This window comes from Sphingomonas sp. Leaf30, from assembly GCF_001422525.1.
GTDB lineage: Bacteria > Pseudomonadota > Alphaproteobacteria > Sphingomonadales > Sphingomonadaceae > Sphingomonas > Sphingomonas aerolata.
The window spans coordinates 714598-768514 of the sequence record NZ_LMKZ01000001.1 but is presented as its reverse complement, the minus strand read 5'-3'; the positions used below and the strand labels follow the sequence as shown (position 1 = coordinate 768514).

Below are 53917 nucleotides of genomic sequence, written 5' to 3'. Positions count from 1 at the left end.
GATCCTGACGCGCACCCGGCTGGTCGCGGCGGCCCGCCGGGACGGCGGCTGGTCCGCGACGATCGCGGATGCGCAGGGCGAGCGCACCGTCACCGCCCGCGTCCTCGTCAACGCGGCGGGACCCTGGGTCGCCGATGTTCTGGGGAAGGTCCCCGATTCGCGCCGCGACCGCGGCGTCCGGCTGATCAAGGGCAGCCATATCGTCGTGCCGCGCCTCTATGCGGGCGATCACGCCCTGCTGTTGCAGAACCCGGACAAGCGCGTCGTCTTCGCGATTCCCTATGAAGGTCGCTTCACGCTGATCGGCACCACCGACGAGGCGTGGCAGGGCGCGCCCGGCCCCGCGACGATCGACGCCGCCGAGACCGCCTATCTGTGCGACACCATCGACCGGTATTTCCAGCGTGGCATCACCCCCGCCGACATCGTCTGGAGCTATTCGGGGATCCGCCCGCTCTACGACGATCACGCGGCCAGTGCGTCGGCGGTGACACGCGACTATGTGCTAGATCTCGACGCCGCGGAGGATCGCGCCGCGATGCTGAGCATCTTCGGCGGCAAGATCACGACCTATCGCAAGCTCGCCGAGCACGCGATGACTCAGCTTGCGCCCTTTTTCCCCGATCGAAACACGGACCTGACAAAAAGCTGGACCGCGACGGTTGCGCTGCCCGGTGGCGATCTGCCCGAGAGCGATTTCGACCGGTATCTCGAAGCGCTGATCCGGGCGTACCCCGACCAGCCGACTGAACTGCTGCGCCGACTCGGCCGCGCCTACGGGACGCGGGTGGACCGGATCCTCGGTGCGGCGCGGACGACCACCGAGCTTGGCGAGGATTTCGGCGCGGGGCTTCATGCCGCCGAGATCGACTATCTCGTCGATCGGGAATGGGCGCGGTCGGCGGCCGACATCCTCTATCGCCGCAGCAAGCTCGGGCTGCACGTACCCGCCCACGCCGCCGCACGGATCGACGCGTATCTGGCCTATCGCATCGATGGGGCGGCGGGAGGCGCACCGCCCCCCGCCGCAGCGCCCGATCAGATCCGCGTGTCGCCCGCATAGGCGAACAGCAGGTCGGCATCGTCGCTGGCCTCGATCCGCTCGGACCCGGTCACGGTCACGCATTCGCCCGCCTTGAACGCGACGCCCGCGACGCTGCCCGATCCGGTGATCGGGATCAGCCAGGCGGTCCGCCCCTCGGGCAGGGTCACTGCATGCTCGCCGCCGGTCCAGCGCTCAAGCACGAACTTGGGGCCTTCGACCTGGATCGTCCGGCCTTCGGACACGACGCCCGGTGACGTGATCGGCTGATAAGGCACCGGGTCCGAGACCGCGATGCCGTCGTCGAGGTGCAGTTCGCGGTCGCTGCCATAATCGTAGAGGCGATAGGTCGTCTCCGAGTTCTGCTGGACCTCGATCACCGTCACGCCGCCGCCGATCGCGTGGATCGTGTCGGAGGCGCAGTACATGAAATCGCCCGCCTTGACCGGCTTCCAGTAGAGCTTGTCCTCGATGGTGCCGTCGATCGCGGCCGCGCGCAGCTCATCGCGCGACATCGGCGCCTTGGTACCGACGGCGATCGTCGAATCGGGTTCGGCGGCCAGCACCGTCCAGCATTCGTCCTTGCCCCGCGGCAGGCCGCGCGCATGCGCCTGGTCGTCGTCGGGATGGACCTGCACCGACAACTTCTCGCTGGTGAACAGATATTTGATCAGCAGATCGGGGGTCGTGTCGCCGGGCTCCTGAAACCAGACCTCGCCGATCGCCGGCGCACCGGGGGCGGGATCGTCAAAGCCGGGCCACAGCGTGTGGCGTCCCCAGGGCTTCTCGACACGATGGGTGTGAAGCAGGGTGGCGGGCATCAAACGTTCCTTCTCAAGGCTGGCGGACTGGCGCGACATAGCGCCCCGGGGCCCAACTGGCGAGACGCCGGGAATGTCCCGTCGTCGACGCGGCATCGCGCCAGGCGTATCGCGCCCGTCGACCGGTGAATTGTGGCTGAATAGACCGCCCCGAAGGCCGCTGCTTCAGACGCCTCCAAACGCCCTCGCTAGGGGGGATTGTTCGCGTGCCCCCGGTTACGCTAAGGACGACGTCCATGCGTATCCCCCAGTCTCGCGCGCTCTCGATCGCGCTCCTCGCCGCCATAGCGCTCCCCATGGCCGGGTGCGCGAGTTCGCGCACCTCCACCGACATCCCGTATGTCGCGCGCGACGTGGGCACGCTCTACTCGCTGGCGAAGAAGCGGCTCGACCAGGGGCGCTACAAGGAGTCGGCGCAGCTGTTCGACGAGGTCGAGCGCCAGCATCCCTATTCGATCTGGGCCCGCCGCGCGCAGATCATGAGCGCGTTCAGCTATTATCTCGACACCGACTATACCAAGTCGATCCAGTCGGCGCAGCGGTTCATCGCCGTCCACCCCGGCAACCGCGACGCGCCCTATGCCTATTACCTGATCGCGCTCGGCTATTACGAGCAGATCACCGACGTCACGCGCGACCAGAAGATCACGCGCCAGGCGCTCGACGCACTGGGCGAGCTGACACGGCGCTATCCCAACACGCGCTATGCGTCGGATGCGCGGCTGAAGATCGATCTCGTCAACGATCACCTTGGCGGCAAGGAGATGGAGATCGGTCGCTTCTACGAGACGCGCGGCCAGTGGCTCGCGGCGAACGGGCGGTTCCGCACCGTGATCGACCAGTATCAGCAGACCACGCATACCCCGGAGGCGCTGATGCGTCTGACCGAGACCTATCTCGCGCTTGGCGTGCCGATCGAGGCCGAGAAGGCCGCGGCGGTGCTGGGTCGCAACTATCCAGGCACGCCCTGGTATCAGCGTGCGTACAAGCTCATGCAGGAGCATCCGGTCAAGCCGCTCGCGCCGATCGCGACGGGCGCGCAGATCGTCCCCGCCGGCACCCCCGGCGCGCTCCCCGCCGCTGGCCTCGGCGAGACCCCGGCAATCCCGGGCTCGCCCGGCAATGGCGGTTCGGGCTCCGCTGCGGCAGGCGGGTCGGGCCCGGTCGGCCCCGCCGGCACCACGCGCACCACGCCCGGCAACTGAGGACATAGGGGCTCGGCCCCGTCCCCCGAGCAACGTCATCCTGACGAAAGTCAGGACCCAGAGCCATTAACGGCCCGCTCGTTACCCTGGGTCCTGACGTTCGTCACGATGACGATTGGCGTCGCGCGCTTGGAAAGAACGGACGGCCCCTAGCCCCGCTGACGAACCAGAACATTGGGGGATCATTTTCGCATCCGGATCGTCTAAGGGACGAACCGATGCTGACAGAACTCTCCATCCGCGACGTGGTATTGATCGAGGCTCTCGACCTCGGCTTCGGCCCGGGGCTCGGCGTGCTGACCGGCGAGACCGGCGCGGGCAAATCGATCCTGCTCGATGCGCTCGGGCTTGCGCTCGGCGGCCGTGGCGACAGCGGACTGGTCCGGCATGGTGCTGCGCAGGCGGTGGTCACCGCGACCTTCGATCCGCCCGCCCCCGACACGCCACTGATGGCGCTGCTCGACGAGAACGGGCTGACGATCGAGGCGGGCGAACCGCTGATCATCCGCCGCATCGTCAAGGCCGATGGCGGCAGCCGCGGCTTCGTCAACGACCAGCCGGCCTCCGCCGGGCTACTACGCGAGATGGCCCCGACGCTGGTCGAGATCCACGGCCAGCATGACGAGCGCGGCCTGCTCAACCCGCGTGGCCACCGCGCGCTGCTCGACATTTTCGGCCGTACCGAACCCGCCGCGACGACCCGCGCATGGACCGCGCTTCGCGAGGCCGAGGACGCGCTGGCGACCGCTCGCGCGGATATCGAGAGCGCCGCGCGCGATCGCGACTGGCTCGAACACACCGTCGCCGAACTGACCGCGCTCGGCGCCGAACCCGGTGAAGAGGAGACGCTCGCCGATACCCGCCGCTCGATGCAGCGCGCAGAGAAGATCGCGGACGACCTGTCGGCGATCAACGACTATCTCGAAGGCTCGGACGGCGGCCTCGCCAAGCTGCGCCAGGCGGCGCGCGTGCTGGAGCGGATTTCGGGCGATCATGTCGCGCTCGCCGATGCGCTCGCTGCGGTCGATCGCGCGGTGATCGAGGGATCGGTCGCCGAGGAACGGATGCGCGATGCGCGGATCGACCTCGCCTATGACCCGCGCAGCCTCGAGGACGACGAGGCGCGGCTGTTCGAACTTCGCGCGATGGCACGCAAGCACCGCGTCCAGCCCGACGACCTCGCCGCGCTGGCCGACGAGATGCGCGCCCGGCTCGAACGACTCGACGCGGGCGAAGGCGGGATCGCGGTGCTCGAGGCAGCGCTTGCCAAGGCGCGCGCCGTCTACGACAAGGCCGCGGACGCGTTGTCGGCCCGGCGTGCCAAGGCGGCGCTGCGACTCGACACTGCGGTCGCGGGCGAGCTCGCGCCGCTGAAACTCGACGCCGCCCGCTTCCGCACCGTCTGCGCCCCGCTCGGCGAGGAGGGCTGGTCGGGCGCGGGCAAGGACCGTGTCGAGTTCGAAATCTCGACCAACCCCGGCGCGCCGTTCGCCGGCCTCACCAAGATCGCCAGCGGCGGCGAATTGTCGCGCTTCATCCTCGCCTTGAAGGTCGCGCTCGCGGAGGAAGGCGGCGCGACGACGATGGTGTTCGACGAGATCGACCGCGGCGTCGGTGGCGCGGTCGCCAGCGCGATCGGCGAGCGACTCGCACGGCTCGCGCAGAGCACGCAGCTGCTCGTCGTCACGCACAGCCCGCAGGTCGCGGCGCGCGGCGCCAAGCATTTGCTGATCGCCAAGAGCAACGACGGCACCGTCACGCGCACCGGCGTCCGCGCGCTCGACGAGGCCGAACGCCGCGAGGAGATCGCGCGCATGCTCTCGGGCGCGACGATCACCGACGAAGCGCGCGCGCAGGCCGAACGACTGCTCGAAACCGCCTGACACTCTTGCCGCGCGCGGGGCAGCTGCCTAACCCCGCGATCATGACTGCGCTGCCCACGTCCGCCCTTCCCGCCACCGAAGCGGAGGCCGCCGCCGAGCTGGCGACGCTCGCCGAGCGCATCGCCTATCACAATGCGCGCTATCACACCGACGACGCGCCCGAGATCAGCGACGCGGACTATGACGCGCTGGTCCGCCGCAACACCGCGATCGAGGCCGCGTTCCCCGCGAGCGTCCGCGCCGATTCACCGAGCCGCAGTGTCGGTGCCGCCCCCGCCGGGCATCTGTCGAAGGTCGCGCACGCCAGACCGATGATGAGCCTCGACAACGCGTTCTCGGACGAGGAGGTCGAGGAATTCGTCGGCCGCGTCCGCCGCTTCCTCAAGCTCGCCGACGACGCCCCCGTCGCGCTCACCGCCGAGCCCAAGATCGACGGCCTGTCCTGCTCGCTGCGCTACGAGGACGGCCGGCTGGTCCAGGCGCTCACCCGCGGCGACGGCCAGGTCGGCGAGGACGTCACCGCCAATGTCCGCACGATCGCCGACATCCCCCAGCAACTGGCGGGCGAGCCCCCCTACCCCGCGGTCTTCGAGATCCGCGGCGAGGTCTATATGGCCAAAGCCGACTTCGCCGCGCTCAACGCCCGCCTGCTCGCGGAAGCGGAGCAGACCGGCAAGGAGGCGCGCCAGTTCGCCAACCCGCGCAACGCCGCCGCCGGCTCGCTCCGCCAGAAGGACGCGAGCATCACCGCCGAGCGCACGCTGCGCTTCCTCGCGCATGGCTGGGGCGAGGCGAGCGCGGTCCCCGGGGAGACGCAGTCCGCGATCGTCGACCAGTTCCGCGCCTGGGGCTTCGCGGTCGCCGACGGCTTCGCGCGCGTCGAGGACGAACAGGGCGCGCTCGGAATCTACCGTGCGATCGAGGCCGGCCGGGCCGAGCTCCCCTTCGACATCGACGGCGTCGTGTACAAGGTCGACCGGCTCGACTGGCAGGCGCGACTTGGCCAGGTCGCGCGCGCGCCGCGCTGGGCGATCGCGCACAAATTCCCCGCCGAGCGCGCGCAGACCACGCTCAACGCGATCGACATCCAGGTCGGGCGCACCGGCGCGCTGACCCCGGTCGCGCGGCTCGATCCCGTCACCGTCGGCGGCGTCGTCGTCACCAACGCGACGCTCCACAATTTCGACGAAATCGAACGGCTCGGCGTCCGCGTCGGCGACCGCGTCCTCGTCCAGCGCGCGGGCGACGTCATCCCACAGATCGTCGAGAGCCTGACAGCCGCCGAGGATCGCCCCGCCTATGTCTTCGACCGGCTCTGCCCCGACTGCGGGTCGGCGGCCGAGCGCGAGGAGGGTGAGGTCGTCTATCGCTGCACCGGCGGGCTGATCTGCCCCGCACAACGTGTCGAGCGGCTCATCCATTTCACCTCGCGCCACGCCTTCGACATTGGCGGGCTCGGCCAGACCCTGGTCGAGGCGTTCTTCCGCGACGGCCTGATCGAATCGCCCGCGGACATCTTTCGCCTGACCGAGGAGCAGCTGGTCGCGCGCAAGAAGGACGGCCGCGTCTGGGCCGCGAAGCTAATCGCCGCGATCGACGCGCGACGCAGCATCGCGCTCGACCGCTTCCTCTTCTCGCTCGGCATCCGCCATGTCGGCGAGATCACCGCGCGCGACCTCGCCCGCCGCTATCGTTCGGCCAAGGCGCTCGGCAGCATGCTGCGCCGCGCGGTGTTCCTGTATCACAGCATCACGCCGGTGATCGGCGAGCCCGAGCGCAAATATGTCCTGCGCCGCGACAAGCTGCTGGTCGGGGTGATCGAGACCGCGGGCGTCGGCCCCGAGGTCGCCAACGCGCTCATCGGCTTCTGCGCCGAGCCGCACAACCGCGCGGTCGTGTTCGATCTGCTCCGCGAGGTGACCCCGCTCGATGTCATCCACGAGACGCGCGATTCGGACGTCAGCGGCCAGACGCTCGTCTTCACCGGCAGCCTCGAGACGCTCAGCCGCGACGAGGCCAAGGCGCAGGCCGAGCTGCTCGGCGCGCGCGTCGCGGCGTCTGTCTCGGCCAAGACCGACCTCGTCATCGCCGGCCCCGGCGCGGGGTCGAAGCTGAAGAAGGCGACCGACCTGGGGATTCGCGTGATCACCGAGGCGGAATGGGCGGCGATCGTCGCGGCGAGCTGAACGCGCAGCGTGCCACGCACTTGATCGAGATTGGTTCCGTCGTGGACCAATCGATGCCGGGCCGTGGCTTTTTTGCAACGCAATATGACGGAGTGCGTCCGGCGCAACGCGCGACTCGCCAATGTCATGGAACCGAAATATTTGGAGCGCAGGGGCGCGACTGACCGAACGATACGTCGCGGATCTCGAGCATAAGCTCAAAGGGGACATTTCAAATGCGTAACAACCTTTTCCTGGGTGCGGCGGCCGTCGCGCTCATGGCCCCAGCCAGCGCTTTCGCGCAGTCGACGGCAACGGCCGAGGTAGAGAACGATATTGTCGTTAGTGGGACGCGCACACAGCCGAACATCAACGGGATTCAATCGCCGGATACGCCCAAGGCAAAGGCGGTCATCACGCAGGAGCTGATCGAGCGCCGGACGCCCGGCCAGACGATTTTGGACACGATCAACCTCGTCCCAGGCGTCAGCTTCACCAACAGCGACCCCTATGGTGGTTCGGGTGGCCAGCTGCGCATCCGTGGCTTCAGCGGTGACCGCGTTTCCCTGACGTTCGACGGCATCCCGCTGAACGATTCCGGCAACTATTCGATCTATTCGAACCAGCAGCTCGATCCGGAACTGATCGAACAGGTCAACGTCAATTTTGGCGCGACGGACGTCGACTCCCCGACCGCCAGCGCCTCTGGCGGCACGGTCAACTATCGTTCGCTCACGCCGACGGACAAGATCGGTGCGGTCGGGGCATTCTCCCATGGCACGAACGACATGAACCGCGCGTTCGTCCTGCTGAATACCGGTACGCTGACGTCGTTCGGAACCAAGGCATGGGTTTCAGCCAGCACGCAGCGCTACGATCAGTTCCGCGGTTTCGGAAAGATCGACAAGCAGCAGTTTAACGGCAAGATCTACCAGCCGATCGGTAGCGGTCGCGACTTCATATCGGTTGCTGCGCACTATAACCAGAACCGCAACAGCTCATACAGCAATCCCACGATCGGAAACATCCGGACGCGTCTGGCGACTGGCGGCACGACCATCCCGGCGGCAACCACGATCACGCCAGCTACGCCCTACACGCTCGACCTGAGCAACTCGCAATATGACTATGTGTTCGACGACACGTCGTCCACCTACCTGTACGACTATACGTGTAACCTTGCCTCGGCGAACGGTGGCGCAGGTCAGCAGAGCGATCGCAACTCGTGTGGCAACGTCCGGACAACGGCGATCAATCCGTCCAACACGGGCAATGTCCGCGTCAACTCCCGTTTCGGCATCACGGACAAGCTGACCTTCACCTTCGACGGCGCTTACAGCTTCACGCGCGCCAATGGCGGCGGCTCGGCGCTGTTCGCTGAAAGCAATGCGGCAGCAACAGCTGCAAACGGCACTTACGCTCAGCAATATCAGCGCGTCGGCGCCGGCATCGCAGCCGGAGCGGATCTGAATGGCGACGGCGACACGTCCGACCTCGTGCGCGTCTATTGGCCATCGAACACCCGTACGCAGCGCTTCACCGCTATCGCCAACCTGCGCTACGAGTTCGACTCGCACAATGCGGTTCGTCTTGCCTACACTTGGGATCGCGCGCGGCATCGTCAGACCGGTGAAGCTAGCCGCCTGGACGTCACGGGTCAGCCCTTCGAAGTCTTCAGCGCCCTGGACGGCGAAGGCCAATACGCAATCGAAGATGCTGCAGGCAACGTCCTGAACAAGCGCAATCGGTTGTCCTACGCAATCCTGCACCAGATTTCGGGGGAGTATCGCGGCACCTTCTTCGAGGACAAGCTCGACGTCACCCTCGGTGTTCGCGCCCCGTTTTTCCGTCGCAACCTGACCAACAATTGTTACACGATCGCTGGCAACTCGAGCGACGCGTATTGCACCTCGCAGACGGCTGCACAGGTTGCGGCAAATGCCACGACCGCCGCCTTCGGCCTGCCGTACAAGAACCGTATCAAGGCCTATGATGCCGTGCTGCCCAACGTTGGGTTCACCTATAGCATTTTCGATCATCTGAGCACCTTCGGCAGCTATGCGAAGGGTGTTTCGGTTCCCAAGACCGACAACCTCTACTCATTCGACGACGTGAAGATCGCACCCGTCGCAGAAGTGCAGCCGGAAAAGACCGACTCGTTCGATCTGGGCCTGCGGTACAGCTCGCGGATCATCCAGGCGCAGGTGGCAGCCTGGTATATTTCGTACAAGAACCGCATCATCAGCTCGACAGTGCAGCTCGAGGGTGGCGGTACGCAAAGCCTCGACCGCAACGTCGGCAAGGTCGAGAGCAAGGGTATCGACGCCAGCCTCGGAATTCAGCCGATCAAGCACGTTTCGCTCTACGGTTTCGTATCCTATCTCGACTCCGAGCTTAAGAATGATGCCACCAATCCGCTGACCGGAGAGGTTCTCGTCGCCACGAAGGGCAAGTTCGTCGTCGAGACGCCCGAGTGGCAGTATGGTGGTCGTGCGCAGGTCTCGTTCGATCCGGTGTCGGTCGGTGCGCAGGTCAAGCATACGGGCAGCCGCTGGATTACCGACGTCAACGATCTCCGTGCGGCAGGCTATACCGTCGTTGATCTCGACGCCCGGCTCGATCTGAAGATGTTCGGTCTCGACAACACTTTCTTCCAGCTGAACGTGTCCAACCTGCTGAAGGAGCGTTACTTCGGCAACCTGAGCACGAACACGATCGCGTCGAACAATCCGCGCCTCACCTTTGGTGCGCCGCGGACCTTCATCGGATCGGTGCATTTCGGCTTTTAAAAGCTGCGCCACACGTATGTAGATTAAAAGCCATCGTCCCACCCGGGACGATGGCTTTTTATTGCAAAACGGCGCCGCTGATTTGGGAGTGGCGCCCACACGACCAGCCGTTCCGATCGCCATCGCGATAGAGGACCCAGCTTTTGCGCCCGCCGCCGCCCGCGTGTAAGACCGCGGCCAATCATGGCCAGTTCTTCCGCACCGCCCCCTGCCCCCGCCCCCGGCGCCGCGCCGCGCCTGCCCTTTTCCGCGCGGCCGTTCTTCGAGAACAAGGCGCGCGCGTTCTGGACGCTGCAGGCGGTGGGCTGGAGCGGCTATCTGATGCTGCGCGGCGTGTCGTCGGTGTCGAATGGCCTCACGCTCACCTCGATCATCCCGGTCATCATCGAGGCGATCGTCGGCTATTGCATCACGCTGCTGCTCTCGACGCTCTATGGCTATTACCGCCGCATTCCGCGCGTGATCGGGCTGTTTCTGACGATCGCGACGCTGGCGGCGGCGACGTTTCTCTATGCGGTGCTCGACGCCTTTTCCTTCTCGTTCATCCAGACTGCGACGCCGGGGATCACGATCACCCGGATGCTCGGCTTCGTGTTCCTCAACTTCGTCACGCTGGCGGGCTGGTCGGCGCTGTATTTCGGGATCAACTTCTACCTGATCGTCGAGGAGCAGATCGACCAGATGCAGCATCTGGAGAATCAGGCATCCTCGGCCCAGCTCGCGATGCTGCGGTATCAGCTGAACCCGCATTTCCTGTTCAACACGCTAAACTCGATCTCGACGCTCGTGCTGCTCAAACAGACCGAGCGGGCGAACGCGATGCTGTCGCGGCTGTCGTCGTTCCTGCGCTACACGCTAGCGAACGAGCCGACCGCGCACGTCACCGTCGCGCAGGAGATGGAGACGCTGAAGCTGTATCTCGAGATCGAGAAGATGCGGTTCGAGGACCGGATGCGGCCCAAATTCGACATCGACCCCCGCGCCGAACGCGCCCGGCTGCCCTCGCTTCTGCTGCAACCGCTGGTCGAGAATGCGATCAAATATGCGGTCACGCCGCAGGAGGAAGGCGCCGAAATCTGCGTCACGGTGCGGCTGGCCGGGGAACGGGTGCAGATCGCCGTATCCGATACCGGACCGGGCTTGATCGAGGGCCGGATCAGTCCAAGCCTTTCAACAGGCGTCGGGCTCGCTAATATTAGAGACAGGTTGGCGCAGGCATATGGCCCCGACCATCGTTTTGAAACCCGCTCCACGCCCGCTGGCGGCTTCTCGGTCGAGATCGAGATTCCCTACCAGCTTGAAGACGTGAACAGAGAGGCCGCATGACCATCCGTACCATTCTCGTCGACGACGAGCCGCTGGCGATCCAGGGGCTCGAACTCCGCCTCCAGGCGCATGAAGACGTCGAGATCATCGAAAAATGCTCGAACGGCCGCGAGGCGATTCGCGCGATCAAGACGCACAAGCCCGATCTCGTCTTCCTCGATATCCAGATGCCCGGCTTTGACGGCTTCTCCGTCGTCCAGGGGCTGATGGAAGTCGAACCGCCGCTGTTCGTGTTCGTCACCGCCTATTCGGACCACGCGCTGCGCGCGTTCGAGGCGCAGGCGGTCGATTATCTGATGAAGCCGGTCGAGGAATCGCGGCTCGCCGACACGATCGAACGCGTCCGCCAGCGCCTCTCGGAAAAGCGCGGCGTCGAGGAGGTCGACCGGTTGCGCGAAGTGCTTGCCGACGTGGCGCCGGATGCGGCGGCCGACATGCCGGACGGCGATGCGGTGTCCGCCAACCGCTTCGAAAAGCTCATCAACATCAAGGATCGCGGCCAGATCTTCCGCGTCGACGTCGACACGATCGAGCGGATCGACGCGGCCGGCGATTACATGTGCATCTACACCGGCGACAACACGCTGATCCTGCGCGAGACGATGAAGGATCTGGAGAAGCGCCTCGACCCGCGCCGGTTCCAGCGCGTGCATCGCTCGACGATCGTCAATCTCGACCTCGTCAAGCAGGTGAAGCCGCATACCAACGGCGAATGCTTCCTGGTGCTCAATTCGGGTGCCAGCGTGAAGGTGTCGCGGTCGTATCGCGACGTCGTGGCGCGCTTCGTCCACTGATCCATCCCTCCCGTCATCCTGACGAACGTCAGGATGACGGGAGAGGAAGGCGCCGCCCCTCGATCGGCGCCGCCCCCCTCGCCCGCCCCCTCGCAAAACCATGCTGCATCTGCTAACGCCCGCGGCCATGCTGAACCTGAACAATATCACGGTGCGCCTCGGCGGACGCGTTATCCTCGACGGCGCCAGTGCGGCGCTGCCGCCGGGCAGCCGCGTCGGGCTGATCGGCCGCAACGGCGCGGGCAAGTCGACGATGGTGCGCGTGATCGCAGGGCAGTTGGAGCCCGATGACGGGTCCGCGGACATGCCCAAGGGCGCGCGCATCGGCTATCTCGCGCAGGAAGCCCCGCACGGCGTGAAGACCCCGTTCGAGACCGTGCTCGAGGCCGATCTCGAACGCGCCGCGCTTATGCTGGAGAGCGAGACCAGCGAGGATCCCGACCGCCTCGGCGACGTGTACGAGCGGCTGATCGCGATCGATGCGTACACCGCGCCCGCACGCGCCGCGCAGATCCTGCTCGGCCTCGGCTTTGACGAGGAGATGCAGGCCCGCACGCTCGACAGCTTCTCGGGCGGCTGGAAGATGCGCGTCGCACTCGCCGCGCTGCTGTTCTCGCAGCCCGACCTGCTGCTGCTCGACGAGCCGTCGAACCATCTCGATCTCGAAGCGGTGATGTGGCTCGAGGACTTCCTCAAGAGCTACAAGGCGACGATCGTCGTCGTCAGCCACGAGCGCGATTTCCTCAACAACGTCGTCGATCACATCCTGCATCTGCAGGGCGGCAAGATCACGCTGTATCCCGGCGGCTATGATGCGTTCGAGCGTCAGCGTGCCGAGCGTCTGGCGCAGATCGAGGCCGCGCGCGCCAACCAGGCGGTGCAGCGCGAGAAGCTCCAAGAATATATCGCCAAGAATTCCGCGCGCGCCTCGACCGCCAAGCAGGCCCAGTCGCGCCAGAAGATGCTGGCAAAAATGCAGCCGATCGCCGAGAGCTACAATGATCCGACGCTCTCGTTCGGCTTCCCCAACCCGACCGAGCTGCGCCCACCGCTGATCACGCTCGACATGGCGACGGTGGGCTATGCGGACGTGCCGATCCTGAAGCGGCTCAACATGCGGCTCGATCCCGACGACCGGGTCGCGCTGCTCGGGCGCAACGGCAACGGCAAGACCACGCTTGCGCGGCTGCTCGCCGCGCAGCTGACGCCGATGGACGGCGACATGGCGTCGTCGAACAAGATGAAGGTCGGCTATTTCACCCAGTATCAGGTCGAGGAACTCGATCCGCACGATACACCGATCGAGCATATGGCGCATCTGATGAAGGGCGCGACGCCCGCCGCGGTGCGCGGCCAGCTTGGCCGGTTCGGCTTTTCCGGCGAGAAGGCGACGACCAAGGTCGGCAAGCTGTCGGGTGGCGAACGCGCCCGCCTCGCGCTCGCGCTGATCACCCGCGACGCGCCGCATTTGCTGATCCTCGACGAGCCGACCAACCATCTCGACGTCGACGCGCGCGAGGCGCTCGTGCAGGCGCTCAACGCCTATACCGGCGCCGTCGTGCTGGTCAGCCATGACCGTCACATGCTCGAACTCACCGCCGACCGGCTCGTGCTGGTCGATGGCGGCACGGCGAAGGAATTCGACGGCAGCCTCGACGATTACATCGCGTTCGTCCTGAAGGGCGATGCGGGCAAGGGCGATGCGGCGTCGAAGGCCGACAAGAAGGCGGGCAAGAAGGCCGCGGCGGAGGCCAAGAGCAACGACGCCGCGTTGCGCAAGACGCTGCGCGAGGTCGAGGAGCAGACCGCGAAGTTCACCAAGGAACGCAACGCGATCGACCGCGCGATGGTCGACCCGGCCAATGCCGAGCCACGCTTCTCGCGGATGTCGATGGGTGATCTCAGCAAGCGCCGCGCCGAGGTGAATGCGAAGCTCGAGGCAAGCGAAGCCAAGTGGCTCGAGGCGAGCGAGGCTCTGGAGGGCGTGGCGGCCTGACGGTCATGGTCTGACGGGCGTTGCACCATCCGGGTGCCGCCCCCACCCCCGTCATCCCGGCGAAAGCCGGGATCTCCCGGTTCGGGCCACGGCACCCGACAACGGGGATACCCCAGCTTCCGCTGGGGTGACGAAGTCTGTCAGAAGCGCCGGCTGATGAAACCGGCGAAACCCGGTGGAGTCAGCCCTCGTCGGCGTCGCTCGCCGCAGGCCGCTCGAACCATGCCTCGACCGGCCCCGACAGCTTCAGCGTCAGCGGGTTGCCGTTGCGATCGACCTTCTTGCCGAGCGCGACGCGGATCCAGCCTTCGGAGATGCAATATTCCTCGACATCGTGGCGCACGCCATCCTTGAAGCGGATGCCGATCCCGCGCTCCAGCAGCTCCTGCTGGAAGAACGGGCTGCGATGGTTGGTCGAAAGGCGATCTGGGGGCGTGTCGGTCATCGCGCGCGCTTAGCCGCAAGCGGGCGGGTGGCGCCACAAAAAAACGGCGCCGGGATTGCTCCCGACGCCGCGTTTTCCGTCAGATCGGATCAGCTGCAGACCTGCACCTGGACCTGATCGCCATAATAGGGATCGACCCGCCACTCGCTCCAGCACCGCGGGCGATAATCCTGGCGGTAATAGGTCCGTACCGGCGGACCATCATAATAGCCGCCATTATAATAGCCGCGGTCAACATAGCGGTCGCGGTTGCTGCTCGCGATCGCTGCACCCACGCCGAGCCCGAGAATACCCCCGAGCACTGCCGCACCCGCGACATTGCCACCGCCGCGATGGTGATACCCGCCCCAGCCACCGCCACGATAGCCGCGACCCCAACGCTGCGCATCGGCCGGCGCCGCCGCGGTCAGCGCGGTCGCTGCAAGTGCGATGCCGAGACCTGCCTTCTTCATCAATCCGTTCATCGGGAACCTCCTCTACGTCCGGTCCGCAAGAAGCAAACCTATGAACCGCGACCGTGGTCCCGCTCTATCCGAGTCGGGCTGAACCGAAGCGGAATGTGCTGTTAAGCTGAGGTTTAACGGCGTGGAGAGCATCCCCGCCCCGCCCTCACGGCGTGCTAGGTCTCGTCGCGATATTTCATCTCGAGGAACCGACCGCGCGTCGCCAGCGTGTCGAGATCGTCCTGCGCGAGCCTTTGCGTCATCTCGCCAATCTCCTGCTCGATCAGCGACAGCCCCGCGACGAGTTCGGCATCGGGCGTGCGGCCATTGCGCGGCGTCGTGCGCAGCGCCTGGGGCACGCGTTCGTACTCCTTGACGAACGCGGGCAGCTGCTCGCCGACCAGCTTGCGCACCTCGATCGCCTCGGGCGCGTCGTCGGCGAACCGCGCGAGTTGCGGCGCGAGCGTTTCGAGCCGCAGGCCGATCCGGTCGACCAGGGTCACTGCGGGCGCGGGCAAGGCGGGGCGCTGCGCCTCGAGCCAGCGTTCGGTCTGCCGCGGCAGTGCCTTGATATCGACCGACGCGAGCCGCTCGGGCGTCGGCGCGCGCTCGGCGGGCCACACTGCGAACAGCAAGGTCGCCGCGACCAGCAACGCCATCACCAGCATCGCCCCGCCGATCCCGAGCGGCACCACCCAGCCGATCACCATGGCGGCAATCAGGATCACCGCATCCGCCACGACGATCCGCGTCAGCCGCTTGCCGATCGCCTGCGTATTGCGCGCACGGGCCCGCGTCGGCATCCGCGCCGCGCCGACGGCGCCGCGGTCGTCCGAGATCCGCGACCAGGAGGCGCGCGCGCTGGCGATGGCGTCGTCGACTTCGCTCACGCCCTACATCGCCTCCAGCTTGAACGCGCTTGGCGACGGGCCGCCCAGCTGTCCCTGCGTCGCCCCCTCGGCCCGCGCGATATAGCCGCGCGACTTGTCGACCTCGTTCGACAGCGCGCCGACCGTGGTCTTCATGCTGTCGAGCGCCTTCAGCTTGAACACGTCGATCGCGTCCATCGTGTCGTAGATATTCTGGAACGCGCGTTGCAGCGTTTCGAGCGGGATGGTCGCCGATGCGGCCTGTTCGTGGATCTGCGCGGTCTGCGATTTCAGCAGCTTGCCGGTCGAGTCGATGATGTTCGCGGTCGTCGTGTTGAGCGCGGTGATCTGTTCGAGCACCAGCTTCTGGTTGGTCAGCGCCTGTGCGACCGTCACCGCGGTACGCAGCGCGGACACGGTCGTGGTCGAGGCGCGATCGACGCCCTTCACCAGCTCGACATTGTTCTTCTTGACCAGGTCGAGCGCGAGATAGCCCTGCACGGTGACCGCCATCTGCGTCAGCAGGTCCTGCGTGCGCTGGCGGGTGTAGAACAGCGCGGTCTCGCGGATCGCCTTGGCCTTGGCCGGATCGCTGTGGTCGAGATCATTCGCGACATCCTCGAGCTTCGCATCCATCGTCTTCGACAGATGGATCATCTGTTCGAGCCGCCCCATCGCCGCCCACAGATTGGCGCGCTCGGTATCGATCGCGGCATTGTCCATCAGCAGCTCGTCCTTGCCCGACGACAGGCTCTTCAGGATCTGCGCGATATGCGTCTGCGACGATTTGTAACCGTCAAAATAATTGCGCATCTTGCCGCCGAACGGGATGATCCCGAACAGCTTCTGCGGCGCGGTCAGATTGCCCTTCTTGCCGGGATCGAGATCCTCGACGACGCGGCGCAGCTCGGCCAGATCCTTGCCGACGCCGGTTTCCTGATCCATCGCGCGGACCGGGCGATCGAGGAACCGGTTCGACTGGCCCGCCGCCTCGCGGATTTCCTTTGCCCCCATCGCGGTGATCGCATCGACGCGCTTGCCGAATTCGGGGCTGTTGACGTCCTGCGCGACCAGATCGGTGACAAAGCCGGCGACCCGGTCATCGAGCTGCGACTTCACCCCCGCATCGACCGGCACGAGTCCCGCGGCTTTCGTCGCGGAGACAGTCGGCACGGGGTCGGGCGGCGTCAGGACCAGGCCGGGCTCGGTCGTCAGCGTCTCGGGTGTCGTCGCCATGCAATCCTCCAATCGGTGCCGCATCCTAGGGGAACGACACCCGCATTCAACTGTGGTGTCTAGATAATACACGCAAGCCACGCAATCGTCTTGGCGGCTCGCCCGGAGACTGGCGCAGGCCACCCCGAAACAGGCTCGCGATCGGCGATTTTTCCGGCAGCGGGGAACCATTCGGGCGGCAATCGAAACGCCAAACTTGCCGCATCGCGGAATAAACGCTAAGCGCGCCTGCAAATTCCGTCCAAACCGAAAGCATTCCCATGAGCCTCCGCAACGTGGCGATCATTGCGCACGTCGATCACGGCAAGACGACGCTGGTCGACCAGCTCTTCCGCCAGTCCGGCACCTTCCGCGACAACCAGCGTGTCGAAGAGCGCGCAATGGATTCCAACGACCTCGAAAAGGAGCGCGGGATCACGATTCTCGCCAAGCCGACCTCGGTCGACTGGACGCCCCCGGGCGAGAGCGAGAGCATCCGCATCAACATCGTCGACACGCCCGGCCACGCCGATTTCGGCGGCGAAGTCGAGCGCATCCTGTCGATGGTCGACGGCGTCGTCCTGCTGGTCGATTCGTCGGAAGGCGCGATGCCGCAGACCAAGTTCGTCACCGGCAAGGCGCTGGCCCTCGGCCTCAAGCCGATCGTCGTTGTCAACAAGGTCGACCGTAACGACGCGCGCATCCAGGAAGTGCTCGACGAAGTGTTCGATCTGTTCGTGTCGCTCGACGCGAACGACGACCAGCTCGATTTCCCCGTGCTCTACGCCTCGGGCCGCAACGGCTATGCCTCGACCGACATGGATGCGCGCGAAGGCACGCTGATCCCGATGTTCGAGACGATCGTGAAGCACGTGCCGCCTCCCGCCGTGGAAGTCGCCGGCGTGCCCTTCACCTTCCTCGTCACTTTGCTCGACCGCGATCCGTTCCTCGGCCGCGTTCTCACCGGTCGCGTCAATTCGGGTACCGTGAAGACCAACCAGGCGATCCACGCGCTCGATAACGACGGCAAGATCATCGAGACGGGTCGCGCGTCCAAGATCATGTCGTTCCGCGGCCTCGACCGCGTGCCGGTCGACGAAGCCAAGGCCGGCGACATCATCTCGCTCGCAGGGCTTTCGGTTGCGACCGTCGCCGACACGATCGCCGACATCACGGTGACCGAGCCGCTGCACGCGCAGCCGATCGATCCCCCCACGCTGTCGATGCGCTTTGCCGTGAACGACTCGCCGATGGCGGGCCGCGAGGGCACCAAGGTGACGTCGCGTATGATCCGCGAGCGTCTGTTCCGCGAAGCCGAGTCGAACGTCGCCGTGAAGGTGACCGAGGCAGCCGACAAGGACAGCTTCGAAGTCGCCGGTCGTGGCGAGCTTCAGCTCGGCGTGCTGATCGAGACGATGCGTCGCGAAGGCTTCGAGCTCGGCATCTCGCGTCCGCGCGTGCTGTTCGGCGAGGACGAGGACGGCAAGAAGACCGAGCCGTACGAGACCGTCATCATCGACGTCGATGAGGAGCATTCGGGCACCGTCGTCGAGAAGATGAACATCCGTAAGGCCGAGATGACCGACATGCGTCCGTCGACCGGCGGCAAGACCCGCATCACCTTCTCGGCGCCGAGCCGCGGGATGATCGGCTATCATGGTGAATTCCTGTCCGACACGCGCGGCACGGGCATCATGAACCGGCTGTTCGAGAAGTATGGTCCGCACAAGGGCCAGATCGAAGGCCGCAAGAACGGCGTGCTGATCTCGAACGGGTCGGGCGAAGCGAACAACTATGCCCTCGGTCCGCTCGAAGAGCGCGGCATCCTGTTCGTGGGTCACGGCGAGGCGCTCTACGAGGGCATGATCGTCGGCGAGAACGCGAAGCCGGACGACCTCGAGGTCAACCCGATGAAGACCAAGGCGCTGACCAACTTCCGCGCAAGCGGCGGCAAGGACGACCAAGTCCGCCTGTCCCCGCCGAAGCGCGCGACGCTGGAGCAGGCGATCGCCTATATCGACGACGACGAGATGGTCGAAGTCACGCCGAAGTCGATCCGTCTGCGCAAGCGCTTCCTCGATGCGAACGAGCGCAAGCGCGCGAGTCGGGCCAAGCAGAGCGCGTAAGCCCGGCATGGCGAAGCCGGCCAGGCTTACAAGCTCGGCCGGCCTCGCTCAGGCGAGGTCCGACGACGCGGCTTAGCCGCGGCGCTCAGCAAAAACGAAAAAGGCCGGAGGGAAACCTCCGGCCTTTTTCGTGTCCAGCGAAGCGCCCAGCCCTACCCGAGAATAGCCGCCGCCCGATCCGCTAGCCGCGCGATCGCCGCGCGGTGGATCCCGCGGGTGCTCGCGACGACCCCGAACGCCTGCGGGCGCGGCTTGTTGAACACCAACGGGATCCCGACCGCGTCGGTCACTGCGGCGCCCGCCTCGCTCGCGACCAGCGCGGCGGCGGCGATGTCCCACTCATTCCCCCAGCGCAGCGTCGCGACCAGGTCGGCACGGTCGGCTGCGACCATCGCGATCCTGAGCGCGATCGAATTGGGCTTCTCAACCACGACCAGATCGCGGTCCGCCTTGGGCAGCGCATCGGTCGGCACGCGCGATCCGGGAAAGTCGGTGCGCGATCCGGCCTGCAACGCCGCGCCGTTGAGCGTTGCGCCTTCGCCGAGCGCCGCCGACCAGATCTCGCCCCGCGCCGGCGCATCGAGCACGCCGATCACCACCCGCCCGCGTTCGACCAGCGCGATCGACACGCACCAGCCCGGACGTGCCCGGATATAGTCGCGCGTGCCATCGATCGGGTCGACGACCCAGAGCCGGTCGCGCGCGAGCCGCGCGGGATTGTCGGCGGTTTCCTCCGACAGCCAGCCGGCATCGGGCAGCAGTGCGGACAGCCGCACCTTCAACATCCGGTCGATATCGATATCGACCTCGCACACCGGGCTGCCCGGCGTCTTTTCCCAGCGGTGGAAATCGGTCCCGAACCGCGCGAGCGCCATCTGCCCGGCTTCGGCAGCGATCGATTCCACCGCCTCGCGCAACGTCGTGACGTGACCCGGGGGCGGTTCAGCCACTCGCCACCGTCATCCCCTCCACACGCAACGTGGGCACGTTGATGCCGTAGCGGAATTCGAGATCGTTGGCGGGGGTTATCGCCAGGAACATGTCCTTCGCATTCCCCGCGATCGTGAATTCGGCGACCGGCCCGGTGATGACGCCGTTCTCGATTCTGAAGCCCGCCGCGCCGCGGCTGTAATCGCCGGTGACGCCATTCGCGCCGCCGCCCATCAGCTCGGTCACATAGACGCCGGACACGATATCCTCGATCAGCGTCTCGGGCGGCATCGCGCCCGCTTCCATGAAGACATTGCTCGTCGACACGCCCGGCGCGCCGTTGACGCCGCGCGCGGCATGGCCGGTTGGCTCAAGCCCCAATTGCCGCGCCGACGCCGAATCGAGCAGCCAGCTTTCGAGCATGCCATGTTCGATGATCGCGGTCGGCGACACCGGCAGGCCTTCGCCATCGAACGGCCGCGACCGCAATCCATAAGGCCGATGCGGATCGTCGCGGATCGTGATGCCATGCGCAAACACCTGCGAGCCAAGCGAATCGAGCAGGAAGCTCGTCTTGCGCGTGATCGCCTGCCCCGCGATCGCCGCGATCAGATGGCCGAGCAGCGAGCTGCCGACGCGCGGATCATACACCACCGTCATCGGCCCGCTCGCGAGCCGCCCCGGATTGAGCCGCGCGACTGCCTGCTCGCCCGCGCGCTGCCCGATCGCCTCGGGTGATTCGAGATGCTGGCGATGCCGCACGCTGTGATAGGCATAGTCACGCTGCATCGCGCCGCCCTCGCCCGCCAGCACGCTCGCCGACACGCCATAGGCTGTCGAAGCATAGGCGCCCGCGAATCCATGGCTGGTGGCGAGCGCCCAGACGCTGCTCGACGCGCTCGCGCCGCCGCCTTCGCTGTTCGTTACGCCAGGCACCGCGCGCGCCGCATCCTCCGCTGCAGTCGCCGCATCGCGCAGCTGCTCGGGCGAGACCTCACCGTGATCGGCAAGCCCGAGCATCGGCGGTACGCCGTGCAACAGGCGGTTTTCGGGGGCGAGGCCGGCCCAGGCATCCTCGGGCGCCTCGCGCGCCATCGCCACCGCACGCGCCGCGAGCGCGTCCATCGCCGCGGACGACAGGTCGGAGGTCGAGACGCTCGCCGATCGCTTGCCGACGAACACGCGCAGGCCCAGGTCCTCGCTTTCCGACCGGCCGATATCCTCGAGCTTGCCGAGGCGGATCGAAACGTCGAGCGAGGCATCGGCGGCGAAGACCGCATCGGCGGCGTCCGCGCCGGCGGCCTTGGCGCGCGCTACGATGTCATGGGCGCGGTCGCGGGCTTGATCGGGTGTGAGCATGTCGCCGATCTAGGGTCACAGGCTCGTGCCGACAACCACGCAGGCGAGGAAGATCAGCAACCCCGTGAAGCGGTTGGCGCGGAATCGGGCGAGCGCACCGGCGCCGTCGTCCGCGCGCAGCGTCGCGACCTGCCACCCCAGATGCAGTGCAGCGGGCGCCAGCGCGGCGATCGCGAGCGGATCGGGCCGCATCGTCCAGAACGCCGCCGACCAGAACCCGACTGCGATCGCATAGAAAATCCCGACCCCCGCCTTTACATGCCGCCCCATGCGGAGCGCGGACGACCGAATGCCGATCATCGCATCGTCCTCGCGGTCCTGCAGCGCATAGATCGTGTCATAGCCGATCACCCAGGCGATCGACCCCGCATAGAGCAGCCACATCGGCAACGTCAGCGCGCCGGCGATGTCGCTCCACCCGACCAGCAACGCCCAGCTGAACACCAGCCCGAGCCATGCCTGCGGCCACCAGGTGATGCGCTTCATGAACGGATAGGCGGCGACCGGCGCGAGGCTCGCCAGCGCGACGACCGCGGCGAGCGGCGTCAGCTGCAGCAGCACGACCAGCCCGACGAGCGCCAGCACGCCGAGCCAGATCCACGCCAGCCGCAACGAGACGAGCCCGCTCGGGATCGGCCGCGCCCGCGTCCGCGCGACCTGCGCGTCGAGATCGCGGTCGACGATGTCGTTGAACACGCAGCCTGCGCCGCGCATCGCGATGCTGCCGAGCAGGAACCACGCGATCAGATCCCACCGCGCCCATGCCCCGCCCGCCAGCGCGATCCCCCAGGCGCCGGGCCAGAACAACAGCCACCAGCCGATCGGCCGGTCGAACCGCGCAAGCAGCGCCAGCCCGCGCAGCCTCGGCGGCAGCCGCGCGACCAGGCCGCGATGTTCGCTGTCGGGGACGATGTCCATCGGGCTCGGTGTGGTCTGCATGACGCGGGGCGTAGGAAGACGGCGTTTGGCGCGCAAGCCCGCAGCGGCTAGGATCACGTCAGTGTCGCGTTCGAGCCCCTTTGCATGATCGGCCTGTCGGTCGCGGTCGGCCGTTTCGTCGAGGCGCTCTTCTGGGGCATCTTCCGCGTCGCGGGCGCGGTCGCGGGTGCGCTGATCCTTGGCATCGCGGTCGCGATCATCGTGTGGATCGTCGCCCGCAAACTCTGGAACCGCCGCTAACCAATCCCCCCTGACGGCGGAGGATCGCGAACGAGCGAAACGCCCTCCCCGCATGCGGCGGGATTTGCTAGGCCCCCGCAATGCCTGCAACCCCAGCCTGGCCGCCGCAATCCACGCCGCGGCTGTTCGTCGACACCCCGCTCAGCTCCGGTCCACTCCCGGTCGACGGCCCCGCCGCGCATTATCTCGCGGGCGTCATGCGGCTGAAGATCGGCGACCCGGTCAAGCTGTTCGACGACCGCACCGGCGAATGGCTCGCCACCGCGGCCAGCGTCGGCAAGCGCGACCTCGTCCTCGACGTGACCGAACGACTCCGCGAACGTGAGGCGGTGCCCGATCTGTGGCTCTGCGCCGCGCCTATCAAGAAAGGCCGGGTCGACTGGCTCGCGGAGAAGGCGTGCGAGCTCGGCGTCGACCGGCTCGTCCCCGTCGTCACGCGCCGCACCGTGGTCGACAAGCCCAATACCGACCGTCTGCGCACGCACATGATCGAGGCGGCCGAGCAATGCGGGCGCACCGCGCTGCCGCAGGTCGCCGAACCGGTGAAGCTCGCAGCGTTGCTCCGCGACTGGCCCGCCGATCGCACGCTGTTCTTTGCGGACGAGACGGGCGGCGCGCCCGCGCTCGCGGCAATGCGCGCGCATGCCGGTCCCGCGGCGATCCTGATCGGCCCCGAAGGCGGTTTCGACGCCGACGAGCGTGCGGCGATTCGCGCGCATCCCCAGGCGGTCGGCATCGGCCTCGGCCCGCGCATCCTCCGCGCGGAAACCGCAGCGGCGGCGGCGGTCGCGCTGTGGATGGCGGCGGCGGGCGATTGGGCGGCCGAACCGCCCGTCCCGTCACCCGTCGCGTGACATTGCTACCGACCGGTCCGAATCCCCTCTAGCACCCTCGTTCATCGCCGCGTAAGGCGCGGCGATGACGAGCAAGACCGCCCCTGCAAAGACCAGCCCGACGATCGAGTCGCGCGACCAGTTGATCGCCAGCTTCGCGCGCGGTGAAAAGCCCCGGGACCGCTGGCGGATCGGCACCGAGCACGAGAAATTTGTATACGCGAAGGACGATCATCGCGCGCCTTCGTACACCGAGGCGGGCGGCATCCGCGCGCTGCTCGGCGAGCTCGAACAATATGGCTGGGCGCCCGTGTTCGAGCGCGGCCCCGACGGTACCGATAACGTCATTGCGATGACCGGCGCGGACGGTAGCATTAGCCTGGAGCCTGCAGGCCAGTTCGAACTCTCGGGCGCGCCGCTTGAGACCCTCCACGAAACCTGCGCCGAGACCGGCAGGCATCTCGAACAGGTCAAGGCCGCGGGCGAAAAGCTCGGCATCGGCTTCCTCGGGCTCGGCATGTGGCCCGACAAGACCCGCGCGGAGCTGCCGATCATGCCCAAGGGTCGCTATGCGATCATGCTGCGGCACATGCCGCGCGTCGGCAGCATGGGGCTCGACATGATGCTGCGGACCTGCACGATCCAGGTGAACCTGGATTATGCATCCGAGGCGGACATGGTGAAGAAATTCCGCGTCGGCCTCGCGCTTCAGCCGCTCGCGACCGCGCTCTTCGCCAATTCGCCGTTCACCGAGGGCAAGCCCAACGGCATGCTGTCCTATCGCAGCCATATCTGGTCCGACACCGACCCGCACCGCACCGGCATGCTGCCCTTCGTGTTCGAGGACGGCTTCGGCTATGACCGCTACACCGACTATGCGCTCGATGTGCCGATGTACTTCGTCTACCGCGACGGCAAATACATCGACGCGGCGGGGCTCAGCTTCCGCGATTTCCTAAGGGGCAAGCTCAGCGTCCTGCCCGGCGAAAAGCCGACGCTCGACGACTGGACCGATCATCTCTCGACCGCCTTTCCCGAGGTGCGGCTGAAGACCTTCCTCGAGATGCGCGGCGCCGATGGCGGGCCGTGGAACCGGATCTGCGCGCTGCCCGCGCTCTGGGTCGGGCTGCTCTACGATCAGGGTGCGCTCGATGCGGCATGGGATCTGGTGAAGGACTGGACGATCGACGAACGCCAGTCGCTGCGCGATTCGGTGCCCAAGCTCGGGCTGAATGCGCCGATCGCAGGTGGCGGCCAGTTGCGCGACATCGCCGCACAGGTGCTCGATATCGCGGGTGCCGGCCTGTCGTCGCGCGCACGCCTCAACAAGGCGGGCGACAACGAGACCGGCTTCCTCGATCCGCTGCGCGAGATCGTCCGTTCGGGCAAGGTCCCCGCCGAGCTGCTGCTCGACAAGTATAACGGCGCATGGGGCGGCGATATCGCCAAGGTTTACGGCGTGGAGAGCTTCTAGGCGCCTGACGCGCGGCGCGACCCGGCCACCCACGCCAGAAGGCGCGGTACCAGTCCGTTGCGCGCCATCCAGTCGCTATAGGCGCGGTAATCGGGGTCGAGGCCCAGATGCCGCTCCTCGGTCCGCGCACGCCAGTAATAGACCCCGCTCACCGCCGCGAGCAGCAGGGTCGCGCGCATCGCGTCGATCGGCGTCCCCGTGGTCAGCACGGGGATCGTCGACAGCCACCAGAACAGGTTCTTCGACAGATAGGCGGGGTGCCGCGACCAGGCATAGGGCCCGTGCGTCAGGATCCCGCGGTTGGTGAGATTGGAGAATCGCAAGCCGAACGCCATCGTCGCCCACGCATAGATCGCGGTCAGCGCGACCAGCACCGCGCCGATCAGCACCAGCAGGACGGGGTGATACTGGAACCAGACGTCCCATTCCTGCGTGCCCGGGTGATAGTCCATCGGCCCGCCGTCGCTCATCAGGATGATCGGCGGATAGCACATCAACGCCGCCATCCACGCCGCCGCGAACGGATTGGCGCTGCGGATATGCGAATCGAGCGGTCGCAGCGTCAGGACATAGCCGACCGTCGCAAAGGCGACGTCGATCAGGAACATGAAGGTGATCAGCCACCTGGCGAGCGCGACCGGGTCGCGCAGTATCGCGGTCGTGTCGCCGCGGATGAACTCGCCGAACCCGCCCGGCACGATCGCGAGCATGAAGGCGAGGAAGAACGCCTTCACTCCCCAGCTGCGCAGGTGGTTTTGGAGCGTCGCGCGGTCGACCCCCGGCTGCCCGGTCAGCCATGCCCCGAGCGACCAGGCCCCGTCCTTCGGTTCCACCAGAAAGCGGTCGAGCCAGAGGACATAGGGGATCGACACGAGCACGAGGATCGGCGCGGCGTTGGTGAAGCACCACATCGCAAAGGCGAAATTCCCCTCCCAATAGAATCGCCCGGTGCCATAGATCACCGCGATCCCCGCCCAGGTCACCCAGAAGGCAGCGAGCTTGGTCAGGCTGACGTCGATCGTCTCGCGCCATGGCCGGGGCCGCGACCAGTCCAGCCCGGTGCTCGGCCGGCGATGGACCTTGTCGACCAGCACCGACCACAGGATCATCGGGACCGCGCAGACAAGCAGGTTGACCAGCGCGGCATAGGGCCCGTCCATCCCCCAGCCGCGCGCGCACGCCACCCAGCCGAGCACGCCCGCCAGCCCCGACAGCCCGGCGCCGTGACTGACCGCGGACGCGGGGCGCGGATCCGCGGCGCGGCGCCGTTGCAGGGTCAGGCTCGTCGTCTCGGGAAGCACGGGCGCGTCGGACATGGCGCCAAAGGTAGCCGATTTTCGTCAGCAAACCATGAACCATCCTGCCCCGGCTTGCACCACCCCACGACCCGCGCTATCGCGACCCTACACCTTCTGCCACCCGTCTCCCCTTCGCGACGGTCAGAGCGGGGGCGCAGGCCGCGGCAACGCCGGCTTCGCGGGTATAGTACAATGGTAGTACAGCAGCCTTCCAAGCTGAATACACGGGTTCGATTCCCGTTACCCGCTCCATCGTTTCCAATAGCGCCGACCAGTCTCGAAGTGCGGAGCCCGATCATCGCCTGACTATGCCGTGAGATGCGCTGTTATAGGCAGCGATAGCCGGTATAGCGAACTCTGTTCCTCACAGCACGCGCCCTGCCGCATTTTCTGATTGTTAGAAGTCGGGCTCCCTATTCCGATTTCGACATGACCCATTTGCTGATTTCTGGTAGCTCTATGACGCATATTACCGATGATTTCGGGATGAAATACTATTAGCAAGTCTTTTCAACGATGGGACGTCGACTTCACCCTTTCGCTTCACAATCGAACCGGAAAGTATTTTATCGGCAGGGACATTATCGACACGCTGCCGGAGGTATTTCGCAGCGTGAAGATATGGAGGCTTCCCGAAAAGGTCGGCGTCAATGCCTTGTCCCGCAAAGTCATCGGTCGATTATGGGCCGAAGAGGATCGCCTCAGAGCCCGGTATCCCAGGCTGGTGCCGCGACAGCGGAGCCGACGCGCGGTCCTTCATCTCGATCCGATGACCGTGCTGGGCTGGCACGTCGCGTCGCATGATGCCGTGCTGTGCCACGATCTCGGCCCCCTGACGCATCCCGAACTCTTCGCCCCGTCCGTCACCGCGCTCTACGAGCGGGTCTATGCACGCATCGCCGAACGCCAGCCCCGCATGGCCTTTGTCAGCCAGGCGTCGAGGGCGGCTTTTCAATGCCTTTATGGCACCGGGTCCCCCGCCACCGTGATCTATCCGCCGATCCGCAGCGGCGTGGCGGGTGGCGCGCAACACGCCGTGGACGGCGTTGAAGGCCTGTTTCTGCTAACCGTGGGCAGCATCGGGCGCCGCAAGAACCAGCTGGCCAGCATCCGCGCATTCGCGCACGCGGGCCTTGCCGATGCGGGCTATCACTATGTCATCTGCGGCAGTCGCGAGCCGGGATCCGAGGCCGTCATCGCCGAGGCCGAGCAAACCCCCGGCGTCATCCTCCTGCCCTATGTCTCGGACGAGCAGTTGCGCTGGCTCTACGCGCATGCGCGGGGGTTCGTGCTGGTGAGCCTTCTCGAAGGATTTGGCGTCCCGGTCGCGGAAGCGATGCGTAACGGACTGGTGCCGCTGATCAGCGCCGACAGCGTCCTCGAAGAGGTCGCGGGACCAAGTGCGATCGCGGTCGATCCGCACTCGGTCGAGGCCATCGCCGCGGGAATGACACAGCTTGCCGAACTCCGCCCGGACCAGATCGCGGCACGGCGGGTCGATCTCGAGGCGCGTCTCGACGCGTTCTCGATGCCGACCTTTGTCGATGCGTGGAGGGCCTTTCTGAGTGCCGAGGCCCAGTGTCACCCCGCGCCGTCGGCCGTTTCGGTTTAGCGGACCGGGACGACACGGCGCTGGAGGAGCAAAGCAGCCCCCAGACCGGCGAGCGTCGGCGTCTCGACGAAGCGACGAACTCCGCTACGACAAGCGCAGCCCCGCCATATCGTCCGTCGCCCGACGGTCTCCCCGGCAATGCCGGGGAGGGCGCGATCGAGGACAGAGGTCAGAGGGCGAGGTCGGGGCTGCGGTCCGGCTTGACGCGCATCGCGGCGGGCCGGGGCTTGGTCGCGACATGGACCGCCGGCGAGGCGATGGCGAGTTGCAGCGTCTCGGCGGTATTGCCCCAGTGATCGGCGAGCAGTTCGGGATGCTCGTTGAGCTTGATGCCGTAGCTCGGCACGATCTCGCGGATCTTGGCCTGCCAGCCGGCAGTCGACAGCCGGTTCGGAAACACCTTCTTGAGCAGGTCGAGCATGATCGACGGCGCGGTCGAGGCACCCGGCGACGCGCCGAGCAGCGCCGCGATCGAGCCGTCCTTCGACGCGACGATCTCGGTGCCCAGCTTCAGCACGCCGCCCTTTTCAGGATCGCGCTTGATGATCTGCACGCGCTGGCCCGCCTGCCACAAGCGCCAGTCGCCGTCCTTGGCGCCGGGGAAATACTCGCGCAGCGCCTCCATCCGGTCGGCATCCGACATGATCAGCTGCCCCGCGAGATATTCGACCAGCGCGAAATCGTCCCAGCCGACCGCGACCATCGGCCGGAAATTGTCGATCGTCACCGATGCCGGGAGATCGAAATAGGACCCCTGCTTCAGGAACTTGGTCGAGAAAGTCGCGAACGGTCCGAACAGCAGCGCCTGCTTGCCGTCGAGATAGCGGGTGTCGAGATGCGGGACCGACATGGGCGGCGAGCCGACCGCGGCCTTGCCGTAGACCTTGGCGAGATGGCGATGCGTGATCTCGGGCTTGTCCGCGACCAGGAAGGATCCGCCGACCGGGAAGCCGGCATAGTCGTCCGCCTCGGGGATCCCGGACTTCTGCAGGATCGGCAGTGCGCCGCCACCCGCGCCGGCAAAGACGAAGCGCGCATTGATGACCCGCTTGTCGTCGGTCTTCATGTCGCGCGCGGTGACTTTCCAGCCGCCCTTGGCGTTGCGCTCGAGCGAACGAACCTCATGCCCCGTCGTCAGCGTGAAATTCGCCTGCTTCTCGAGCGCGGCGATATATTGCCGCGTCACCGTGCCCCAGTCGCAGTCCGTGCCGAGCGGCGAGCGGGTCGCCGCAAGCGGCAGCGACGCGTCGCGGCCCTGCATCATCAGCGGCACCCATTTGGCGATCTGGGCGCGGTCGGTGGAGAATTCCATGCCCGAGAAGAGCGGGCTCGCGCCCAGCGCTTCCCAGCGCTTGCGCAGGAAGGCGACATTGGCGTCGCCCCAGACGAGGTTCATGTGCGGGGTCGAGTTGATGAACGTCCGCGGTGCGCCAAGCATGCCGGCCTTGACCTGGTGGCTGAGAAACTGGCGCGTGACCTGGAACTGCTCATTGATCTCGACCGCCTTGGCGATCTCGACACGGCCGTCGGCCGCGTTGACCGGCGTGTAGTTCAGTTCGCACAGCGCCGAATGGCCGGTGCCCGCGTTGTTCCAGCCGCCCGAGCTCTCTTCGGCAACCTTGTCGAGCCGCTCGACCAGCTCGATCGTCCAGCTCGGCTCGAGCTGGCGCAGCAGCACGGCGAGCGTCGCGCTCATGATGCCGCCGCCGATCAGCAGCACGTCGACCGAGCGTTCCGTCGTCGCGGCCTGCGCCGGCGACAGGGGGACCATGGCGGAGGACCCCGCGACGCCCGCAACGATCGCCGAGCCTAGAAGATTGCGGCGCGTTACGCCCGTGCCGGCCGCCGGAGCGTCGCCTGCCTGCTCGGCGGTCCGCGTGTCGTCGTTCGATCCAATTTGCACTATGATGCCTTTTTCGTTACCGCCTGCCCGCCCCCGATCCCGGCCCCCGAGGGGCGGAGACGGCTAAGGGCGCATCGCCGGATGATGGATGGGCTGCGCAGGATCGGCCGAAAGACGCACAGAAGCGATCGACCGAGCACAACCGTTGCTCAAAGTCCTCGCCCATTTGCCGGAATTTATTGGGAGGCCCGCAAACCAGTAAAATTGACGGGTATCCGAGACTTACATGTCATCGCAGGCGCTATTTTTCAAGCTTTGGATGGCGGACGGCCGGATCGGGGCCCGCCATGCGCGCCGTATCGAGCCGCGCTACAGCCGGTGCGAAGACGCCCGGTCGGCGCCGGCCGCAGGGATCTTGTTCGTCCGGCGGTCAAGCTCGACCGGTCACCCGGCCGGCTTGCGGATCAACAATCCACCAGACCCGCGAGCAGATCGCTCATCCGCTGACGCCCGACGACCGACAGCTGAATATGCGATCGTCGACCGTCATTTTTGTCGCGGGTCCGCAGAACGAGACCCGCCTCCTGCAGGATCGCAAGGTAGCGCAGCGCCGTCGCCGAAGGCGCCCGCGCGCCGATGCACACCGCGGACACGCTGAGCTGACGCCCCTCGTGATGCGATATGAACAGGTCGAGCAGCATGTCCCAGGCCGGTTCGGAGAACAGGTCCGCGCCGAATGCCGCGTCGCGCTGGCGACGCAGTTCGTACAGATGCTTGGCAGCGCTCACCAGGCGGGCGGGATCGACGGCGGCGGGTGCAAGAGCCGGCCCGGGCCGTGCGCCGTTCAAGAGTCGCATGAAAGGAATGGCATAAGACATTTAAAGCCTCAGATGCAGGGCTAAGGAAGGGTCGGGTCCTGGCGGCTCCAGTCGAGATCCCAGCCTCGCGACCGGACCCGTCTGGCATGCCGCATCGTTCCGACGGCGAGCAGCAGGACGATGGGGTAGCTCCACATGACCGACAGGACCGCATAAGCGAGCCGGATCACGTCGGGATTGATGGCCCGGGCCAGATGCGCCCCGGTCCCCAGTGCATGGAGCGCGGTGACCCAGGCCGGCCAGAACCGATCGGCGTGCAGCGTGATGGCGATCATCACGCCGAGCAGGACGATGTCGACGGTCATGATACCGATCTCGACGTCGACGAACTCGCCTGCGCCAAGCTGGTGAAACATCCGCGTGGCCAGTGCCGCGAGCAGCAGGGCAAGCCCGGTCAGCCGCTCGGGGGCACCGCCACGCCAGAATGCATAGCCGGTCGCCGCCAGTTGCAGCGCGTTGAAGAGCCAGACGCGGTCCACGTTATCGGGTCAAGCGATCCACCGGCCGCGTCGTCAGGCGGCAACGACGAGGTGCAGCCGCGCATCGTCGCGCAGAGCCCCTTCGTTGGGCGGACACTCGCCCTCGTCACCATAGGCATAGAAGGCACCGAGGCCGATTTCGCTGCGTACCGCGACCAGCGCCTGGTGCGCGTCGACGAAGCGCTGGCGGGCCTTGATCAGATCGGACGATGCATCCGCGACGAGTTGCAGCGCGGCGATCCCGGTCGCGACCGGCAATCTTGCCGCCGCACGCTGCTGCAATAAGGTCGCGACGCAGGATGCGGCGAGCGACGCGGCCTGGTCGACCGCCGCCTCCGCCTTGAGAAAGTCCGCGGTGACCCTGTCGGTTGCCTGACGACGTTCCTTCAACATGTCGAATTTCCCACCCCAGCGCGACGAATGCTCGACCCGGGGAGAGGCGGCGCTGCCGCGAACCTGCCTGAACAGGCTCGTCATGGTCATCGTCATCGTCACCAGCGCCACCGTGGTGATCGCCAGCAACGCCATGAGCCCGACCAGCCGGATCAGCCTGTCCCCCTTGGACAAGCGGTTCCGCGCCGCTCCCTCCGGTCCGCCTCCGGGCGTCATCCCCATGAAGCGGCGGACGAGCCCCCATGGATCGTCCTGGCCGACCTGTGGCGGATGCGACGGCGCGCGCGCTACGTCGATTGGTTCGGATGGGAGCCGATCATACGTCGCGACCAGCAGGTCGGACGACGGCATTGGCGACGTCCCGTCCTCCGTCCTGTCGTTCGCGGCGCGGGGCTCGGGCGTGGCGGAGGGCATGACGCGGGGCTCTGCGGGCACATCGAAATCCCCGGCAGTTTCGTGCCGTTGCAACAGCCGCGCAGCCTCGAACCGCGACCCCGCGCCCAGCACCTGAACCGCGCGTTCGATCCGCTTGTCGATCGCCGACGGCGACACGCCGAGCAGCGCTGCGATCTCCTTCGAATTGTGATGCGTCAGGACCAGTCGAAGACAGGCCCGTTGCGCTTCGGTCAGGAGATCAATGCGGCTGGCAGACATAGACCTACATTAACCGCAATTCCGCGGTTAGGCATCCCTGTTTGAAGCGCGCCGAATGCCGTCGCGGGACGCGTTTTTGCGCACAATGTCCGCACGACATCCCGGCACAGATCTGAAGGTTGTGAGGTTCGCGCCTGGCCTTGCTACCGGCAAAGGACCAGAGCTTGGGCGGCAAGACCGCAAAGCTATGGTGGACAGGGCTGGATTCGAACCAGCGTACGGGAAACCCGGGCAGATTTACAGTCTGCTGCCTTTAACCACTCGGCCACCTGTCCAAAGGGGCCACTCTTTCGAGCGAGGCGGCTCAATGGCGAAGCTTGTCGGTGCTGTCAACGCGGGTTGCGCCAACTTCCGCCCCCGCATAGCCTTTCATGCATAAAAAATTGCCCAGGGGGACCTTCATGCACCAATCGCGTCCGTGCCGACTTGCCATTTTCGCAGCAACCGTAACGATCGTCGCGCTCAGCCCCGCGGCCGCCAGGGAGCGTGGCGGCACCGCGAAGCCTGATCAGCCCATGGTCAACCGCATCATCGACGAAGGGACCAACCACAGCCAGGTCATGGTGACCGTCCAGCATCTGACCGACGTCATCGGCCCGCGGCTCACGAATTCGCCGTCGATGCGTACGGCGGAGGCGTGGACTCAGCGCCGCTTCGCCGACTGGGGCCTCACGAATGTTCACAAGGAAGGGTTCGCCTTCGGTCGCGGCTGGTCGATCGAACGGTCGAGCGTGCGGATGACGACCCCGCGGGTGGTGCAACTGACCGCGATTCCCATTGCCTGGACCCCCGGCACGAACGGTACCGCACTCAGCGCGCCCGTGATCGTCGCACCGATGGCGCGCGAGCGCGACTTCGCGAAATGGCGCGGCAAGCTCAGCGGCAAGATCGTGATGCTCACGCGGCCCGGCACCGGCGACGAACCCGCCGAGCCCGCCTTCAAGCGGCTGAGCGGCGAGGATATCGCGAGGCTCGACCGGTTTCAGCAGCCCAATTACGATCCCGACGCCGCCGACCGCCGGATGAAGCGGCTCGATTTCTCGAAAAAGCTCGATGCGTTCCTGAAAAGCGAAGGCGTGGTAGCGACCGCGACGATGGCCTATCACGACGGCAAGCTGGTCAGCGGCGAAGGCTATCTGTTCGGGGTCGGCGATACGCCCGCACTGCCGGGCGTGCAGATCGCCGCGGAGGATTACCGCCGCCTCGCGCGGCTCGCCAAGGCGGGCCCCGCCCCGACGCTCGAGATCGTCAGCGACGTCCGCTTCGATGACAGCGATGCGCAGGCGTACAATATCATCGCCGACATTCCCGGGACCGATCCGAAGGCCGGCTATGTCATGGCGGGCGCGCATCTCGACAGCTGGGTCGCTGCGGACGGTGCCGCCGACAATGCGGCGGGCTCGGCGATGATCATGGAGGCCGCCCGCATCCTGGCCGCAACCGGCGTCCGCCCGAAGCGGACGATCCGGTTCGCGCTCTGGTCGGGCGAGGAGCAGGGCATTCTCGGTTCAATGGCCTATGTCACCCGCCATCTGGCGACCCGCGGCAGTCCCAACGACCCGCCGCAGACCGGGATGCAAAGCTATTACGGCTTTTCGCAGAAATGGCCGATCACCCCGCTGCCGGGTCATGCCGACCTCGCCGCCTATTTCAACATCGACAATGGCTCGGGCAAATTGCGCGGGCTCTATGCGGAGACCAACCCCGCAGTCGTGCCGATCTTTCGCGACTGGCTCAGCCCGTTCGCGTCGATGGGCGCGTCGAACGTCGTCCTGCGCCCGACCGGCGGCACCGATCACGTCTTCCTGCAGCAGGTCGGCGTGCCGGGGTTCCAGTTCATCCAGGATCCGCTCGATTATGGCAGCCGGATCCATCATACGTCGGCCGACACCTTCGATCACCTGAAGGCCGACGACATGCGCCAGGCGTCAATCGTGCTCGCATCGGTGTTGCTCAGCGCGGCGAATGCGGACAAGGCGCTGCCACGCACGCCACTGCCGACCAAGCCGGTGGTGACCGACCCTTATGGATATAGCGATGACGATGACTGATATGATGACGGGAGCGCTCTGATGGCAGCACGCAAGGGCCATCGGCCGAGCAAGGCCCCCGCGGGGCGTCCGCGCTTCTGGGGCAAGCATGCCGTGGGCGCAGCGCTCGCCAATCCCGAACGCACGGTGCGCAAGATCATGGGCACGCGCGAGGCGCTGGCCGGGTTCGACCTGCCCGCGGCCGTGCCGGTGACCTTCGCCGAGGCCACCGATCTCGCGCGACTGGTGCCGGGCGACGCCCCGCATCAGGGCGTGGTGATCGAGGTCGAACCGCTCGAGGACATGTGGCTCGCCGACCTGCTCGAGCATGGCAAGGACGACAACCGTCCGCTCGTCATCCTCGACGGCGTGACCGATCCGCACAATGTCGGCGCGATCCTACGCTCGGCGGCGGCGTTCGATGCGCTCGGCATCGTCACCCCCGACCGCAACGCGCCGCCCGAATCGGGTACGATCGCCCGTGCCGCGTCGGGCGCGCTCGAGACGGTGCCGTGGATCCGCGTGGTTAACCTCGCCCGCGCGCTCGAGGAAATCGCCGAAGCCGGGTTCTGGCGGATCGGCCTCACCGGCCATGCGACGCAGACGCTGTCCGAGGCGATGGGCACGCAGCGCGTCGCGATCGTGCTCGGCGCCGAGGGCGAGGGCATGCGCAAGAACACCGAGGATCACTGCGACGAGCTCGCCAAGCTCCCCATCTCGGAAAAGGTCGAGAGCCTCAACGTCTCGAACGCCGCCGCGATCGCACTCTACGCGGTGACGACGCGCTAACGCTCTCCCTCTCCCCCGCGGGGGAGAGGGACCGGATCAATCCTCGGCGGCGATCCGGACCTTCAGCCCGTCAAGCGCGTCGGTCATGTCGATCTGGCACGACAGCCGCGAATAGTCGTCGCGGTCGCTGGTCGAATCGAGCAGGTCGTTCTCGTCCTCGCTCATCGGCTTGAGTTTGGCCGCAAATTCCGGGTCGACATGGACGTGGCAGGTGGCGCAGGAACAGCAGCCGCCGCACAAAGCGAGGATCTCGTCGATCCCGGCGTCGCGGATGACTTCCATGACCGAAAGACCCGTTTCGCCCATGAGCTCGCGTTCTTCCCCGTCCCGCGTCACGACGATAAGCTTGGGCATGCTGTCCTCCGAAAAACCGTGCGCGGTCCATGCCGCGCGCCGCCGCCCCGATCAAGCTGCAAGGTTCGCGTCATGGGCCTGAACGCCGACCAGTTGCAGGCTGCCATGACCGCGCTGTGTGCGATCGAACCCGCCTTCGCGGTGGCGGTCGCGAACAAGGGCCACCCTGCCCCGCGGATCAGCGAGCGCGGCTTTGCGACGTTGCTCCGCACGATCCTCGGCCAGCAGGTCAGCGTCGCCTCCGCGCAATCGGTCTGGAACAAGCTCGACGCGCTCGTCGGCGGTGCCGCGGACCCCGCCAACATCGCCGCCGCCAGCGACGAGACGCTACGCAGCGCGGGCCTGTCGCGGCAGAAACTCGGCTATGCCCGCAGCCTCGCCGACGAGGTCACGAGCGGCCGGCTCGACCTGACGAACCTGCCCGCCGACGACGAGGAGGCGATTGCTGCCCTCATCCGGGTCAAGGGCATTGGCCGCTGGTCGGCGGAAATCTACCTGCTGTTCGCCGAGGGCCGCACCGACATCTGGCCCGCGGGCGACCTTGCGGTCCAGATCGAGATCGGCCGCATCCTCGGCCACGACGCCCGCCCGAGCGAGAAGCTGACCCGCGAACTCGCCGAAGCCTGGCGCCCGCACCGCGGCGCGGCAGCGATCTTCCTCTGGCATCATTACCAGGCCGACATGAAGGTGATCTGACCGCGGTTGCTGGCGCGACGCCACGCACCCCCTCGTGTCATCCTGACGAAAGTCAGGACCCAGAGCCAAGCAGCCCGGCGCCCGTAACCCTGGATCATGACTTCCGTCAGGATGACGGGAGCAAGGACAGCCGTGCGCCGCCCGCCCGATATCCGCCTGCCGACCGAACTGCTTGTCCCCCCCGCTCCCATCCGGCAAAGCACCAGCGATGCCGCCGCCCAGCTCCGCCCTCGCCCATTCGCTGTCCGACAGCTATCGCACCGTCGCAATCCCCGAAGGCGCGCCCTTTTGGCGGCGGCTGTTCGCGTTCGTCGGGCCGGGCTATCTCGTCGCGGTCGGCTATATGGATCCGGGCAACTGGGCGACCGACATCGCCGGCGGCTCGGCATTCGGCTACACCCTCCTGTCGGTCGTATTGCTGTCCAATCTGATGGCGATGGTGCTCCAGGCCTTGTCCGCACGGCTCGGCATCGTCGCCGGGCTCGACCTCGCCCAGGCCTGCCGCGCGCATTATTCGAAGCGCGTCTCGGTCGTGCTCTGGTTCCTGTGCGAGATCGCGATCATCGCCTGCGATCTGGCCGAAGTGCTCGGCACCGCGATCGCACTCAAATTGCTGTTCGGGCTACCGCTGGTCTGGGGTGTCGTGCTCACCGCGCTCGACGTGTTCCTGATCCTCGCGCTGCAACGCTTCGGCTTCCGCAAGCTCGAGGCGTTCATCGTCGCGCTGCTGGTGATCATCGCCGGCTGCTTCATCTTCGAGCTGTTCCTCGCGCGGCCCGACATGGCAGGCGTGCTCGGCGGGCTGGTGCCGACGACCGAGATCGTCACCAACCCGGCGATGCTCTACATCGCGATCGGCATCCTCGGTGCGACGGTGATGCCGCACAACCTCTATCTCCACTCGTCGATCGTCCAGACGCGTGCGTTCGCGCCGACCGAGGCGGGCAAGCGCGACGCGGTGACGATGGCGACGATCGATGGCACGATCGCGCTCGGCCTCGCCTTCTTTATCAACGCCGCGATCCTGATCCTCGCGGCCGCCACCTTTCACGTCGCGGGGCGCACCGACGTCGCCGATATCGACCAGGCGCATGCGCTGCTCGCGCCGATGCTCGGCATGGGCGCGGCGAGCGTCGTGTTTGCAGTCGCGCTGCTCGCCTCGGGCCAGAATTCGACGGTGACGGGCACGCTCGCCGGCCAGATCGTGATGGAGGGCTTCCTCGACCTGCGCATGCCCGTCTGGTTACGCCGGCTGGTGACGCGGCTGCTCGCGATCATCCCCGCGGTATTCGTGGTCGGCGCCGCGGGCGATGCGGGCGCGACGCGGCTGCTGGTGCTGAGCCAGGTCGTGCTGAGCCTCCAGCTCCCCTTCGCGGTCGTGCCGCTCGTCAAGTTCACCGGCGACGCGCGAATCATGGGATCGCTGGTCAGCCCGGTCTGGCTGAAAACGCTCGCCTGGGTCATCGCCGCGGTCATTATCGGCCTCAACGCGACGCTGCTGATCGGCATGCTCTGAGATAAACTGACATGGATCAGGGGATGTACGGCTAACTGCCGATCGCGTCCCGCGACCTCGCAAGTCCGCGTGACAAAGGTGTCCGCGCGGCTAGGATCACCGGTGACGACAACGAGATCCGGAATTCGCGTGACCGCAAACCCCGCCCTGCAGCGCTCCGTCCAGACGCTGGCCGATTCGATCCTCGACACGCTCGTCCACCGGATCGGCAAGGATGCGCAGGCCGCGCTTCCGCACGACTGGCTCGCGGCGACGATCCTCACCGTGCGCAACGACATCGTCGAACGCTGGATGGCATCGACCAAGGCGGCGCATGCGGCGGGCGCCAAGCGCGTCTATTATCTCAGCCTCGAATTCCTGATCGGCCGGCTGCTGCGCGATGCGGTGACGAACCTGCAACGCAGCGGCGAGGTTTCGCGGGCGCTCGCGCTGCACGGCGTCGACCTTGCCGCGCTCGAGGAGATCGAGCCCGATGCGGCACTCGGCAATGGCGGGCTCGGGCGGCTGGCGGCGTGCTTCATGGAGAGCATGGCGAGCCTCGCGCTCCCTGCTTACGGCTATGGCATCCGCTATGTGAACGGCATGTTCCGCCAGCGGATCGACGATGGCTGGCAGGTCGAGATGCCCGAAAAGTGGCTCGCGCACGGCAATCCCTGGGAGTTCGAACGCCGCGAGAGCGCCTATTTCATCGGCTTCGGCGGCGAGGTGATCGCAACCGACAGCGGCCAGGTTCACTGGAGTCCCGCCGAGGCGGTCGAGGCGATGGCGGTCGACACCCCCGTCGTCGGCTGGCGCGGCGAACACGTCAACACGCTGCGACTGTGGACCGCGCGCGCGTTCGATCCGATCAAGCTCGACCGGTTCAACGCGGGCGACTTTTCCGGTGCGCTCGCGGACCAGCTCCGCGCCGAGACGCTCACGCGCGTGCTCTATCCCAACGACTCGACCGCCGCGGGGCAGGAGTTGCGGCTGCGGCAGGAGTATTTCTTCTCGTCCGCGTCGATCCAGGACATCGTCCGCCGCCACATCCAGTATTTCGGCGACATCCGCACGCTGCCCGACAAGGCTGCGATCCAGCTGAACGACACGCACCCGGCGGTGTCGGTCGCCGAGCTGATGCGGCTGCTGATCGACCATCACGAATTCGCGTTCGACGAGGCGTGGAAGATCACGCGCGCGACCTTCGGCTACACCAATCACACGCTGCTGCCCGAGGCGCTGGAGAGCTGGCCGCTGCCGCTGTTCGAGCGTCTGCTGCCGCGCCACATGCAGATCGTCTACGCGATCAACGCAAGGCTGCTGCGCGAGGCACGCGGGGTCACAGGGATAGACGACCGCGCAATCGCCGCGATCAGCCTGATCGACGAGGGCGGCGAACGGCGCGTGCGGATGGCCAATCTCGCCTTTGCCGGATCGCACAGCGTCAACGGCGTCGCGGCGCTCCATACGCAGCTGATGAAGAAGACGGTCTTCGCCGATCTCCACCGCCTCTATCCGACGCGGATTAACAACAAGACCAACGGGATCACGCCGCGCCGCTGGCTGCAGCAATGCAACCCCGGCCTTACCGCGCTGATCCGCGACGCGATCGGCGACGGCTTCCTCGATGACGCCGAACGGCTGATCGATCTCGATGTTTTTGCCGACGATTCCGCGTTCAGGGAGCGGTTTTGGGCGGTGAAGCGTTCGAACAAGGTGGCACTGGCAAATCATATCAAGGACAGCATGGGGCTGCGCATCGATCCCGACGCGCTGTTCGACGTGCAGATCAAGCGCATTCACGAGTATAAGCGCCAGCTGCTCAACATCATCGAGACGGTCGCGCTGTACGACCAGATCCGCAGCCATCCCGAACGCGACTGGACGCCCCGCGTGAAGCTGTTCGCGGGCAAGGCGGCGTCGAGCTATCACAATGCGAAACTCGTCATCAAACTGGCGAACGACGTCGCGCGCCGGATCAATTCGGACCCGTCGGTTGGCGGACTTCTCAAGGTCGCGTTCCTGCCAAACTATAATGTGTCGCTGGCGGAAAAGATCATCCCCGCCGCCGATCTCAGCGAACAGATCTCGACCGCGGGACTTGAAGCGTCGGGCACCGGCAACATGAAGTTCGCGATGAACGGCGCGCTGACGATCGGCACGCTCGACGGCGCGAATATCGAGATCAAGGACCGGGTCGGCGACGACAACATCTTCATCTTCGGCATGACCGCGGACGAGGTCGAGGCGAAGCGCGCATCGGGCTATGATCCGCGCAGCGTGATCGACGGGTCGAACGAGCTCTGCCAGGCGGTCTCGGCGATCGCCTCGGGCGTATTCTCGCCCGATGATCGTCAGCGCTACGCCGGACTGATGGGCGGACTGTACGAGGGCGACTGGTTCATGCTCGCCGCCGATTTCGACAGCTATGCCACCGCGCAGCGCAGCGTCGACACGCGCTGGAACGATCGCGACGCTTGGGTCGCCTCGACCGTGCGCAACGTTGCGCGTGTGGGCTGGTTCTCGTCGGACCGGACGATCCGTGAATATGCCCGCGATATCTGGACGGTAATGTGAAGCCACCCGAAGGCGCCATCGTTGCCCTGCTGGAGGGGCGTCACGACGATCCCTTCTCGCTGCTCGGCGTGCATGCCGGCCCCGGCGGCACGTTTGCGCGCGCCTGGCTGCCGGGTGCGACGACCGCCGAGGCGCATGCGCTCGACGGCACGACGCTCGGCACCCTCCCCCGGATCGACGATCGCGGCCTGTTCGAAGGCCCGATCGACGGCGATCCGCAACCGGTGAAATATCACGCCGAGGGTGGCGGCGCGGACTGGTGGGTGACCGACCCGTACAGCTTCGGTCCGGTGCTCGGCCCGATCGACGACCTGCTGATGGCGGAGGGCACGCACCACCGCCTCCATGACAAGTTGGGCGCGCACCTGATCGAGCACGAAGGCGCGCCCGGCGTGCATTTCGCGCTCTGGGCCCCCAATGCGCAGCGCGTTTCGGTGGTCGGCGACTTCAACGACTGGGATGGCCGCCGCCACGCGATGCGCAGGCGCGGCGACGTCGGCGTCTGGGAGATCTTCATCCCCGACATCGCCGAATATCGCGCGTATAAATACGAGATCGTCGGTCCCGACGGCCGGCTTCAGCCGCTAAAGGCTGATCCCTTCGCCTTTGCCAGCGAACTGCGTCCCGCGACCGCATCGATCACCCGCACGCTCGCGCATGAATGGGCGGATACGAGCCACCGCAAACACTGGGCCTCGGTCGATCCGCGCCGCGTGCCGATCAGCATCTATGAGGTGCATGCAGGATCGTGGGACCGCGACGTCGAGGGCTGGTTCCTGACCTGGGACGCGCTCGCCGACCGGCTGATCCCGTACGTGGTCGAGATGGGCTTCACGCACATCGAGTTCATGCCGATCAGCGAACATCCCTATGATCCGAGCTGGGGCTATCAGACGACTGGGCTTTACGCGCCGTCCGCGCGGTTCGGCGATGTCGAGGGGTTCGCGCGGTTCGTCGATGGTGCGCATCTGGCGGGGATCGGCGTGCTGCTCGACTGGGTGCCGGCGCATTTCCCGACCGATGCGTTCGGGCTCGCGCATTTCGACGGTACCGCGCTCTACGAACATGAAGACCCGCGGCTCGGCTTCCACCCCGACTGGAACACCGCGATCTACAATTTCGGGCGGCGCGAGGTGTCGTCCTTCCTCGTCAACAACGCGCTGTTCTGGGCCGAGCGCTATCATATCGACGGGCTTCGCGTGGATGCGGTCGCGTCGATGCTGTACCGCGATTATTCGCGCGAGGCGGGCGAATGGATCCCCAACGACACCGGCGGGCGCGAGAACTGGGAGGCGGTCGCCTTCCTGCGGGACATGAACCGCGCGGTGTATGGCCAGCACCCCGGCATCTTCACGATCGCCGAGGAATCGACCTCCTGGCCGGGTGTCTCCGCTCCCGTCGGCGACGACGGCAAGAGCGGTGGCCTGGGCTTCGGGTTCAAGTGGAACATGGGCTTCATGCATGACACGCTTCAGTACATGGCGCGCGATCCGCTGCACCGGAAGCACCATCACGGCGAGATCAATTTTGGACTCGTCTATGCGTTCAGCGAGAATTTCGTCCTGCCGCTTAGCCATGACGAGGTCGTCCACGGCAAGGGCTCGCTGCTGACCAAGATGCCCGGCGACGACTGGCAGCAATTCGCCAATCTGCGCGCCTATTACGCGTTCATGTGGGGCTATCCGGGCAAGAAGCTGCTCTTCATGGGGCAGGAATTCGCGCAGCGCCGCGAATGGTCCGAAGGCCGCGCGCTCGACTGGTGCCTGCGCAACAGCCGCAGCCATGAGGGCATCCGCAACCTCGTCCGCGACCTCAACAGGGTCTATCGCGATAAGCCCGCGCTCCACGCGCGCGATTGCGAAGCCGAGGGTTTCGAATGGCTGATCGCCGACGATGCCGCCAATTCGGTCTTTGCCTGGCTGCGCAAGGCGCCCGGCGCGAAGCCCGTTGCCGTCATCGCCAACATGACGCCGATCGCACGCGCGCCCTACCGCATCCCGCTGCCACTCGACGGCCGCTGGTGCGAGATCATCAACAGCGACGCGCATGAATATTGGGGCAGCGGGCTCGGCAACCTCGGCGGCGTGGTCGCGGAGGACGGTGCGGCCTGGGTCACCTTGCCCCCGCTCGCGACGATCATGCTCGAGTTTGAGGGCTGAGACGGAACAAGCCGCGGGTAACGGGGCGTTATACGGCGGACGATTAGGGAGAGACGAACATGGTTGAACGGCGGGGACAGCCACTGGCGCGCGACGCAATGGCGTATGTGCTGGCCGGTGGTCGCGGCAGTCGGTTGATGGAACTGACCGATACCCGCGCAAAACCCGCGGTGTACTTCGGCGGCAAGGCGCGGATCATCGATTTCGCGCTGTCGAATGCAATCAATTCGGGCATCCGCCGGATCGGCGTCGCGACCCAGTATAAGGCGCATTCGCTGATCCGCCATCTTCAGAGCGGCTGGAACTTCCTGCGCTCCGAACGCAACGAAAGCTTCGACATCCTGCCCGCGTCGCAGCGGATCAGCGAATTTCAATGGTATGAAGGCACCGCCGACGCGGTCTACCAGAATATCGACATCATCGAGAGCCACGCGCCCGAATACATGGTCATCCTGGCCGGCGATCACATCTACAAGATGGATTACGAGCTGATCCTGCAACAGCATTGCGAGACCGGTGCGGACGTCACGATCGCCTGCCTCGAAGTGCCGCGGATGGAGGCGGTCGGCTTCGGCGTGATGGCGGTCGACGAGCATGACAATGTCACCGCGTTCGTCGAGAAGCCGGCCGATCCGCCCGCGATCCCGGGCAACCCGGACATCGCGCTGGCGTCGATGGGAATCTACGTCTTCCACACCAAGCTGCTGTTCGACGAACTGCGCCGCGATGCCGAGACGCCGGGATCCGCGCGCGATTTCGGCAAGGACATCATCCCCTACCTCGTCAAGCACGGCAAGGCGGTCGCGCATCGCTTCTCCGACAGCTGCGTCCGCTCGGGCAGCGAGGTCGAGGCCTATTGGCGCGACGTCGGCACGGTCGACGCCTATTGGGAGGCCAATATCGACCTCACCGACGTGGTGCCCAAGCTCGACCTCTACGACCGCAGCTGGCCGCTCTGGACCTATTCGGAGGTCACCCCGCCCGCCAAGTTCGTCCATGCCGATGACGGACGCCGCGGCGAAGCGGTGTCGAGCCTGGTTTCGGGCGACTGCATCATCTCGGGATCGTCGATCCACCGCAGCCTTATATTCACGGGCACGCGTGCGCACAGCTATTCGATGCTCGATCAGGCGGTGATCCTGCCACATTGCGAGATCGGCCGCGGCGCGCGCCTGTCGAAGGTCGTGGTCGATCGCGGCGTCGTCATCCCTGACGGGCTCGTCGTCGGCGAGGATGCCGAACTCGACGCGCAGCGTTTCCGCCGTACCGACAGCGGCGTGGTGCTCGTAACCAAATCCATGATCGACCGGCTGATCGCGTGAGGGTGTATACGACGCTCTCTCGATCAGGACAGGGGCCCGGCTGATGCGTGTTCTCTCGGTAGCGTCAGAAGCCTATCCGTTGATCAAGACCGGTGGCCTTGCGGACGTCGTCGGTGCGTTGCCCGCCGCGCTTGCGCATCACGGCGTCGCGATGACGACCTTCCTTCCCGGCTATCCCGCGCTCGCCGCGGTCATGCGGACGGCGAAGGTCGTCCACCGCTATACCGATCTGCTCGGCGTCGAGGCGCGGATTCTCGCGTCGAGCATCGGCGACCATCCGCTGCTCATCCTCGACGCACCCGGCCTGTTTGCGCGTGGCGGTGGTCCGTATGGCGACACGGCCGGCGCCGACTGGGTCGACAACTGGCTGCGCTTTGCCGCGTTCAGCCGGGCTGCCGCCGATCTCGCCTCGGGCGTTGTCGACGGCCAGCAGTTCGACATCCTCCATGCGCATGACTGGCAGGCGGCGATGGCGCCCGCCTATCTGCGTTACGCCCCCGGCCCCGGCGCGCCGGCGAAGACGATCGTCACGATCCACAATATCGCCTTCCAGGGCCGCTATGGCGCAGAGATCTTCGCCGACCTCGCGCTGCCCGACGCGGCGTTCGCACTCGACGGGATCGAATATTATGGCGGCGTTGGCTTCCTGAAGGCCGGGCTCGAGGCTGCCGATGCGATCACCACGGTCAGCCCGACCTATGCCGCAGAGATCCGTCGCGGCGAATTCGGCATGGGGCTGGAGGGACTGATCAACGTCCGTGCCGATCGGCTGACGGGGATCGTCAACGGTATCGATCCCGCGGTCTGGAACCCCGCCACCGATGCTGCGCTGCCGTCGCGCTACACCGCGCGCACGCTCGCCCGCCGCCGCATCAACAAGCGCGCGGTCGAGACACTGTACGGCCTCGACACCGGCGACGGCCCGATCTTCACCGTCATCAGCCGGCTCACCTGGCAAAAGGGCATGGACGTCCTCGTCGCGGCGATCGACGAGCTGGTGGCGCTCGGCGGCCGGCTCGCATTGCTCGGGTCGGGCGATAGTGCGCTCGAACACGCCTTTCTCGCCGCCGCCGAGCGGTATCCGGGCCGGGTCGGCGTCCGCATCGGCTATGACGAGCCCGTCTCGCATCTGCTTCAGGCGGGTGCCGATGCGATCCTGATCCCGTCGCGCTTCGAACCCTGCGGCCTGACTCAGCTCTACGGGCTGGCCTATGGCTGCATCCCCGTCGTCGCGCGCACCGGCGGGCTGGCCGACACGGTGATCGACGCGAACGAGGCGGCGGTCGCCGCAGGCGTCGCTACCGGTATCCAGCATGACGGCATCACGCCCGAAGCGCTCAGCCATGCGTTGCGCCGAACGATCGCGCTCTATGCACGCCCCGATCGCTGGGCCATGTTGCAGCGCAATGCGATGCGCGCGGACTTCTCGTGGGACGAGAGTGGCCGGCGTTATGCGACCCTGTATTCGAGCCTCGTGGAGCCTACATGATCCGTACCGTTACTAGCACGCCCTATACCGACCAGAAGCCGGGCACATCGGGTCTGCGCAAGAAGGTGAAGGTCTTCCAGCAGGCCAATTATGCCGAAAACTTCGTCCAGTCGGTGTTCGACGTGGTCGAGGACAAGGCCGGCGCGACCCTGGTAATTGGCGGCGACGGCCGCTTCCTCAACCGCGAGGTGATCCAGGTCGCAATCCGCATGGCCGCGGCGAACGGCTTTGGTCGCATGATCGTCGGCCGTGGCGGCATCCTGTCGACGCCTGCCGCCAGCCACATGATCCGCAAGCGTGGCGCGATCGGCGGGCTGGTCCTGTCCGCCAGCCACAATCCCGGCGGTCCCGACGAGGATTTCGGGATCAAGTACAACATCGCCAATGGCGGTCCCGCGCCCGAATCGATCACCGACGCGATCAACGCGCGCACGCTCGAGATCGACCGCTGGCTGACCGTCGACGCGGCCGACATCGATCTCGACCAGGACGGTGAGGTCATGGTCGGCGACATGCCCGTCGAGGTGGTCGATCCGGTCGAGGACTATGCCGCGCTGATGGAGACGCTGTTCGACTTCGACGCGATCCGCGCGTCCAAGCTGACGATGGCGTTCGACGCGATGAGCGCGGTCACCGGGCCCTATGCGACCGAGATTCTCGAACGCCGGCTGGGCTTTGCCGCGGGCACGGTGCGCAATGGCACCCCACTGCCCGATTTCGGCGGGCATCATCCCGACCCCAATCTCGTCCACGCGCATGACCTGTACGAGACGATGATGGCGCCCGACGCCCCCGATTTCGGCGCGGCATCGGACGGCGACGGCGACCGCAATCTGATCATCGGCCGCCACCGCTTCGTGACCCCGTCGGACAGCCTCGCGATGCTGGCGGCAAACGCGCACCTCGCCCCCGGTTATGCCGGCGGGCTGAGGGGTATCGCCCGCTCGATGCCGACCAGCGCGGCCGCCGACCGCGTCGCACAGGCGCTCGGCATCCCCGCCTACGAGACGCCGACCGGCTGGAAGTTCTTCGGCAATCTGCTCGATGCCGGCATGGCGACGATCTGCGGTGAGGAAAGCGCCGGGACCGGGTCCGATCACGTCCGCGAGAAGGACGGGCTCTGGGCCGTGCTCCTGTGGCTCAACATCCTCGCGGTCCGCGGCGAGAGCGTCGACGCCATCGCGCGCGATCACTGGGCGAAATTCGGCCGCAACTATTACGCGCGCCACGATTACGAGGGCATCGAGACCCCGCGCGCCGACGCGTTGATGGCCGCGTTGCGCGCCAGCCTCGCCACCCTGCCCGGCAAGCAGTTCGGCGACCTCACCGTCGAGACCGCGGACGAGTTCGCCTATACCGACCCGACCGACGGTTCGATCAGCCGCAACCAGGGCGTCCGCATCCTCTTCACCGGCGGCAGCCGCGTCGTGTTCCGCCTGTCGGGCACCGGCACCACCGGCGCGACGCTGCGCGTCTATCTCGAACGCTATGAGCCCGTCGGCGGTGATCTCGACCGTGAGACCGGCGACATGCTGGCGAGCATCGTCGCGGCGGCCGAATCGATCGCGGGGATCGCGCAGCATACCGGCCGCGGCGCACCCGACGTCGTCACCTGATCGCGCCACCCCGCGGCAGGCGGGCCGGGGTTCAAACCCCGGCCATAGTCTTCTAGGCTGGCCGTCATGACCCTTCGCCGTCGCCGCAGCGCGCTCTACATGCCCGCCTCCAACCCCCGCGCCATCGCCAAAGCCCGCAACCTGGCCTGCGACGTCGTGATCCTCGACCTCGAGGATGCGGTGGCGCCCGACGAGAAGGCGGCGGCGCGCGACCGTGTCATTGCCGAGGTCGGCACGGGCAATTTCGGCACGCGCGAGCTGGTTGTGCGGATCAATGCGCTCGATACCCCATGGGGCGCCGACGACATTGCCGCGCTGCGCAGTATCGGCGTCGATGCGGTGCTCGTGCCCAAGATCTCCGACGCCGTCGATCTTGCCGCCGTCCGCGCCGCACTGGGTACCGACGGGCCACCGATCTGGGCAATGATCGAGACCTGTGGCGGCGTGCTCGAACTCCCGGCGATCGCCCGTGCGGCCGCGGGATCGCGGCTCACCGCGCTGATTGCCGGCACCAACGACCTGGCCAAAGACCTGCGCTGCCGCCCGGGCGTCGATCGAATGCCACTCATCCCCGCGCTGATGGCGATCGTGACGGCCGCGCGCGCGGCCGGGCTGGTGGCGCTGGACGGCGTCTGCAACGTGCTCGACGATCCGGCGCGTCTCGCCGCCGAAGCCGAGCAGGGCGCAGGCCTCGGCTATGACGGCAAGACGCTGATCCATCCGGCGCAAATCGCGGCGGCCAACACCGCGTTCGGCCCCACCCCCGACCAACTCGCCTGGGCCCGGACAGTGGTCGCAGCGTTCGCCGACGGCGCCACTGCGGACAAGGGCGCGATCCGCTTAAACGGTGAGATGGTCGAACGACTCCACCTCGCCGAAGCCGAGGCGATGCTCGCGCAGGCGGATCAGCCCGAAGGCTGACCCGGGCTCAGCGCGGGCGGCCGACCCAGTCCGCGACCTGCTGTGCGACGCTGTTGGCCGCGGTGTTGATCCCCGCCGCCGCGGACGGCGCATCGATTGCCGAGACCGGGACACGCGCCTCGAAGCGACGCTTCTCGACCGACTGCATCCCCGCCCGCGTCAGTGAGGCATCGAACGTCACGACCGCCTCGCGCGTCGTCGCGTCGAGCCCGAAATTGCGCAGCTCCCCGCCCAGCATTGCACTCGGATCGCCGACTGCCTGGACGGTCGACAGCACGACCATCCCGGTGCGCGCCGCGACGGTGTCGGACATGAGTCGCGCGAACAGCCGCGCAGGCGGCTCGGCCCATTGCGCGTCCTTCACATAGGCGATCGACGTTGCGGTGGCCTGCACCGGCACGCGCGCAGTCGCCAGCGCTTGCGGCACGGTCGGCACCTGCAGCGTGATCGACTTCGACGTCGCCGAATTTTGGTTCTGCCCGACCGCAACCGCGGACTGCGTCGTCAGCGTCAGCAGGGTCGGCGGCGGTGCGGCACCAAAGCTGATGCAGGCGCTGAGCGGCAGGGCCGCGAGGAGGATGAACAGCGGTGTCTTCATGGCGGTCATCACTTACCCTTATAGTCCGGAAGCTTCTGCTGCCCGACGAGCGAGCCTGCCCCCTGCTGGTCGACACGTTCGGCAACCGAGGACAGCGCCGCGGCGGTGGTACGCAGATCGTGGACGAGGCGGTTGGCTTCGGGAATGGTGGTCTTCGAGAAGGCCTGCAGCCCGGGCCGCGCGTCGCCGATCGCCGCGTTCAGCGTTTCGGCGCTGGTCTGTGCCGACTGGATCGCCTTGTTCAGATTGGCCATCGCCGGTTTCACGTCTTCGGAGAGCACCCCGTTGGTGGTCTGCGCGAGCACGCCGAACTGCTGCGCGGCATCGCCCGCCTGCTGGATCGCGACCCGCGTCTGCGCCAGCGTTGCGGCGATTTCCGGCCCGCGATCGGCCAGCGCATCGGTCAGGCGATTGGTGTTCTCGAGGATCCCGGCGATCGACGCCTGGTTGCGATCGGTCAGCAGTCCGGTCAGCCGCTCGGTTAGCGTCGACAGACGCTCGAGCAACTGCGGCGCCGAATTGAGGATTGCACCGAGCCCGCCCTGCTTGGTCGGGATGACCGGAACGCCATACGGGCATGGCTGGCCGTTCGAATCGGGGCAGCCGACCGCGGGCGCACCCTTGCGTGCGCCATCCAGCGATACCTGGCTGACGCCGGTGAACCCGACGCCCGAGATCGACGCGGTCGTGCCCTGGAGCACCGGCGTCTCCTCGTTCACGCTGATGCGGACGCGGACGAACTGCGGGTCGTTCTTCCACAGCGAGATCGACTTCACCTGACCCGACGGCACACCCGAAAAGGTCACAGCGGAGCCGCGCGCCAGACCATCGACCGACTGGCGGAAGAAGATGTCATATTCCTTCTCTTCCGTGCCACCGAGCCGCGCGATCCACACGGTGAACAGCGCGAGCATCGCCAGCAGGATCAGCACGACGGCGCCGACAAGGACATGGTTCGAACGGGTTTCCATCAGAGCGTCCTTGCTTCTTTCTCGGCATATGTCGCGTCGGCGTCGTCCGGCGCGGACTGCTTGGACTGGACTTCGGTCGGGTGGGCATCGGCAACTGCGTCGGCGCTGCGATGCGCCTCCTTGGTCGCCACCGCGGCACGGCCGCGCGGCCCCTTGAAATACTCCTCGATCCACGGATGGTCGAGCGCGAGCAGTTCGTCGATCGTGCCGACCGCGATGACCTTCTTGTCGGCGAGCACCGCGACGCGGTCGCAGATCGCGTAGAGCGTATCGAGGTCGTGCGTGATCAGGAAGACGGTCAGGCCCAGCGTCTTCTGCAACGACTGCGTCAGCGAATCGAACGCCGCCGCACCGATCGGGTCGAGCCCGGCGGTCGGTTCGTCAAGGAACAACAGTTCGGGGTCGAGCGCGAGCGCGCGCGCGAGCCCGGCGCGCTTCTTCATGCCGCCCGATAGTTCGGCGGGAAACTTGTTCGCGGCATCCGCCGGCAGTCCGGTCATCACGACCTTGTACGCCGCGATCTCGGCGAGCAACGCGGGCGGCAGGTCGGGATAGAATTCGCGCAGCGGCACTTCGACATTTTCGGCGACGGTCAGCGTCGAGAACAGCGCGCCGCCCTGGAACAGCACGCCCCAGCGCTTGCGGATCTCGGTCGCCTCGGTCTCCTCGCGACCGATATTCGATTCCCCGAACACCGTGATCGCGCCCTCGGCGGGCGTCTGGAGGCCGATGATCGAGCGCATCAGCACCGACTTGCCGGTCCCCGACCCGCCGACCACGCCGAGGATCTCGCCACGCCGGACGTCGAGATCGAGGCCGTCATGCACGACCGAATCGCCGAACTCGTTCCTCAGCCCCTTTACGGAGATGATGCTGTCGTCAGTCTTGCGGGCCATCAGTCCCAGCCGATCCAGGTGAAGAATACCGCGAAGAACGCGTCGAGCACGATGACGAGGAAGATGCCCTGCACCACCGCCGAGGTCGTGCGCAGCCCGACCTGTTCGGCGTCGGCCTCGACCTGCATGCCCTGGAAACAACCCGCGACCGCGATGATCGCGCCGAACACCGGCGCCTTGATCAGCGCGATGTACAGATCGGTGATCGGCACGACCTCGCGGATCCGGGCGATGAAGGTGACGGGCGGGATGCCGAGCTGGATCCAGCACAGCAGCCCACCGCCGATGATCGCGATCAGCGATGCGTAGAAGGCGAGCAGCGGCATCATCACGATCGCCGCCAGCACGCGCGGCATGACCAGCGCCTCCATCGGCGACACCCCGATCGTCCGCATCGCGTCGATCTCTTCGGTCAGCTTCATCGTGCCGAGCTGCGCCGCAAAGGCGGAGCCCGACCGGCCCGCGACCATGATCGCGGTCATCAGCACGCCGAGTTCGCGCAAGGTCAACCGTCCGACCAGGTTGATCGTGAACACTTCTGCGCCGAACTGGCGGAGCTGGACCGCGCCCTGCTGCGCGATGACGACGCCGATCAGGAAGCTCATCAGCCCGACGATGCCGAGCGCCGCGATGCCCACGACCTCGAACCGCTGGACGACCGCATTGAAGCGGAAGCGCTTGGGGTGGCGAATGACGCTGCCGAAGGCGATCGTCGTCGCGCCCAGAAAGGCGAGCAGGCCGAGCATCGTCCGGCCGGTCAGGACGACTGCGTCGCCGATCTCGCCCAGCACGCGCTTTACCGAACCTACCGGCTTGCCGCGTGCCGCCAGCGGCTGGTCGGAGGCTACGACCTGATCGAACAGATTCTGGCCGTCGGCATCAAGCCCGTCGATCGTCGCGTCGTTGCGTGCTGCAAAGCGGTGGACGATCCAGGCGCCAATCGTGTCGATCCGGTCGACCTGGCTCAGATCGACCCGTTTGATCGACGCGGCATCGACCGCCTCGAGCCGATCGGGAAGATTTCCGATGTTGGCGAGCGACAGATCGCCGGTGAAGCGAAGCGTACCCGTGTCGGCACCGTCCTGCTGAAAATCGGCCATCGCGCTCATCGGCGGCACCTTTGCGGCAAACGGACTGGATCGGCAAGACGAATGCTGTGTAAGCCGGCCCAATGACCCAGCTTCTCGCCATCTACGACATGGACAAGACGATCACGCACGCGCCGACCTGGACGCCGTTCCTGATCCACACCACGCGCAACGGCGGCGCGCCGTGGCGACTCGCGCTGGTGCCGGTCGCGGCGCTCGCGGCGGCGGGATATCTCGCCAAGCTGATGAGCCGCGGCCGCCTGAAACACATCATGCAGCGGATGATGCTCGGCAAGACGCTGACCCCGGCGCAGGAGCGTCGTGCCGCCGAGGCGTTCGCCGACCGCGTGATGCGCGATGGTGTCTTCGCCGCAGCGCTCCGCCAGATCGAGGCGGATCGCGCGGCGGGATACAGGCTGGTGATGGCGACCGCCTCCTACCGCTTCTACGTCGAGTCGATCGCCGAACGGCTCGGCTTCGATGCGGTGATCGGTACCGAGAGCCTGCGCGACGCGAACGGGCATCTGCTCGCCGGGATCGACGGCGAGAATTGCTACGGCCCCGCCAAGCTCGCGATGATCGAGCGCTGGATGGCGCGCGAGGGGATCGCGCGGCACGATGCGCATGTCCGCTTCTATTCGGACCATGTCTCCGATGCGCCGACCTTTGCCTGGGCCGACGAGCCGTTCGCGGTCAACGCGCACGGCCCGCTCCGCCTGCTGGCAAAGGCAAAGGGCTGGCCGATGCCCGACTGGGAGCGATAACCGGGGCAACTAGAGGATCCGGTCGACGGTGTGGATCACCAGGCCGACGAGCCCGCCGACGATCGTGCCATTGACGCGGATATATTGCAGGTCGCGACCGACCGCATTCTCCAGCCGGCTGGTGATCGTCTCGGCATCCCAGCCGCGCACCGTCTCCGACACGAGCCGGACGATCCCGTCGCCATAATCCGCCGCGATGCCGACGACCGCGCGGCGGACGAACCGGTTGATCGTATGCGACAGCCGCGGATCGTGGAGCAGCGTCTCGCCAAGCTGGCGCAGCACGTCGCCCAGCTTGCCCGCCATCGCCCGCTCCGGATCGCGCGCGATCGCCAGCAGCGCGCCGCGCGCCTGCTCCCACAGACCGTCGAGCCAGCGCTGCATCGCGGGGTTGTCGAGCAGGTCGTTCTTCATCGCCTCGACCCGCTCGCGCATGCGGCGGTCATATTGGAGGTCCCATGCCAGCCGCTCGAGCGCTTCCTCCGCCTTCAGCCGCAACGGGTGCTGCGGATCCTCCGCCATCTCGGCAAGCAGGCGGTCGAACCCGTTGATCAGCTTGTCCGCGACCGTGGTGTCGAGACCCGTCCAGCGCAGGATCGAACCCGACTTCTCGTGCACCATCGCGCGGACGAGATGGTCGTTCGCGGCGAGCGTGACCGATGCCCAGCGGATCGCCGCCTCGAGCAACGGGGCGTGACGACGTTCGGCGATCGCGGCCTTGAGCAGCTGGCCGAGGATCGGCGATATCTCGGTCTGGCGCAGCCTTGCGCGGATGCCGGCCTTCACCATGCCGCCGAGCCGCGCGGGGTCGAGGCCTTCGAGGATCTGCGCGACCAGCTTTGACGCGCCCGACCGGAACCGTCCCCCAGCCCCTTCGGGCGGATCGGTCAGCCAGTGTGCGATCGCGCCCGCGACGTCGAGCCGCCGCATCCGGCGCGAGATCACCGAGGGCAGCAGGAAATTGTCGCGCAGGAATATCGCGAGCGTGTCACCGATCCGGTCCTTGTTCCGCGGGATGATCGCGGTGTGCGGGATCGGCAGCCCGAGCGGATGGCGGAACAGCGCGGTGACCGCAAACCAGTCCGCGAGTCCGCCGACCATCGCCGCCTCGGCAAAGGCCCGGACGAAGCCGATCGCGGGGTGCCGGTCGACCAGCGCGCGGCTGACCAGGAACACGACCGCCATCAGCACCAGCAGCCCGGTCGCGACGATCCGCATGCGAATGAGAGCCGGGTTGGTCGCTTCCTTGGCCAGGCGCACGCGGGAATTCGATGTCATGTCCGAAACAATCCCCGAGCGCAGGGATAGTTCACCCGTGAGGTGTCACGCCGGCGATCATTCCGCCGGCTGTGTCCCGCCATCGCCGTCGCGAAAGCCGATCTTGGGCGATGCGGGTCCGAGCGCCGGCGCGTTGGGGCCAGCGATTCCGACCACCTCCGCGCCGTCGTCGCCGGGCCGGAAGGTGAGCAGGCGACGACCCAGTCGCGGCCCTGCCCAGCGCTCGATCCCGACCGCGATGCTGAACGTCGCCGGCACGATCAGCAGTGTCAGCACGGTCGACATCACCAGACCGCCGATCACGGTGATGCCCATCGGCGCGCGGAACGATCCGTCGCCGCCGATCGACAACGCGGTCGGCACCATGCCCGCGACCATCGCGACCGTGGTCATGACGATCGGCTGCGCGCGCTTGTGCCCGGCATCGACGATCGCGGTCCAGATATCGACGCCCTTGCCCATCTCCTCGAGCGCGAAGTCGATCAGCAGGATCGAGTTCTTCGCGACGATCCCGAGCAGCATCAGCAGCCCGATATAGACCGGCATCGAGATCGGATGACCCGTCACCCACAAGGCGAGCAGCCCGCCGAGCGGCGCGAGGATCAGCGAGCCCATGTTGACGAACGGCGGCAACAGACGGCGATAGAGCAGCACGAGCACCGCGAAGACGAGCAGCACGCCCGCTACCACCGCGACGATGAAGTTGCTGATCATCTCGGCCTGCCACTTGGCCTGGCCGAGCACGAGTTCGCTCACCCCGATCGGCAGCGCGTTCATCGTCGGCAGCGCATGGATCTGCTTCTGCGCATCGCCGCTGATCACG

Annotated in this window: 44 protein-coding genes and 2 tRNA genes (1 of these 46 cut by a window edge); 25 read left to right on the top strand and 21 right to left on the bottom strand. The window is 66.7% G+C overall.

What is annotated here, in order from left to right; all coding sequences use genetic code 11:
* A partial coding sequence (gene glpD / locus ASE89_RS03635; RefSeq protein WP_236701604.1) for a glycerol-3-phosphate dehydrogenase occupies positions 1-1063 on the top strand: 1063 nt, incomplete at its 5' end.
* On the opposite strand, the gene ASE89_RS03630 is transcribed toward glpD, so the two are convergent.
* Positions 1039-1863, bottom strand: a complete 825-nt coding sequence (locus ASE89_RS03630) for a hypothetical protein (protein WP_056675288.1) — start codon at positions 1861-1863, stop codon at positions 1039-1041. The genes glpD and ASE89_RS03630 overlap by 25 nt on opposite strands.
* Positions 1864-2099: 236 nt before the next feature.
* Here ASE89_RS03630 and ASE89_RS03625 point away from each other — a divergent pair, with 236 nt between their 5' ends.
* The 7 genes from ASE89_RS03625 (at position 2100) to ASE89_RS03595 (ending at position 14021) form a co-directional block, all read left to right on the top strand.
* The gene (locus tag ASE89_RS03625; RefSeq protein ID WP_056407265.1) at positions 2100-3068 is read left to right on the top strand and encodes an outer membrane protein assembly factor BamD; all 969 of its coding nucleotides are present in this window, start codon (positions 2100-2102) and stop codon (positions 3066-3068) included.
* A 218-nt stretch (positions 3069-3286) separates the two neighbouring features.
* Complete coding sequence (gene recN / locus ASE89_RS03620; protein ID WP_056674107.1) at positions 3287-4951, top strand: DNA repair protein RecN; 1665 nt, start codon at positions 3287-3289, stop codon at positions 4949-4951.
* A 41-nt stretch (positions 4952-4992) separates the two neighbouring features.
* Positions 4993-7137, top strand: coding sequence for an NAD-dependent DNA ligase LigA (gene ligA / locus ASE89_RS03615; protein WP_056674104.1), 2145 nt, complete (start codon positions 4993-4995; stop codon positions 7135-7137).
* Positions 7138-7352: 215 nt separating this feature from the next.
* The gene (locus ASE89_RS03610; protein ID WP_056674101.1) at positions 7353-9905 is read left to right on the top strand and encodes a TonB-dependent receptor; all 2553 of its coding nucleotides are present in this window, start codon (positions 7353-7355) and stop codon (positions 9903-9905) included.
* Positions 9906-10088: 183 nt separating this feature from the next.
* Positions 10089-11231, top strand: coding sequence for a sensor histidine kinase (locus ASE89_RS03605; protein WP_082451214.1), 1143 nt, complete (start codon positions 10089-10091; stop codon positions 11229-11231).
* A complete protein-coding gene (locus tag ASE89_RS03600; RefSeq protein ID WP_031393111.1) occupies positions 11228-12025 on the top strand; it encodes a LytR/AlgR family response regulator transcription factor in 798 nt (265 codons plus the stop codon). The genes ASE89_RS03605 and ASE89_RS03600 overlap by 4 nt, the downstream gene beginning before the upstream one ends.
* A gap of 127 nt (positions 12026-12152) precedes the next feature.
* Positions 12153-14021, top strand: coding sequence for an ABC-F family ATP-binding cassette domain-containing protein (locus tag ASE89_RS03595; protein WP_056674098.1), 1869 nt, complete (start codon positions 12153-12155; stop codon positions 14019-14021).
* 181 nt (positions 14022-14202) lie between these two features.
* Here the strand turns inward: ASE89_RS03595 and ASE89_RS03590 are convergent, their stop codons facing one another.
* From ASE89_RS03590 to ASE89_RS03575, 4 genes are all read right to left on the bottom strand, one after another.
* Positions 14203-14466 (bottom strand): DUF3297 family protein, encoded by a 264-nt coding sequence (locus tag ASE89_RS03590; RefSeq protein ID WP_037529686.1) that lies wholly within the window; start codon positions 14464-14466, stop codon positions 14203-14205.
* An 89-nt stretch (positions 14467-14555) separates the two neighbouring features.
* Positions 14556-14930: a hypothetical protein gene (locus ASE89_RS03585; RefSeq protein WP_031393114.1), complete on the bottom strand. Its 375-nt coding sequence runs from the start codon at positions 14928-14930 to the stop codon at positions 14556-14558.
* Positions 14931-15085: 155 nt separating this feature from the next.
* Positions 15086-15799, bottom strand: coding sequence for a hypothetical protein (locus ASE89_RS03580; protein ID WP_056674095.1), 714 nt, complete (start codon positions 15797-15799; stop codon positions 15086-15088).
* A gap of 3 nt (positions 15800-15802) precedes the next feature.
* Positions 15803-17014 carry a toxic anion resistance protein gene (locus ASE89_RS03575; RefSeq protein ID WP_031441242.1) on the bottom strand — a complete coding sequence of 404 codons (1212 nt, stop codon included), beginning with the start codon at positions 17012-17014 and terminating at the stop codon, positions 15803-15805.
* Positions 17015-17274: 260 nt separating this feature from the next.
* On the opposite strand from ASE89_RS03575, the gene typA reads away from it, so the two are divergent.
* Positions 17275-19119: a translational GTPase TypA gene (gene typA, locus ASE89_RS03570; RefSeq protein WP_056674093.1), complete on the top strand. Its 1845-nt coding sequence runs from the start codon at positions 17275-17277 to the stop codon at positions 19117-19119.
* A gap of 152 nt (positions 19120-19271) precedes the next feature.
* Here typA and ASE89_RS03565 read toward each other — a convergent pair whose 3' ends face one another.
* The 3 genes from ASE89_RS03565 to ubiA are packed head-to-tail and all read right to left on the bottom strand — an operon-like array spanning position 19272 to position 22347.
* The gene (locus ASE89_RS03565) at positions 19272-20069 is read right to left on the bottom strand and encodes a 3'(2'),5'-bisphosphate nucleotidase CysQ (RefSeq protein WP_269082941.1); all 798 of its coding nucleotides are present in this window, start codon (positions 20067-20069) and stop codon (positions 19272-19274) included.
* Positions 20062-21408, bottom strand: a complete 1347-nt coding sequence (locus tag ASE89_RS03560) for a TldD/PmbA family protein (RefSeq protein WP_056674091.1) — start codon at positions 21406-21408, stop codon at positions 20062-20064. The genes ASE89_RS03565 and ASE89_RS03560 overlap by 8 nt, the downstream gene beginning before the upstream one ends.
* Positions 21409-21423: 15 nt before the next feature.
* Positions 21424-22347, bottom strand: a complete 924-nt coding sequence (gene ubiA / locus ASE89_RS03555) for a 4-hydroxybenzoate octaprenyltransferase (protein ID WP_056674088.1) — start codon at positions 22345-22347, stop codon at positions 21424-21426.
* 84 nt (positions 22348-22431) lie between these two features.
* Here ubiA and ASE89_RS20725 point away from each other — a divergent pair, with 84 nt between their 5' ends.
* The 3 genes from ASE89_RS20725 to ASE89_RS03545 all read left to right on the top strand — a co-directional run bounded on the left by ASE89_RS20725 (position 22432) and on the right by ASE89_RS03545 (position 24894).
* On the top strand, positions 22432-22587 hold the full coding sequence (locus ASE89_RS20725; RefSeq protein ID WP_166746254.1) for a hypothetical protein: 156 nt from the start codon (positions 22432-22434) through the stop codon (positions 22585-22587).
* A gap of 80 nt (positions 22588-22667) precedes the next feature.
* Positions 22668-23441: a 16S rRNA (uracil(1498)-N(3))-methyltransferase gene (locus ASE89_RS03550; protein ID WP_056674085.1), complete on the top strand. Its 774-nt coding sequence runs from the start codon at positions 22668-22670 to the stop codon at positions 23439-23441.
* Between the two features lie 64 nt (positions 23442-23505).
* Complete coding sequence (locus ASE89_RS03545) at positions 23506-24894, top strand: glutamate--cysteine ligase (RefSeq protein ID WP_056674082.1); 1389 nt, start codon at positions 23506-23508, stop codon at positions 24892-24894.
* Here the strand turns inward: ASE89_RS03545 and ASE89_RS03540 are convergent.
* On the bottom strand, positions 24891-26210 hold the full coding sequence (locus ASE89_RS03540; RefSeq protein ID WP_082451213.1) for a methyltransferase family protein: 1320 nt from the start codon (positions 26208-26210) through the stop codon (positions 24891-24893). The two genes, ASE89_RS03545 and ASE89_RS03540, sit on opposite strands and share 4 nt — an antisense overlap.
* Before the next feature lie 160 nt (positions 26211-26370).
* On the opposite strand from ASE89_RS03540, the gene ASE89_RS03535 reads away from it, so the two are divergent.
* Positions 26371-26444, top strand: a tRNA-Gly gene (locus ASE89_RS03535).
* A gap of 472 nt (positions 26445-26916) precedes the next feature.
* Positions 26917-27804: a glycosyltransferase family 4 protein gene (locus ASE89_RS03530; protein WP_056674079.1), complete on the top strand. Its 888-nt coding sequence runs from the start codon at positions 26917-26919 to the stop codon at positions 27802-27804.
* Positions 27805-27973: 169 nt separating this feature from the next.
* Here the strand turns inward: ASE89_RS03530 and mqo are convergent, their stop codons facing one another.
* The 5 genes from mqo to ASE89_RS03505 form a co-directional block, all read right to left on the bottom strand.
* Positions 27974-29707, bottom strand: a complete 1734-nt coding sequence (mqo, locus tag ASE89_RS03525; RefSeq protein WP_236701603.1) for a malate dehydrogenase (quinone) — start codon at positions 29705-29707, stop codon at positions 27974-27976.
* A 404-nt stretch (positions 29708-30111) separates the two neighbouring features.
* Positions 30112-30504, bottom strand: a complete 393-nt coding sequence (locus tag ASE89_RS03520) for a hypothetical protein (RefSeq protein WP_042467029.1) — start codon at positions 30502-30504, stop codon at positions 30112-30114.
* A gap of 41 nt (positions 30505-30545) precedes the next feature.
* Positions 30546-31004 carry a hypothetical protein gene (locus ASE89_RS03515; RefSeq protein WP_056674077.1) on the bottom strand — a complete coding sequence of 153 codons (459 nt, stop codon included), beginning with the start codon at positions 31002-31004 and terminating at the stop codon, positions 30546-30548.
* Between the two features lie 33 nt (positions 31005-31037).
* Entirely contained in the window at positions 31038-32051 is a 1014-nt protein-coding gene (locus ASE89_RS03510; RefSeq protein ID WP_056674072.1) for a sigma factor-like helix-turn-helix DNA-binding protein, read from the bottom strand.
* Between the two features lie 188 nt (positions 32052-32239).
* Positions 32240-32326, bottom strand: a tRNA-Tyr gene (locus ASE89_RS03505).
* A gap of 126 nt (positions 32327-32452) precedes the next feature.
* Here ASE89_RS03505 and ASE89_RS03500 point away from each other — a divergent pair.
* Together ASE89_RS03500 and rlmB are read left to right on the top strand one after the other, a co-directional pair.
* Complete coding sequence (locus ASE89_RS03500) at positions 32453-34102, top strand: M20/M25/M40 family metallo-hydrolase (protein ID WP_056674069.1); 1650 nt, start codon at positions 32453-32455, stop codon at positions 34100-34102.
* Between the two features lie 21 nt (positions 34103-34123).
* A complete protein-coding gene (gene rlmB / locus ASE89_RS03495; RefSeq protein WP_031440547.1) occupies positions 34124-34870 on the top strand; it encodes a 23S rRNA (guanosine(2251)-2'-O)-methyltransferase RlmB in 747 nt (248 codons plus the stop codon).
* 36 nt (positions 34871-34906) lie between these two features.
* On the opposite strand, the gene ASE89_RS03490 is transcribed toward rlmB, so the two are convergent.
* Entirely contained in the window at positions 34907-35224 is a 318-nt protein-coding gene (locus tag ASE89_RS03490) for a 2Fe-2S iron-sulfur cluster-binding protein (RefSeq protein WP_031396278.1), read from the bottom strand.
* 72 nt (positions 35225-35296) lie between these two features.
* Here ASE89_RS03490 and ASE89_RS03485 point away from each other — a divergent pair, with 72 nt between their 5' ends.
* From ASE89_RS03485 to ASE89_RS03450, 8 genes are all read left to right on the top strand, one after another.
* Entirely contained in the window at positions 35297-35920 is a 624-nt protein-coding gene (locus tag ASE89_RS03485; protein ID WP_056674067.1) for a DNA-3-methyladenine glycosylase family protein, read from the top strand.
* Between the two features lie 208 nt (positions 35921-36128).
* Positions 36129-37436, top strand: coding sequence for an Nramp family divalent metal transporter (locus ASE89_RS03480; RefSeq protein WP_056674064.1), 1308 nt, complete (start codon positions 36129-36131; stop codon positions 37434-37436).
* A gap of 129 nt (positions 37437-37565) precedes the next feature.
* Positions 37566-39992 carry a glycogen/starch/alpha-glucan phosphorylase gene (locus ASE89_RS03475; RefSeq protein ID WP_201781521.1) on the top strand — a complete coding sequence of 809 codons (2427 nt, stop codon included), beginning with the start codon at positions 37566-37568 and terminating at the stop codon, positions 39990-39992.
* On the top strand, positions 39989-42151 hold the full coding sequence (glgB, locus tag ASE89_RS03470) for a 1,4-alpha-glucan branching protein GlgB (protein WP_056674061.1): 2163 nt from the start codon (positions 39989-39991) through the stop codon (positions 42149-42151). Before ASE89_RS03475 ends, glgB begins: the two co-directional genes overlap by 4 nt.
* A 59-nt stretch (positions 42152-42210) precedes the next feature.
* A complete protein-coding gene (gene glgC / locus ASE89_RS03465) occupies positions 42211-43473 on the top strand; it encodes a glucose-1-phosphate adenylyltransferase (protein WP_031396272.1) in 1263 nt (420 codons plus the stop codon).
* A gap of 43 nt (positions 43474-43516) precedes the next feature.
* The gene (gene glgA, locus ASE89_RS03460; RefSeq protein ID WP_056674059.1) at positions 43517-44962 is read left to right on the top strand and encodes a glycogen synthase GlgA; all 1446 of its coding nucleotides are present in this window, start codon (positions 43517-43519) and stop codon (positions 44960-44962) included.
* Complete coding sequence (locus ASE89_RS03455) at positions 44959-46578, top strand: alpha-D-glucose phosphate-specific phosphoglucomutase (RefSeq protein WP_056674056.1); 1620 nt, start codon at positions 44959-44961, stop codon at positions 46576-46578. Before glgA ends, ASE89_RS03455 begins: the two co-directional genes overlap by 4 nt.
* Before the next feature lie 66 nt (positions 46579-46644).
* Positions 46645-47499 (top strand): HpcH/HpaI aldolase/citrate lyase family protein, encoded by an 855-nt coding sequence (locus ASE89_RS03450; RefSeq protein WP_056674053.1) that lies wholly within the window; start codon positions 46645-46647, stop codon positions 47497-47499.
* Between the two features lie 7 nt (positions 47500-47506).
* Here ASE89_RS03450 and ASE89_RS03445 read toward each other — a convergent pair whose 3' ends face one another.
* From ASE89_RS03445 to ASE89_RS03430, 4 genes are read right to left on the bottom strand one after another with little or no spacing between them, the layout of a single operon-like run.
* Positions 47507-48097 carry an ABC-type transport auxiliary lipoprotein family protein gene (locus tag ASE89_RS03445; RefSeq protein ID WP_082451280.1) on the bottom strand — a complete coding sequence of 197 codons (591 nt, stop codon included), beginning with the start codon at positions 48095-48097 and terminating at the stop codon, positions 47507-47509.
* Positions 48098-48105: 8 nt separating this feature from the next.
* A complete protein-coding gene (locus ASE89_RS03440; RefSeq protein ID WP_031396265.1) occupies positions 48106-49068 on the bottom strand; it encodes an MlaD family protein in 963 nt (320 codons plus the stop codon).
* A complete protein-coding gene (locus ASE89_RS03435; RefSeq protein ID WP_031396264.1) occupies positions 49068-49964 on the bottom strand; it encodes an ABC transporter ATP-binding protein in 897 nt (298 codons plus the stop codon). The genes ASE89_RS03440 and ASE89_RS03435 overlap by 1 nt, the downstream gene beginning before the upstream one ends.
* The gene (locus tag ASE89_RS03430) at positions 49964-51073 is read right to left on the bottom strand and encodes an ABC transporter permease (RefSeq protein ID WP_056674047.1); all 1110 of its coding nucleotides are present in this window, start codon (positions 51071-51073) and stop codon (positions 49964-49966) included. Before ASE89_RS03430 ends, ASE89_RS03435 begins: the two co-directional genes overlap by 1 nt.
* 62 nt (positions 51074-51135) lie before the next feature.
* Here ASE89_RS03430 and ASE89_RS03425 point away from each other — a divergent pair, with 62 nt between their 5' ends.
* Entirely contained in the window at positions 51136-51816 is a 681-nt protein-coding gene (locus tag ASE89_RS03425) for an HAD family hydrolase (protein WP_056674043.1), read from the top strand.
* 9 nt (positions 51817-51825) lie between these two features.
* Here ASE89_RS03425 and ASE89_RS03420 read toward each other — a convergent pair whose 3' ends face one another.
* Both ASE89_RS03420 and ASE89_RS03415 read right to left on the bottom strand, forming a co-directional pair.
* Complete coding sequence (locus ASE89_RS03420) at positions 51826-53094, bottom strand: DUF445 domain-containing protein (protein ID WP_031396261.1); 1269 nt, start codon at positions 53092-53094, stop codon at positions 51826-51828.
* Between the two features lie 57 nt (positions 53095-53151).
* A protein-coding gene (locus ASE89_RS03415; RefSeq protein ID WP_031440559.1) for an efflux RND transporter permease subunit crosses the window boundary here: on the bottom strand, positions 53152-53917 show its 3' end. The gene runs 2390 nt beyond the window's last position; only the last 766 of its 3156 coding nucleotides appear in the window; the start codon falls outside the window, past its right edge; the stop codon is at positions 53152-53154.

Excerpts from the sequence above, each read along its gene's own strand:
- ASE89_RS03595 (WP_056674098.1), top strand. The coding sequence starts at position 12,153 with ATGCTGAACCTGAACAATATCACGGTGCGCCTCGGCGGACGCGTTATC.
- ASE89_RS03560 (WP_056674091.1), bottom strand. The coding sequence starts at position 21,408 with ATGCTCACACCCGATCAAGCCCGCGACCGCGCCCATGACATCGTAGCG.
- rlmB (WP_031440547.1), top strand. The coding sequence starts at position 34,124 with ATGGCAGCACGCAAGGGCCATCGGCCGAGCAAGGCCCCCGCGGGGCGT.
- glgC (WP_031396272.1), top strand. The coding sequence starts at position 42,211 with ATGGTTGAACGGCGGGGACAGCCACTGGCGCGCGACGCAATGGCGTAT.
- ASE89_RS03625 (WP_056407265.1), top strand. The coding sequence starts at position 2,100 with ATGCGTATCCCCCAGTCTCGCGCGCTCTCGATCGCGCTCCTCGCCGCC.
- ASE89_RS03480 (WP_056674064.1), top strand. The coding sequence starts at position 36,129 with ATGCCGCCGCCCAGCTCCGCCCTCGCCCATTCGCTGTCCGACAGCTAT.
- ASE89_RS03500 (WP_056674069.1), top strand. The coding sequence starts at position 32,453 with ATGCACCAATCGCGTCCGTGCCGACTTGCCATTTTCGCAGCAACCGTA.
- ASE89_RS03455 (WP_056674056.1), top strand. The coding sequence starts at position 44,959 with ATGATCCGTACCGTTACTAGCACGCCCTATACCGACCAGAAGCCGGGC.
- ASE89_RS03425 (WP_056674043.1), top strand. The coding sequence starts at position 51,136 with ATGACCCAGCTTCTCGCCATCTACGACATGGACAAGACGATCACGCAC.
- ASE89_RS03590 (WP_037529686.1), bottom strand. The coding sequence starts at position 14,466 with ATGACCGACACGCCCCCAGATCGCCTTTCGACCAACCATCGCAGCCCG.
- ASE89_RS03435 (WP_031396264.1), bottom strand. The coding sequence starts at position 49,964 with ATGGCCCGCAAGACTGACGACAGCATCATCTCCGTAAAGGGGCTGAGG.
- ASE89_RS03485 (WP_056674067.1), top strand. The coding sequence starts at position 35,297 with ATGGGCCTGAACGCCGACCAGTTGCAGGCTGCCATGACCGCGCTGTGT.
- glgA (WP_056674059.1), top strand. The coding sequence starts at position 43,517 with ATGCGTGTTCTCTCGGTAGCGTCAGAAGCCTATCCGTTGATCAAGACC.
- typA (WP_056674093.1), top strand. The coding sequence starts at position 17,275 with ATGAGCCTCCGCAACGTGGCGATCATTGCGCACGTCGATCACGGCAAG.
- ASE89_RS03450 (WP_056674053.1), top strand. The coding sequence starts at position 46,645 with ATGACCCTTCGCCGTCGCCGCAGCGCGCTCTACATGCCCGCCTCCAAC.
- ASE89_RS03445 (WP_082451280.1), bottom strand. The coding sequence starts at position 48,097 with ATGAAGACACCGCTGTTCATCCTCCTCGCGGCCCTGCCGCTCAGCGCC.
- ASE89_RS03420 (WP_031396261.1), bottom strand. The coding sequence starts at position 53,094 with ATGACATCGAATTCCCGCGTGCGCCTGGCCAAGGAAGCGACCAACCCG.
- ASE89_RS03510 (WP_056674072.1), bottom strand. The coding sequence starts at position 32,051 with ATGTCTGCCAGCCGCATTGATCTCCTGACCGAAGCGCAACGGGCCTGT.
- ASE89_RS03550 (WP_056674085.1), top strand. The coding sequence starts at position 22,668 with ATGCCTGCAACCCCAGCCTGGCCGCCGCAATCCACGCCGCGGCTGTTC.
- ASE89_RS20725 (WP_166746254.1), top strand. The coding sequence starts at position 22,432 with ATGATCGGCCTGTCGGTCGCGGTCGGCCGTTTCGTCGAGGCGCTCTTC.
- ligA (WP_056674104.1), top strand. The coding sequence starts at position 4,993 with ATGACTGCGCTGCCCACGTCCGCCCTTCCCGCCACCGAAGCGGAGGCC.
- ASE89_RS03520 (WP_042467029.1), bottom strand. The coding sequence starts at position 30,504 with ATGCGACTCTTGAACGGCGCACGGCCCGGGCCGGCTCTTGCACCCGCC.
- ubiA (WP_056674088.1), bottom strand. The coding sequence starts at position 22,347 with ATGCAGACCACACCGAGCCCGATGGACATCGTCCCCGACAGCGAACAT.
- ASE89_RS03605 (WP_082451214.1), top strand. The coding sequence starts at position 10,089 with ATGGCCAGTTCTTCCGCACCGCCCCCTGCCCCCGCCCCCGGCGCCGCG.
- ASE89_RS03610 (WP_056674101.1), top strand. The coding sequence starts at position 7,353 with ATGCGTAACAACCTTTTCCTGGGTGCGGCGGCCGTCGCGCTCATGGCC.
- ASE89_RS03545 (WP_056674082.1), top strand. The coding sequence starts at position 23,506 with ATGACGAGCAAGACCGCCCCTGCAAAGACCAGCCCGACGATCGAGTCG.
- ASE89_RS03630 (WP_056675288.1), bottom strand. The coding sequence starts at position 1,863 with ATGCCCGCCACCCTGCTTCACACCCATCGTGTCGAGAAGCCCTGGGGA.
- ASE89_RS03430 (WP_056674047.1), bottom strand. The coding sequence starts at position 51,073 with ATGAGCGCGATGGCCGATTTTCAGCAGGACGGTGCCGACACGGGTACG.
- ASE89_RS03490 (WP_031396278.1), bottom strand. The coding sequence starts at position 35,224 with ATGCCCAAGCTTATCGTCGTGACGCGGGACGGGGAAGAACGCGAGCTC.
- ASE89_RS03440 (WP_031396265.1), bottom strand. The coding sequence starts at position 49,068 with ATGGAAACCCGTTCGAACCATGTCCTTGTCGGCGCCGTCGTGCTGATC.
- ASE89_RS03585 (WP_031393114.1), bottom strand. The coding sequence starts at position 14,930 with ATGAACGGATTGATGAAGAAGGCAGGTCTCGGCATCGCACTTGCAGCG.
- recN (WP_056674107.1), top strand. The coding sequence starts at position 3,287 with ATGCTGACAGAACTCTCCATCCGCGACGTGGTATTGATCGAGGCTCTC.
- ASE89_RS03540 (WP_082451213.1), bottom strand. The coding sequence starts at position 26,210 with ATGTCCGACGCGCCCGTGCTTCCCGAGACGACGAGCCTGACCCTGCAA.
- ASE89_RS03575 (WP_031441242.1), bottom strand. The coding sequence starts at position 17,014 with ATGGCGACGACACCCGAGACGCTGACGACCGAGCCCGGCCTGGTCCTG.
- ASE89_RS03600 (WP_031393111.1), top strand. The coding sequence starts at position 11,228 with ATGACCATCCGTACCATTCTCGTCGACGACGAGCCGCTGGCGATCCAG.